A 57671-nucleotide genomic window follows, 5' to 3' on the forward strand; every position below is an offset into this window, starting at 1 on the left:
ATGCGGGCTACGGCGTCTTCGTCGACCACCCGGGCCGGGTGTCCTTCGAGGTCGCCTCGGAGGTGGTCTCCCGGGTGCAGTTCAGCGCGGAGACGCAGGAGCTGACGTACTACGTCATCCACGGCCCCACCCCGAAGGAGATCCTTCGCAGGTACACGGCGCTGACCGGCCGCCCGGCGCTGCCGCCCGCCTGGTCGTTCGGCCTGTGGCTGTCGACGTCCTTCACCACCTCGTACGACGAGGAGACGGTGACGTCCTTCATCGACGGCATGCGGGAGCGCGAACTGCCGCTGTCCGTCTTCCACTTCGACTGCTTCTGGATGCGCGAGCACAACTGGTGCGACTTCCGGTGGGATCCCCGCGTCTTCCCCGACCCGGAAGGCATGCTGGCCCGGCTGAAGGACCGTGACCTGCGCGTCTCCGTCTGGATCAATCCGTACATCGCTCAGCGCTCCCCGCTGTTCGCCGAGGGCAGGGCACTCGGGCATCTGCTGAGGCGGCGGGACGGCAGCGTCTGGCAGTGGGACATGTGGCAGCCGGGCATGGCCCTGGTCGACTTCACCTCCCCGGCTGCCCGCGACTGGTACGCCGCCAAGCTGGAGGCGCTGCTCGCGCAGGGCGTCGACTGCTTCAAGACCGACTTCGGCGAACGGGTGCCGCTCGACGTGGTCTGGTCCGACGGCTCGGACCCGGAGCGGATGCACAACTACTACACGTACCTGTACAACCGCACGGTCTTCGAGGTGCTGCGCAAGCACCGCGGCGAGCAGGAGGCCGTCCTCTTCGCACGGTCGGCCACGACGGGGAGCCAGCAGTTCCCCGTGCACTGGGGCGGCGACTGCGAGGCGACGTACGAGTCGATGGCGGAGTCGCTGCGCGGCGGCCTGTCCCTCGGCCTGTCGGGCTTCGGCTTCTGGAGCCATGACATCGGCGGCTTCGAGGGCACTCCCACCCCGGCGCTGTTCAAGCGCTGGCTGGCCTTCGGCCTGCTCTCCTCGCACAGCCGCCTGCACGGCAGCGACTCCTACCGCGTCCCCTGGCAGTTCGACGAGGAGTCGGTCGGCGTGGCCCGGCACTTCACCCGGCTGAAGCTCCGCCTCATGCCCTACCTGTACGAGACGGCCCGCGCGGCCCACGCCGAGGGCCTGCCCGTGATGCGGGCCATGGTGCTGGAGTTCCCGGACGACCCGGGGTGCGCACACCTGGAACGGCAGTACATGCTCGGCCCGGACCTGCTGGTCGCGCCGGTGTTCAGCGACGAGGGGGACGCCACGTACTACGTGCCCGAGGGCACCTGGACCCACTTCCTGACCGGCGAGACGGTGACCGGCCCGCGCTGGGTGCGCGAGCGCCACGGCTTCCTGAGCGCGCCGCTGCTGGTGCGGCCCGGCGCGGTGATCCCGGTCGGCGCGCGGGACGACCGCCCGGACTACGACCACGCCGACGGGGTGACGCTGCGGGCGTACGGCCTGCGGCCCGGCGACGGGGTGACGGTGCCGGTCGGGGACGTGACCTTCACGGTCGTCCGCGAGGGGAACACCCTGCGGGCGACGTGCGGCACCCCGGAGGCCGCCTGGAGCCTGGCGGCCGGCGGCCGCGAGGTCCAGGCCCCGCCCGGCACGGGGCGTGTCACGCTGGAGCTCGGCTGATGGTCAAGATCACGGACGTGGCACGCCGGGCCGGGGGCTCCCCCAGCACCGTCTCCTACGCGCTGAGCGGCAAGCGCCCGATCTCCGACGCGACCCGGCGGCGCGTCGAGGAGGCCGCCCGCGAGCTGGGATTCCGCGCCCGCACGGGCACCCCGGCCGGCAGGCCGAACGTCCTGGCCCTGGCGGCACCGCTCCGCCCCGGCGTGCACGTCCCGGTGGTGATGCGGCTGGCGGTGTCGGTGGTGACGACCGCCGCCCGGCACGGCCCTACCACGTCCGTCCAACCGGGTGACCCGGACCCCGCCGCGGCCCAGCGGCTCGCCGAGCGGCTGCTCCGCGAGCACCCCGCCCTCACCGCCGTGGTGATCCACAACGAACCCCTGCCGGCGCCCCTGATCGCCGCCTTCGAGCACCTCGGCCGGCACGTCCCCGCCGTCCTCTCCGTCACGGCCCTCTGCCCCGACGACCTGGCACAGACGCCGAGCGTCCCGGTCACGTCCGTGTCCCTCCCGCCCGACGAACCGGGCACCCGCGCGGTGGAACTCCTGTTCCAGAAACGGCACGGCGTCCCCGTACCGGAAACGACCCTCCTGCCACCACGACTGACGGAACGGTCGAGTACACGCCACGCATGACAAAGGCCCCGCCGCTAGGAAGCGGCGGGGCCTTTGCCCACATGGGATGAGTGGAGATGGCGGGAATCGAACCCGCGTCCAACGGTGCAGAACCAGGGCTTCTCCGTGTGCAGTTCGCTGCGATTTTCTCGGCCCCGGCGATCACGCGAACAAGTCGCCGACGGGCCCAGTCACTGTTTGATTTCCCATCGAACCCCGTGACCGGGCTCGATGGTTTAGTTCCCTAGCTTATGCCAGGATCCGGGTCGGGAACACTCCCGGGCTGACACCCATTTAGGGTCCTTCAGTCACTGCTTATCAGGCAGCGAGGGCGAAGGACTGGGAATCGCGCTTGGTATTGGCGATTATTTTTTGCGACATGTGGTTTACGAGATCATTGCCGCTTCCTCGACACGCTTCCCCTGCTTCGACAGCCGCTGTCGAAACCGATCATCCCCATGTTGTGTTGACAACCCCCTCCGAAGAGGGGCACGCACCCGCTGTGGGGTGCAGGCACCATCGTACGTGACCAACGCAGGTCGGTGCCAGCGTATTCCCTACGCCCCGCGCTGCCTCCGCTTCACCGCCGCGATCGCGCGGTCGGTCTCGCGGCGGTCCTGCTTCTCCCGCAGCGCCTGACGCTTGTCGTACTCCTTCTTGCCCTTCGCCAGCGCGATCTCGACCTTGGCCCGGCCGTCCTTGAAGTACAGCGCGAGCGGCACGATGGTGTGGCCCGTCTCCCCCGACTTCGACTCCAGCTTGTCGATCTCGGCGCGGTGCAGCAGCAGCTTCCGCTTGCGCCGGGCGCTGTGGTTGGTCCACGTGCCCTGGCTGTACTCCGGCACGTGCACGTTGTGCAGCCACGCCTCCTGCCCGTCGAGCTGCACGAAGCCGTCGACCAGCGACGCCCGTCCCTGGCGCAGGGACTTCACCTCGGTCCCGGTGAGGACCAGGCCGGCCTCGTAGGTGTCGATGATGAGGTAGTCGTGCCGCGCCTTCTTGTTCTGCGCGATCAGCTTGCGCCCTTTTTCCTTAGCCATAGTGCCGACCATTTTCGCACTACGGAGGGGCCCTGCGGAAAGTCGATTACGAGGGGCTCGCGAGGCCGCGCAGTACGGTCCCGGCCCGCTGGAGGGCGTCCTCGCCGGTCTCCAGGTCGGGCGTGATGCCCCGGCCGTCGACTCCGCGGCCGGAGGGGGTGCGGTAGTGCCCGACGGTCAGCTCCGCGACGGAGCCGTCGGGCAGCCGGCTCGGCATCTGGACCGAGCCCTTGCCGAAGGTGCGGGAGCCCACCACGAGCGCCCGTCCGCGGTCCTGCACGGCGCCGGTGAGGAGCTCGGCCGCGCTCATCGTCCCGCCGTCGACGAGCGCGACCAGGGGTCTGGTGGTGTCGCCGCCGGGCTCGGCGTGCAGGGCGCGCTGCTCGCCGTCGACGTCGTAGGTGGCGACCAGGCCGCCGTCGAGGAAGGCGGAGGCGGCGGTCACGGCCTCGCCGACCAGGCCCCCGGAGTTGCCGCGCAGGTCGAGGACGATTCCGCCGCCGGGCGGGGACTGCCGGACGGCTTCGCGGACCTGGTGGCCGGAGTCCTTGGTGAAGGTGGCGACCCTGATCACGGTCACCCGGCCGTCGAGCTCCCGGACGGTCACCGGGTCCGTGGACAGCCGGGCCCGGCGCAGGGTCTCGGTCCACGCGCGCGTGCCGCGCTCCAGGCCGAGGCGGACGGCGGTGCCGGCGGGGGCGTCGGTGGCGTCCCCGCGCAGTAAGGAGACGACCTCGGTGACGGGCCGGCCGTCGGTCTTCTCGCCGTCGACGCTGCGCAGCAGGTCACCGGGGCGGATCCCGGCGGTGGCGGCGGGCGAGCCGGCGCGCACCTTCGTCACCTCGACACGGCCGTCCCGGTCGCTGCGGGCCCACAGGCCGACGCCGGTGTACTGGCCGTCGAGGGACTCCTCGAACTCCTCGTACTCGCCCCGGGAGTACACGGCGCCCCAGCGGTCCCCGCTGCGGCTGACGGCGCGCTTCGCGGCCTGGACCGGGGACTCGCCGTCGGCCATGGCCTCCTCGGCGGCCCGGGCGACCTCGGCGAGCGACCCGGCCCGGCGGGCCGAACGGGCCTCGTCCTGGGCGGACTTCCCCTGGCTCTGCGGCAACGCCCCGGTGGCCGCTCCGGCGACGAGCACGCTCGCGAACACCAACGTCAGGGCGGCCCCGCGACGAATGCGGCGGGGCTGACAGAACGGGTCACGACCTGACATGCCGGTGAGTCTAGGACAAGCGGAAGGGCCGTACGGCCGGTTGACCGCACGGCCCCTCTTGGCATGCGTCACACCTTCAAGTACTTGCGCAGCGCGAAGAACGCGGCCAACGCGGGCATCAGAAGGCTCGTCGCGAGGATGAGCGGCAGGTACTTCAACACCGCGCCCCATCCGATGAAATTGATCAGTGTCAGCTGATCGGCCAGGGCGAGTCCGTGGTCGATGAGGAAGTACCGGGCGAGCACCAGGAAGCCGCACGCGAGGGTGCCGCCGATGAGTCCGGCGACCGCGGCCTCCATGATGAACGGCGCCTGGATGTAGAACCCGGAGGCACCGACCAGCCGCATGATGCCGGTCTCACGCCGGCGGCTGAACGCCGAGACGCGCACGGTGTTGACGATCAGCATCAGCGCGACGACCAGCATCAGCGCCATCACCGCGCGGGCGGCCCAGTTCATGCCGTTCAGCAGCTTGAAGAGGTTGTCCAGGATGCCCTTCTGGTCCTGGACGGACTGCACGCCGTCCCGGCCGTTGAAGGCGGTGGCGATGACCTGGTACTTCTCCGGGTCCTTCAGCTTGATGCGGTACGACTCCTGCATCTGGTCCGGCGTGAGGGAGCTGGCGAGCGGGGAGTCGCCGAACTGCTCCTTGTAGTGCTTGTACGCCTGGTCCTGCGTCTCGTAGGTGACCGTCTGGACGACGTCCATCTTGTCGAGGTCGGCCTTGATCTGCTTCTTCTGGTCGTCGGTCACCGCGCCCTTGGCGCAGTTGGGGTCGGACTCGGCGTCGCTCTTGTTGCAGAGGAAGATCGAGACGTTGACCTTGTCGTACCAGTAGCCCTTCATCGTGCTGACCTGGTCGCTCATCAGGAGCGACCCGCCGAACAGGGCGAGCGACAGGGCGACGGAGACGACGACGGCGAAGGTCATCGTCAGGTTGCGGCGGAGACCGACACCGATCTCCGACAGGACGAACTGGGCGCGCATGGCGACTGGTTATGCCTTTCCGTGGATCTCGGGTGCGGTATCAGTGCTGGTAGCCGTAGACACCGCGGGCCTGGTCGCGGACGAGGCGGCCCTTCTCCAGTTCGATGACGCGCTTGCGCATCTGGTCCACGATGTTCTGGTCGTGCGTGGCCATCACCACGGTCGTGCCCGTCCGGTTGATGCGGTCGAGCAGCTTCATGATGCCGACGGAGGTCTGCGGGTCGAGGTTGCCGGTGGGCTCGTCGGCGATGAGCAGCTTGGGCCGGTTGACGAAGGCCCGCGCGATGGCGACGCGCTGCTGCTCACCACCGGACAGCTCACCGGGCATCCGGTCCTCCTTGCCGCCGAGCCCGACGAGGTCGAGCACCTGGGGCACGGACTTGCGGATCTCGCCGCGTGACTTGCCGATGACTTCCTGCGCGAAGGCGACGTTCTCGCCGACCGTCTTGTTCGGCAGCAGGCGGAAGTCCTGGAACACCGTCCCCAGCTGGCGCCGCATCTGCGGCACCTTCCAGTTGGAGAGGCGGGCGAGGTCCTTGCCCAGAACGTGCACCTGTCCGTGGCTGCACCGCTCCTCGCGGAGGATCAGCCGCAGGAAGGTGGACTTTCCGGAGCCGGAGGACCCCACGAGGAAGACGAACTCGCCCTTCTCGACCTCCAGGGATACATCCCTGAGGGCGGGGCGGGTCTGCTTGGGGTAGACCTTGGAGACATTGTCGAATCGGATCACGGATGCACCACGGGTCGCCGGGGGTAGATGAGCGTGACCATACGCGAACCGGGTAGGGCGCCGCAGTCACCGACAGTGGTTGCGCCGTGGATGTGCCGTTTTATGCCGGGCCCCTGGGGCGCGGGGAGACTGTGCGGGCAACCACAGAAAGTGCGCAGCCGCGCGACGGCCGACGGAACCTGGCAAAGTGGAGGGGGGGAACATTCCCACTCCCCCGGACGTTGAACACGTGGAACCGGCGCAAGGAGGGCAAGCGCATGACGTACGACCGGCTGGTGTGCGCTAACTGCGCGTCCCCCGTCAACGAGGGCCGATGCCCCGTGTGCCGCGCGAATCGTGAGCGGCTGCAGCAGGAGAACTTCCTCGCGGGTATGAACCCGATGGCTCTGATCGCACTGCTGACGGTGCTGATCGCCGCGGTGGCCCTGCTGGCGCACCAGACCGCGTAAAGCGGCAGGCAGCCCCCTCCCCCCAGACATGGCCGAGGGCCCGGAGCGTTTCGCTCCGGGCCCTCGGTCGTGCGCTGTGCGTACGGTCCGTACGGACGCGGCTACCGTCAGGCGGCAGCCCCGCCGCGGCCGCTCACCAGGCGCGGCAGCAGGCGGAAGCCGACACCGCCGGCGATCATCGTGGCGGCGCCGATCACCAGGAAGGTGGTCTGCGCGGCACCCGTCTCGGCGAGCTCCTGGCCGTTGCCCTGGGCCTGGGCCTGCGAGGCCGGGGTGGAGTCCGAGCCGATCTCGGTGAGGGAGGAGGAGCCCTCCTCCTGCGGCGAGGTGCCACCGTCGGGGTCGGCGTTGTTGCCGTCGCCGATGCTGCCACCGTTGCCGTTGCCATTGCCGTTGCCGCCGCCGTTCCCGTTACCCGGGTCGGACGGGACGTCGGTCGGGTCCTCGGTGGGCTCGGTGGGCTCGTCGGTGGGCTCGGTCGGCTCGTCGGTGGGCTCCTCGGTCGACGGCGGGTCCGTCGGGAGGTCCGTGGGCGGGTCCGTCGGGAGGTCCGTGGGCGGGTCCGTCGGGAGCTCGGTCGGCGGGTCCGTCGGAGCGTCGTCGCCGGCGCTCACGCCGACACCGACGCCGGTGTCGCCGAGGCCGACGCTCACGCCCAGGTCGAGAGCGGATGCCGCACCGGCGGCGGTCAGCGAGGCACCGGCGGCGATCACGGCACCGGCCGCTATCCGCGCGACACGGATCCGCGTCTTCTTCGTCATGTGGTTGCTACCCCCAGTAGCTCATCGTCATTAGGCAGCGCTCGGGGCTGTGCTCGACGGGGACAACTGCGGTGAAAGGCGCCCCGGTTCACATGCGCCCCAGAGACACGCATGCCGCGCTTTACCCTTCCCATTTTTCAAGAACACGTCAAGGCCGTTTGCGGCCGCCATGTCCAACTACGGGGGCTATGCCGGGAGTCTGAGGGCGTGAGTGTGATGTAAAACCCGGACATGGGGCACGGAAAAGGCAACTGCCGCTCTGATGGCGGCAGTTGCCTTATCGACAAACTTACTTCTCCTGCTGCTTGCGCCAGCGAATTCCGGCCTCGATGAAACCGTCGATCTCGCCGTTGAACACCGCCTCGGGGTTGCCGACCTCGAACTCGGTGCGCAGGTCCTTGACCATCTGGTACGGGTGCAGGACATAGGAACGCATCTGGTTGCCCCAGGAACTGCCGCCGTCCTTGAGGGCGTCCATCTTGGCCCGCTCCTCCTGGCGCTGCCTCTCCAGCAGCTTCGCCTGGAGCACGTTCATGGCCGTCGCCTTGTTCTGGATCTGCGAGCGCTCGTTCTGGCAGGAGACGACGATGCCGGTGGGGAGGTGCGTGAGGCGCACCGCGGAGTCGGTGGTGTTGACGCCCTGGCCGCCGGGGCCGGACGAGCGGTACACGTCCACGCGCAGTTCGGACTCGTCGATCTCGATGTGGTCGGTCTGCTCGACCACGGGCAGGATCTCGACGCCCGCGAAGGACGTCTGCCGCCGGCCCTGGTTGTCGAAGGGCGAGATGCGCACGAGCCGGTGCGTGCCCTGCTCGACGGAGAGCGTGCCGTACGCGTAGGGCGCCTGGACGGCGAAGGTGGTCGACTTGATGCCGGCCTCTTCCGCGTACGAGGTCTCGTAGATCTCGGTCTTGTAGCCGCGCTGCTCGGCCCAGCGCAGGTACATGCGCTGGAGCTTCTCGGCGAAGTCGGCGGCGTCGACGCCACCGGCCTCGGCGCGGATGTTCACCAGGGCCTCACGGGAGTCGTACTCGCCGGAGAGGAGGGTGCGGACCTCCATCTCGTCGAGCGCCTTCTTCACGGCGGTGAGCTCGGACTCGGCCTCGGCGCGGGTGTCCGGGTCGTCCTCCTCCTCGGCCATCTCGAAGAGGACGCCCAGGTCGTCGATGCGACCGCGCAGGGCCTCGGCCTTGCGCACCTCGGCCTGGAGGTGGGACAGCTTGCTGGTGATCTTCTGCGCCTCATCGGGGTTGTCCCAGAGGGACGGCGCGGCCGCCTGCTCCTCGAGCACGGCGATGTCTGCCCTCATCTTGTCGAGGTCCAGAACGGCCTCGATCGACTCCATGGTCGAGGAGAGGGACTTGAGCTCTTCGGATACGTCGACGACTGCCACGCCCTCCAGCGTAACGGCTCCGCCCGGCGGCCATCGCCGGGCGGCCGGAGCCGGCGGCTCAGGGGGTCTGCGGGGCGGAGTTCTTCGTGTCCTGGGGAGGTGCGCCGCCGTCGTCGTCCGAGGTGGTCAGCCAGGCGCCGACGCCGATCGCCGCCGCGAGGGCGACCGCGCCCGCTCCCAGGGCCACCCGGCGGCGCCGGGCCGCGGCGCGGTTGCGGGCCGAGCCGGGGCGGGGGGTGCCCGCGGTGCGCGGGGCCCTGGCCGTGCCGTGGGCGCCCCCGGCCAGCTCGTCGGGGGCGGGGACGCGCATCGAGGTGTGGGTGTCACGGTTGGAGTCGGCCGGCTTCGCGCCCGGCACCAGGGGCACCGCACCCCGCCGCCGGACCCGCTCCCCGGCCGGTGCCGGTCCCGCGGGCTGCTCCTCGCGGTCGGTCTCCTCCGCGGACTCGGTGTCCGGCTCGTCCACCTCCAGCGGGGGCATGCCCGCCAGCATCGGCAGCAGCTCGCGCAGCCGGGCTCCGAGCTCCGAGGCCCGCAGCCGCGAGGCCGGGGCCTTGGCCAGACACTGCACCAGCAGCTGCCACAGCTCGTCCGGGATGCCGGGCAGCGGGACGACCGTCTCCGTGACGTGCCGGCGCAGGACCGCGCCGGGGTGACCGCCGCCGAAGGGGGTGAAGCCCGCCAGCAGCTCGTAGAGGACCGTGGCGAGCGCGTAGATGTCGACGGACGCGCGCGGGGGCAGGCCCTCGACGATCTCCGGGGCGAGGTAGTCCGGAGTGCCGATGATCTTCGTGGCCTTGGTCCGGCGCGGGGTGTCGATGAGTTTGGCCACGCCGAAGTCGGTCAGCAGCGCGCGGTGCGAGCCGCCGGGGCCGAGCGGGCCCTGCATGTCCAGGAGGACGTTCTCCGGCTTGACGTCCCGGTGCACCACGCCCGCGGCGTGCGCGGCCGCCAGCCCGTCGGCGATGTCGGCCGCGATCGCGACGGCCGCCTCGGGGGCCAGGCGCCGGTCCCGGTCGAGCCGGGTGCGCAGGTCCGTGCCGCGCACGAGGTCCATGACGAGCGCCAGGTCGTTGCCGTCGACGACCAGGTCGCGCACCGAGACGACGTGCGGGTGCTCCAGGCCGAGCAGCGCGGTGCGCTCCTGGACGAAGCGCCCGACGAGTTCCTGGTCGGACGCCAGGTCCTCGCGCAGCAGCTTGATGGCGACGGGGCCTTCCGGCCCCTCACCCAGCCACACCGTGCCGGCGCTGCCCCGCCCCAGGATCTGGTGGGCGGTGTACCGGCTGCCGATCTTCCGTGCCAAGGCTGCTCCTACCGACGCGTGTTGTCGCTAAAACTACGCGTCCGGAGAGCCAACCTTCACCGTGGAAGCCGAAATCACCCGCCGGGTGTCGACAAATCACCAACCCCGCGGGGCGGTTCCGGTCAGTTCGTGCCGGAACTGCTCCCGCCGAGCTTCTCGAACCAGCCGGTCACGGTGCTGAACCAGTCGGTGAGCTGGTCCCAGTAGCCCTTGCCGGTGCCGATCCACTCCTGGAGCGGGCTCAGTTCCCAGATCAGCCAGCCCGCGACGAACAGGATGACGATCGTGAAGAGACAGCCCTTCAGGCAGCCGAGCCCGGGGATCCGCATCGGGTTGGCGCTGCGCTGCCGCGGCTGCCGGGGCTCGCGCTGCGGCTGCTGGGGCTGCTGCGGCTGGGGCGGCGGCGCGGGCGGGGCGTAGCGCTGCGGCGGCTGGGGCCGCTGGGGCTGCGGGGCGTACTGCTGGGGCTGCTGCTGTTGCGGGTGGCCGTAGCCGGGCCCGGGCGGGGGTGCCTGGCGGCGCGGGGGCTGCTGGGGCCGGGCCACCTGGCGCTGGGGCCGGCGGCGCAGCGGGTCCTGGCCGGGGTCGAGGTACTGGACCTGCGTCTGCTCGTTGCGGTCACGAGCCGCCCGCAGCTGGTTCTGCCACGGGTGCGGGTCCTCGGGGCCGCCCTGCTGCCCCTGCTGACCGGGGTGGCCGGGCGAGCCCGGCGGGACCGGCGGCATGACGGCGGTCGGGTCCGCCGCGCCCCGGTGGGGCATGACGGCCGTGGGGTCGGCGGCGCCGGCCGGGCCGCCGGTGTGCGGCATGACGCTGGTCGCGGCGTTCGGGTCGTACGAGCCGGCGCCCTGCGGGAGGACCTGGGTGGGGTCGGCGTCGCCGGACATGTCCGGCACCGGCGCGGGGGCCGGGTCGGGCACGAGGAGCATGCCGACGCCCTCGGCGGCGGCGATCTGCGCGGAGTTCGCGTGCACCCCGATGCCCTCGGCGACGACGCGCAGGCCGCGGGCGAGGTTCTCGGCGCTGGGCCGCTCGTCGGGGTTCTTGCGCAGGCAGCGCTCGATGACCGTCCACAGCGGGTCGGGGACGGTGGAGGGGCGGCGCGGCTCGGCGCTCAGGTGCTGGTGCAGCACTTCCAGGGCGGAGCCGCCGGAGAACGGCGGGCGGCCCGTGACCAGCTCGTACAGCAGGATGCCCGCGCCGTAGATGTCGACGGCGGAGGTCTGCGGACGGCCCTCGGCGGACTCCGGGGCGACGTACGCGGGCGTGCCGACGAACTCCTGGGTCCGGGTCAGCCCCGGGGAGTCGGCCAGCCGGGCGATGCCGAAGTCGGTCAGCAGCGGGTGCATCCGCCCGTCGTACTGCTGGAGCAGGACGTTGGCCGGCTTGAGGTCGCGATGGACGACGCCGTCGGCGTGGCTGGCGGCGAGCGCGTCGGCGATCTGGGCGGTGAGCAGGGCCGCGGCGACCGGGGTGAAGGGCCCGTTCTCGCGCAGGTAGCGGTGCAGGTCGGGGCCCTCGACGAGGTCCATGACCAGCGCCAGCAGCTCGCCCTCGACCACCAGGTCGCGGACCCGGACGATATTCGGGTGGGTCAGCCGGAGCAGGACGGAGCGCTCGCGGAGGAACCGCATGACGATGTCCGGATCGCCGGCCAGCTCCTCCTTGAGGACCTTGATCGCGACGGTCTCGCCGGGCTGCCCCGGCACGGCCGCCTCGGCGCCCGCGGTCTCGCGCTGGCGGGCTCGCCAGACGGTGCCCGTGGCGCCGCGTCCGAGCGGCTCCTCGAGCAAGTACTTGCTGCCTACCGGCCGCACGTCATGCGCTCCCTGGTGCTTGCCTTGCCTGCTGGCCTGTCCGACCCACTGTAGTGCCGGGCGGCCGAGGACCGGAGTGTCGTCTTTCTGTGGGTCTTACGTAGCGCCCCTCACACGCGTTCGAAGGAAAGACGCTCACCTCGGTCTTGTGGTTGCCGGTAACGAACGTGACTGATCTCAAGAGGTCGCCTGTGGGTCATCTCTCAGGCACTTTTGCGGGCAGAGCCGACCAATCAAGATCACCTTTTCCGGAGCGAGGGGCGCACTGTCAGTGGCAGGTGCGAGGATGCTGGCAGTACTGGCCGACGTGCTGGGGCGGGGTGGGGGACTCCGCGCCCGGGCAGAAGGGACCGCTGACGGCGATGCAGATCCGGCTGACCGTCGTAGATCCGCTGGGCCCGTCGGCGCCGGCGCGGGACCGCGCCCCGCGCAGCGACGTACTGGTCACGGCCCCCGCCGGTACGGCGCTCGCCGCGGTGGCGTCGGCGCTCGTCCAGGCGGTCTCCGGAGGTGACGGCTCGGGCACGCCCGTGCTGTACGCCGGGGAGCAGCGGCTGGACGCGCAGCGCTGCACGCTCGGCGAGCCCCCGCTGACCGACGGTGCGGTGCTGTCGGTGGGCGCGCCGGGCGAGCCGGAGCCGCATCCCGAGCTGGACGACGCCCCGGCCCAGCTCCAGGTCGTGGCCGGCCCCGACGCCGGCGGTGTCCATCTGCTGCACGGCGGCGAGATCCGCATCGGCCGTTCCGCCGACGCCGACGTGCCCCTCGACGACCCGGACGTCTCCCGGCTGCACTGCGCGGTGACGGTGAGCGCGGACGGCCGCGTCGCGGTCGCCGACCTGAACTCCACGAACGGCACGACGGTGAACGGCACGCGGGTCGGCGCCCGGGTGGTCCCCTTCGCGCCGGGTGCGCTGCTGCGGATCGGCGAGTCGGCCCTGCGGCTGGCCCCGGCCGGGGGGCCGGGGGGCCGGGTGGAGACGACGCCGGACGGGGAGGGGCACGTACGGGTGGCCGGCCCCGCCGGGCCCGAGGTGCTGCCCCCTTCTCCCGCGCGCGTGGGGGATCCGGGACCGGCCGGTTCTTCGGGCCCCACGCATCACGCGTACGGCTCGGCGGCCTGGGGCACGCCGGGTGCAGCGGGTCCCGGCTCCGCCGATCCGGCCGTGGTGCCGGGGCAGGGCGGGGCACCGCGGATCGAGAGCGAGGGTGCCGGGGCGGGGTCTCAGGCACCGCGGACCGGCGGCGGGGGCGAAGCCCTCTCGGGTGACCGCCGGAGCGGGGCGCCCACCTCGGGCGGCCTGGGAGAAGCACCCTCCGGCAGCCGCCGCAGTGACCTGCCGCCGTCAGGAGCGGGGGGCGCTGCCCACGCCGGGGACCGCCGAAGCGACGTGCCCACGCAGGGCAGCCGGGGCGAAGCACCCGCCGGGAGCCGCCGAAACGACGCGCCCGCCCCCGACGACCAGGGCGAAGCACCCTCCGGCAGCCGCCGGGACGACGTGCCCACGCGGGGCGACCAGGCCGAAATACCCTTCGCGAGCCGCCGGAGTACCGTGCCGCACCCGGCCGGCCGGGGCGAAGCACCCTCCGGCAGCCGCCGGAGCGAGGTGCCCCACCCTGGCCCGGGGGGCGCTGCCCATGCGGGGGACGGCTGGAGTGAGGTGCCGCCCGGCGGTACCGGGGGTGGGGCGCGTCGGCAGACGGTCGGCGGTGCATCGGGGCCCGGGGCCCGGCAGACCTCCTCCGGGACGCACGAAACGCGCACCCGGCAGCAGGCGCCGCCCCCGGCCTCTCCCGGAGCCCCGGCCGACGCCGTACGGCAACGCGATGCGGGAAGGCCCGCGAGCGGCGCCGGGGACACGCACGCGGGTCGTTCCGGGATCACGGCGGACGGGTACGACACCGGTACCGCGGACGAGACCGGACCGCACCGCTGGGTCCAGGACGGGCCGGCCGCTACCGACGACCCGGCCCTCGCGGACCAGCGTGCCGGGCGCGGTCGCAAAGGCACTCCCCTGCGCGGCACCGACGTGCCCCCGGGGAGCCGCAGGCGTGGGGGGCTCGGGGCGTGGGCCCGGCGGCTGGCCGGAGGGCGTGGCGAGCAGGTGGCGGAGCCGTCTGAGGCGTACGAGGACGAACCGGCCGCGGTGGTGGCGGAGCAGCACCCCCTCGTCGTACCGGCCGCGCCGGAGACCTGGCCGGACCCGGCCACGCTGCTGCTGACGGCCCTGGGGCCCGGGCCGCGGCTGTGGGAGCGCGGCCCGGGCCATCCTGAGGCGCTCGCCGTGCGCCTCGGTACGGCCGACCGGGCGGCGCCGGACGGCTCGGGCCTGCTGCCCGCCGTCCCCGTGACCGCCGGGCTGCGCGAGGTCGGCGCGCTCGGCCTGGCGGGGCCGCGGGCGCGGCTGGCCGGGCTGGCGCGGGCCGTGCTGGCCCAGCTCACCGCGCTGCACTCCCCGGACACGCTGGAGATCGTCCTGATCGCCGCGGACCGCTCCCGCCCGCTCGAGGAGCGCACCGCCGAGTGGTCCTGGCTGGGCTGGCTGCCGCACGTGCGCCCGGGGCACGGGCAGGACTGCCGGCTGTTGCTGGCCCTCGACCGCGAGCAGGCCGCGGCCCGCACCGACGAACTGACCCGCCGCCTGGAGGATCAGCTGGCGGACGCGGCCGCGGGGACCGGCGCACAGCCCACCGGTGCCGGCCCCTCCCCCGCCCGGACCGCCCCGGCCCCCCGCCGCCCCTCCTGGGCACGGGACGACGACTCCGGCTCCGGCACCGGTTTCCCCGGCCCGTACACGGTCGTGGTCGTCGACGGCGACCCCGGCGGCGCCGACCTGCGCGAAGCGGTCGGGCGGCTCGCGCTGGAGGGCCCCCGGGCGGGGATCCACGTCGTCTGCCTGGCCGAGACGGCCGCCGCCTCCCCGGCCTCGCCGGTGACGGAGACGTACGAGGCGGCCTGCTCGGTGGCGCCGACGTTCCGGCAGTGCGGCGCGGTCGCGCTGCTCAGCGGGGACGTGGCGACGGCCCTGCGGCTGATGCGGGTGGCCCGGGTCGGCGGTGACGGCGCACCGGCCGGGCCGGTCGGGCACGGCACCGTCGCCACCGTCGACGCCGTCTCCGCGGCCTGGGCCGAGCGGTTCGCGCGGGCGCTGGCGCCGCTGCGGACGGACGGCCCGGCGGGCGAGAGCCAGCCGCGCGTCTCCGCACCACTGCCGCAGGCCGCCCGCCTGCTGGACGAGCTGGGACTGGCCCGGGCCACCCCGGCGTCGCTGATGGCGCGCTGGGCGGACGCAGCCGATGACGCCGACGCGCTGGGCGGACGCGTGCGCGCGGTGCTGGGCGCCGGTCCGCGCGGGCCGGTCTGCGCGGACCTCGCGGTCCACGGCCCGCATCTGCTGATCGAGGGCCCGCCGGGCAGCGGCCGTACGGAGCTGCTGCGGGCGATCGTCGCGTCGCTGGCCGCGGCCGAGCGGCCGGACCGGCTCGGCATCGTGCTGGTCGACGGCCGGGGCGGCCCGGGCGCGGGCGGCGGGCACGGCGAGGGACTGCGGGTCTGTACGGACGTACCGCATGTCACCACGCTGCTCATGGCCCACGACCCGGTCCGGATGCGGGAGTTCGCGCAGTCCCTGAGCGCCGAGCTGAAGCGGCGTGCGGAGCTGCTCGGACGGTCCGACTTCGCCGAGTGGCACACCGGGCGCGAGCTGTCGGGCCGTATGGTCACGCAGCGCACGGCGACGGGCCGGGGCGGTGCCCAGGCCGAGGCGGGAGGGTCCGGCGACCTCGACTCCCCGTCCAGTTCCACCATTCGGCTGCGGCCAGGAGCGGCCCGGCGGCAGACGGAGGCCGCCGCGCCCCCGCTCCCCCGGCTCGTCGTGGTCGTCGACGACCTGGACGCGCTGGTCTCCCCGGCGCTCGGATCGACCGGCCGGCCCGCGGCGGGGTCGGTGATGCGCGCGCTGGAGGCCGTGGCCAAGGAGGGCGAGCGGCTCGGCGTCCATCTGGTGGCGGCCACCGGCCCGTGCCCCCGTACGGCGGAGACGGAACCGGCGCGCCGGGCCACCCTGCGTGTCGCGCTCGACGCCCCGGCCTCCGGCCCGGACGAGCCCGCTCCCGGGCGGGGCAGGCTGACCGGTGCGGACGGGCGGGTCACCCCGTTCCAGGGCGGTCGGGTCACCGGCCGGATCCCCCGGACGGCGACACTGCGCCCCACGGTCGTACCCCTGGAATGGCACCGCATGGGTGACCCTCCGGCCCGGCGTCCGGTGCGGGAACTCGGAAACGGCCCGACCGACCTGGCACTGTTGGCCAGCGCGCTGGAAAGGGCGGCGCGGGAGGTCGCGGCGGCGAAGGTGCCGTCGCTGCTGTAGCCGGTGAGGGCCGCCGGGCCCACCCGGCGGCCAGGGCCCGCGGCCCTGGTCACGAGGGAGTCACGATCCCCCGCTTGACAGCCGACGCCATCTTGCCGCCCCCGCACACCCGGGCGTAGACCAGATCGCACGGGAGCGCGCTCGACGTTCGACGAGAAACGAAGAACGGGGCAGTCATGCGCATGACGAGCAGCACCATCCGGACACGCTGGTCGCCCAAGCGGGACACGGCGACCCCCCAGCACCGCAGAGCCGCCAAGACGGCGGCCGCCGTCGCCGCGGGAGCCCTCGCGCTCTCGCTGTCCGCCTGCGGAAGCAGCGACGACGGCAGCGGTGGAAGCACGGGCGACACCGACGAAACCACCAACAACGTCACCCTTCCGAAGCTGGACGGGACGAGCCTCGAGGTCGCCGCCGTGTGGAGCGGCACCGAACAGGCCAACTTCAAGAAGGTCCTGCAGGAGTTCGAGAAGCGCACGGGCGCCAAGGTCACGTTCGTGCCCGCGCAGGACCCGATCATCAACTTCATCGGTTCCAAGGTGGCCGGCGGGCAGCCGCCGGACATCGCGATGCTGCCGCAGCCCGGCGCCATCAAGCAGGCCGTCGACAAGGGCTGGGCCAAGCCGCTGGGCTCCGAGGCCGCCAAGGAGCTCGGCGAGAACTACTCGCAGGGCTGGCAGGACATCGGCAAGGTGGGCGGCAAGCAGTACGGCGTCTACTACAAGGCCGCCAACAAGTCCCTGATCTGGTACAACAACCAGGTCTTCGAGAACGCCGGGGCGAGTGAGCCCGAGACCTGGCCGGATCTGCTCAACACCGCGCAGACGGTCTTCGACTCCGGCGTCACCCCGTTCTCCGTCGGCGGCGCCGAGGGCTGGACGCTGACCGACTGGTTCGAGAACGTGTACCTCTCCCAGGCCGGCCCGGAGAAGTACGACCAGCTGGCCAAGCACGAGATCAAGTGGACCGACCCGTCCGTGAAGGACGCGCTGACCACGCTCGCGCAGGTCTGGGGCAAGCCCGACTGGATCGCGGGCGGGGCGAACGGGGCGTTGCAGACCGACTTCCCGGCGTCCGTCACCCAGGTCTTCACCGGCGGGGACCAGCCCAAGGCAGCCATGGTCGCCGCGGGCGACTTCGCGCAGGTCAACATCCCCTCCACCATGAAGATCGGCACGGACGCGAAGGTCTTCCCCTTCCCGGCGGTCGGTGACAACGGACCGGTGGTCTCGGGCGGCGACGCGGCCGTGATCCTGGAGGACTCGAAGGGGTCGCAGGCCCTGGCCACCTGGCTGGCCTCGCCCGACGCGGCAGAGATCCAGGCCAAGCTGGGCGGCTACCTCTCACCGAACAAGAACGTGCCGAACTCCGCGTACCCCAACGCGGTGCAGCAGAAGATCGCCAAGGCGCTCATCGACGCCGGTGACGACTTCCGCTTCGACATGTCCGACCAGGCCCCGCAGGCCTTCGGCGGTACGCCCGGCAAGGGCGAGTGGAAGATCCTCCAGGACTTCCTGAAGAACCCGAAGGACATCGCGGGGACGCAGGCGAAGCTGGAGGCCGAAGCAGCCGCGGCGTACGGGAACTGACGTCATGACGTCGGTTCCGGCGGCAGGGGGCACCAAGCCCCCTGCCGCTCCCAAGTCGCGCAAGAGTGTGACCGGCACCCGCAGGACCGTCGCGGCGCTGTTCCTGCTGCCCGCGCTCGTCCTGCTCGGCGCGCTCGTGGTGTACCCGATCGGGTACTCGGTCGTGCGCAGTTTCTACGACCAGTCCGGTGACGGCTTCGCCGGCATAGACAACTACAAGGCCCTCTTCACCGACGAGGGCATCCGCACCGCGCTGAAGAACAACATCATCTGGGTGGTGTTCGCGCCGACGATCGCGACGGCGCTCGGCCTGATCTTCGCGGTGCTGACCGAACGGGTGCGCTGGGGCACGGCGTTCAAGCTGGTCGTCTTCATGCCGATGGCGATCTCGATGCTGGCGGCGGGCATCATCTTCCGCCTGGTGTACGACCAGGACCCGGACAAGGGCGTCGCGAACGCGGTGTGGGTGGGCGTGCACGACACGTTCTCCCAGGCCTCGGCGTTCCCGAAGGCCCACCCGGGACGGGAATCACCGCTGGAGCCGGCCGGCGGCGGCGCGTTCATCACCACGTCGCCCGTCCGCACGGGCGAGGCGGTCTCGCTGCCCCTGGTGGGTGTGGCGCCCGATCTGATGCCCGACGGCGCGAAGGCCGCGGCGGCGCCGGAGCCGGAGCCGGACAAGGTCACGGGCACGACCTGGCAGGACTTCACCCGCGGCAAGGGCGTCGGCAAGCTCAACAGCGTCGACCCGGCCGAACTGGGCTATGCCGGGATGAAGGTCGAGGCCGTGAAGGACGGGAAGGTGGTGGCGTCGGCGACGGCCGCCGACGACGGCACCTTCACGCTTCCGGCCTCGGCCGACGGGGCCCAACTCCGGCTCCCCGCGAGCAACTTCAAGGAACCGTACAACGGCCTGGACTGGCTCGGCCCGTCCCTGGTCACCCCGGCCATCATCGGCTCGTACATCTGGATGTGGGCGGGCTTCGCGATGGTGCTGATCGCGGCCGGGCTCGCGAGCGTGCCCCGGGAACTGCTGGAGGCTGCGCGGGTCGACGGCGCGAGCGAGTGGCAGGTGTTCAGACGGGTCACGGTGCCGCTGCTGGCGCCGGTCCTGGCGGTCGTCGCCGTCACCCTGATGATCAACGTGCTGAAGATCTTCGACCTGGTCTTCATCATCGCCCCCGGCTCCTCCCAGGACGACGCGAACGTCCTGGCGCTGGAGCTGTACCGCAAGGGCTTCTCCGAGGACCAGCCGGGCATCGCCAGCGCCATCTCGGTGTTCCTGCTGCTGCTCGTGATCCCGGTGATGTGGTTCAACGTACGCAGACTGCGGCGGGAGGTGCGGCGATGAAGGCCAAGCAGTCGCTGGGATCGCGGCTCGTCGAGGCGGTCGGCGGCGGGGTGCTGCGGGTGTTCCTCATCGTCGTCGGACTGTTCTGGCTGGTGCCGACGATCGGGCTGCTGCTGTCGAGTCTCCGTGCGCCGGAGGACATCGCGGCGAGCGGCTGGTGGAACGTGTTCACCGAGCCCTCGCAGATCACCTTCGACAGCTACGCGAAGCTGCTGGAGAACGAAGACATCACCAGCTCCCTGCTGAACACGGTCTGGATCACCGTGCCGGCGACCCTGCTGGTGGTGATCATCGGCTCGCTGGCCGGCTACGCCTTCGCCTGGATGGAGTTCCCGGGCCGGGACTGGTGGTTCCTGGGCGTGGTCGGTCTGTTGGTCGTGCCCGTGCAGGTCGCGCTGATCCCGATCGCCGAACTCTTCGGCAAAATCGGCATCTTCGGCTCGGTGCTCGGCGTGGTGCTCTTCCACGTCGGTTTCGGTCTGCCGTTCGCGGTGTTCCTGCTGCGGAACTTCTTCGCGGAGATCCCGAGAGAGCTGCTGGAGGCGGCGCGCCTGGACGGGGCGGGCGAACTGCGCCTGTTCTTCCGTGTCGTGATGCCGCTGGGAGGTCCGGCGATCGCGGCGCTCGGCATCTTCCAGTTCCTGTGGGTGTGGAACGACATGCTGGTCGCGCTGATCTTCTCGGACTCCGGGAGCCAGCCGATCACGGTCGCGCTCCAGACGCAGGTACGGCAGTTCGGCAACAACATCGACGTGCTGGCACCCGGCGCGTTCATCTCGATGGTGGTCCCGCTGGCCGTCTTCTTCGCGTTCCAGCGGCAGTTCGTGTCCGGCGTGATGGCGGGCGCGGTCAAGTAGCAAGCGCAGCAAGGTAGTTGGAGGGGCGGGCCGGGGGTGGTCCGCCCCTTCGGCGTTCCCCCGGATGCCGTAGCCACCGTAACCAAGTCGGCCCACCGGCCGTTCCCGGGCCGAACGCCCGCGCCGACCGATGGATGGCCTCTTGCCCAGGTTCAGTGTCATTGTCCCCGCGTACCAGGTTCAGGCGTACCTGCACGAGTGCCTCGAATCGGTGCTCTCCCAGTCCTGTCCCGATCTGGAACTGATCGTCGTCGACGACTGCTCGCCGGACGCGTGCGGCGCGATCATCGACGAGTTCGCCGCCCGTGACACGCGCGTACGCCCCGTACACCTGCCGGAGAACGTGGGCCTGGGCCGCGCGAGAAACGCCGGGGTGGCACACGCGAGCGGGGACTACCTGCTGTTCCTCGACGGTGACGACACCCTCACGCCCGACGCGCTGCGGTCGGTCGCCGACCGGCTGAAGGAGACCGGCGAGCCGGACGTGCTGGTCTTCGACTACGCCCGCACCTACTGGACGGGGGAGGCGATCCGCAACCAGGCGGCCCTGCAGCTCACCGAGCAGGGCCCGGCGCCGTTCCGCCTGGAGGACCGCCCGGGGCTGCTGCGGCTGCTGATGGTCGCCTGGAACAAGGCCTACCGGCGGGAGTTCGTCGAGCGGGAGGGCTTCCTCTTCCCGCCCGGCGTCTACGAGGACACGCCGTGGACGTACCCGGTGCTGATGACCGCCGAGTCGATCGCGACCCTCGACCGGGTCTGCGTGCACTACCGGCAGCGGCGCCAGGGCAGCATCCTGCGCACCACCAGCGAGCGGCACTTCGACGTCTTCGAGCAGTACGACCGGGTCTTCGCGTTCCTCGACGAGCGTCCGCACCTGGCCCAGTGGCGGCCGGTGCTGTTCCGCCGCATGGTGCACCACCTGGCGATCGTGTACTCCCGGCGGGACCGGCTGCCCCGGGGCTCGCGCGCCGACTTCCTGCGCCGGGCCCGCGCCCACTACCGCCGCTACCGCACCCCTGGCGTCCCCGTCACCCTGCGCTGCCGGATCCACCACGTCCTGATCCGCTTCGGCCTGCACCGCACCTACCGCACCCTCCAGCTGGCCTCCGCCCTGCACCGCGCGGTGGCCGGAACCACCGGGACGCTGCTGCGGGGCCTGCGGTCGGCCGCCCTCCGGACCCACTACCGCGTGCAGCGCTGTCTGCCGCTGCGCGCCGACCGCGCCGTCTTCGCCGCCTACGACGGCCGCGGCCACGGCTGCAACCCGGGCGCGCTGGAGTCCGCGTTCCGCGAGCTCGCGCCGCACATCCGCACGGCGTGGATCGCCCGCCGCGAGCACCACCACACGATCCCGCCCGGCCCGCGCCGCCTCGTCCCCGGGACGGCCGCCTACTGGACGGCCCTCGCCCGCTCCCGCTACCTGGTCAGCAACACCGGCTTCGACGACCGCCTGGCCAAGCGCCGGGGCCAGGTCCTGATCCAGACCGGGCACGGCACCCCGCTGGGCCACATCGGCCTCGACCTCCAGGAGCGCCCCGCCGCGGCCCGCGGCCGGGACTTCGCGCGGCTGCTGAAAGACGTCGACCGGTGGGACTACGTGCTGTCCGCCAACCGCCACACCACGCTGACCCACGAGCGGGTCCACCCCGGCCGCTACACCATGCTGGAGTACGGCTACCCGCGCAACGACGTGTTCCGGACGGCCACCCCGGCGGACGTGGCCCGGCTGCGCGCCTCGCTCGGCATCCCGCGGGGCTCGGTGGCGATCCTGTACGCGCCGACCCACCGCGACTACCGCCACTCCCAGCGCCACACCCTCGACCTCCAGCGGATCGTGCGCCGTCTCGGCCCGCGCTTCATCCTCCTGGCCCGCGCCCACCACGTCTACGACGCCCCGCTGACCAGCACCTGCGGCCGGGTCGTCGACGTCTCCGGCCACCCGAGCGTCGAGTCGCTCTGTCTGGCGTCGGACGCCCTGGTCACGGACTACTCGTCGCTGATGTTCGACTACGCCAATCTGGACCGGCCGATCGTGGTCCACGCCGACGACTGGGAGGCGTACGACGCGGCCCGCGGCACCTACTTCGACCTGCGCGGCTTTCCGCCGGGCGCGGTGGCCCGCGGTGAGGACGAGCTGATCGACATCTTCGCCACCGGCCACTGGCGCGGCTCCCGCTCGGCCCAGCTGCGGGCGGCGTTCCGCGAGCGGTTCTGCACCTACGACGACGGCCGGGCCGCCGAGCGGGTGGTGCGCCGGGTCGTCCTCGGCGAGTCGGAGCTGCCGCCGGTCGTGCCGCTCGGCGAGCGCCGCCCGGTGCCCTCGGCGGCGGCCTCGCTGACGCGCGAGCCGCTCACCACGGTGCCGCTGCCGGCCTCCCCGCACGCCGTCACCGACAGCCTCTGACCACGGTTCTCACCCCGGGGAGTCCGCATGCCCTCCAGCCCGTCGCGGCCGACACCCAGCCGGCCGTCCTCCTGGCGCCCGTCCGGGCGGCCGGGACGCCCGCGCGCCGTGTGAGCCGGCCCGCCTCCACCACCTCGTGCAGACCGCCCTCGACAGAAAGAGCAGAATGCCCCGCTTCAGCATCGTCGTCCCGTCCCATGGGGTCGCGGGCCGGCTGTCCCAGGCGCTGGACTCCGTCCTCGCCCAGTCGTTCGGCGACTTCGAGCTGATCCCGGTGTGCGACGCGCCCGACGCGCCGGCGGCGGACGTCGTCACCGGGTACGCCGAGCGGGACTCCCGGGTGACGCCGGTGTACTCGCCGCCGTCGGACGGACTGGCCGGGGCGCGCAACACCGGGCTGCGGGCGGCGGTCGGCGGCCATGTGCTGTTCCTCGACGGCGACGACGTCCTGGTCCCGGGCGCGCTGGCGGCGCTGGACGCCCGGCTGGGCGAGACCGGCGACGTGGACGTCCTGTACTTCGAGCACGAGCGCACCCCCTGGTGGGAGGGCGATCCGACCAACCTGGCCGCCCCCCTGCTGGCCAGGACGCCGGAGGGGGCCTTCGCCCCCGGCCGGGCCCCGCGGCTGACGGGCGTGGCGCTCCCGGCGTGGAGCGCGGCCTACCGCCGTCTCTTCCTCACCGAACAGGGCCTCGCCTTCCCCGGTGACCACTACACCGATGTCGGTTTCGGCGGGCTGGTCACCCTGCGGGCGGAGCGGGTGGCGGCCCTGCGGGCGGTCGTCGTGCGGCATCTGCTGCGCCGGCAGGGCAACCTGCTGGGCCTGCCCGGCGAGCACCACGCCGAGCTGCTGGACCAGGCCGAGCTGGTGCTGACGCGGGCCGTGGAGCAGGGGCTTCCGGCGGACCGCCGGTCGCCGCTGTTCGAGCAGCTCTTCGCCGCCGTACTGAAGACGGCCGCCCATCCACGGCGGCTGACGTCCGGACGCCGGGCCTTCTTCCGGCGGGCGAGCGCGCTTTACCGGCGGCACCGCCCCGACGGTTACCGGACGCCCGGCGGCAGCCTCGGCGTCCAGCACCGGCTGCTCGCCTGCGGGTCGTACCCGGCGTTCCGCACCCTGCGCGCCGTCAACCGGGGAGTGCTGCGGGCCGCCGCGCTGCTCCCCCGCCCGCGGGGGCTGCGCACCCGGCTGCGGTACGCGGCGGCCCTGCGCCTGCCGCTGGACCGGAACCTCGTCGTGTACTGCGCGTACTGGGGCCGCGGCTACGCCTGCAACCCGGCCGCGATCCACGCCAAGGCCCGCGAACTCGCGCCGCACCTCCGCTCGGTGTTCCTGGTCGAGCCGGACGCGGTGGGAAGCGTGCCGCCGGGCGTCGAGTACGCGGTGATCGGCAGCCCGACGTACTGGCGGGTGCTGGCCCGCGCCAAGTACCTCGTCAACAACGCCAACTTCGCGGACGCCGTGGTCAAGCGCCCCGGCAGCGTCCACCTCCAGACCCAGCACGGCACCCCGCTGAAGACGATGGGCGCCGACCAGGCGACCTACCCCGTGGTGGCCGCGGCGACCGGCAGCATCGCCAGGCTGCTGGCCCGGGTGGACCGCTGGGACTACAACCTCACCTCCAACCGGCACTCCACCGAGATGTGGGAACGGGCGTTCCCCAGCACGCACGAGACCCTGGAGTACGGCTATCCGCGCAACGACGTCTACTGCACGGCGTCCGCCGAGGACGTCGCCCGCGTCCGCAAGGAACTGGGCATCCCCGACGGCAAGATGGCCCTGCTCTACGCGCCCACGCACCGCGACTACGCCACCGGCTTCGAGACGGGCCTGGACCTGGCGGAGTTCTGCGAGACGATCGGCGACGACTACGTGGTGCTGCTGCGCGCCCACTACTTCTACGACCAGGGCTCGTCCAGGGGCGGCGGCCGGATCATCGACGTCACCGGGCACCGCTCCTCGGAGGACGTGTGCCTGGCCGCGGACGCGCTGATCACGGACTACTCGTCGATCATGTTCGACTACGCCAACCTGGACCGGCCGATCGTCGTGTACGCGGACGACTGGGACGTCTACCGGGAGACGCGGGGCGTCTACTTCGACCTGATGGAGCTGCCGCCGGGCCGGGTCGCCCGGACTCCCGGGGAGCTGGCGGCCGTCTTCCGCGACGGCTCCTGGGCGGACGAGTCCGCCGCCGCCCTGCGGGCCGCTTTCCGGGAGCGCTTCTGCCAGTTCGACGACGGGCGTGCCGCCGAGCGGGTCGTGCGCCGGGTGCTGCTCGGGGAGCCGCCCGAGTCGATCCCGCCCGTGGTCCCGCTCGCGGAGCGTGTCCCGGCCCCCGCCGCCACCCTCGTGAGGAGCTGACCGAAGAAGTGCCCCGCTTCAGCATCATCGTCCCCGTCTACAAGGTGCAGGGCTTCCTGCGCGAGTGTCTCGACTCGGTGCTCGGCCAGTCCCACCGCGACTTCGAGGTGATCGCCGTGGACGACCGCTCGCCCGACGGCAGCGGCGCGATCCTCGACGAGTACGCCGCCCGCGACGCCCGGGTGCGGGTGCTGCACCTGCCGGAGAACGTCGGTCTGGGCCGGGCCCGCAACGCCGGTCTCGCGCAGGCGGCCGGCGACTACGTCCTGTTCCTGGACAGCGACGACCACTACACACCGGGCCTGCTGGCCGCCGTCGCCGCACGCCTGGCGGCGACCGGTGACCCCGACATCCTGGTCTTCGACCATGTGCGCACCCACTGGTGGGGCCGCGGCGGACGCAGCGAGGCGGCGGACCTGCTGGCCGCGGCGGGCCTGGAGACCTTCGGCATCCGGGAGAGCCCCCAGTACCTGAACCTGTTCCTGGTCGCCTGGAACAAGGCCTACCGGCGCTCCTTCTTCCAGGAGCACGGGCTCCAGTACGCGCCGGGGCTGTACGAGGACGCGCCGGTCACCTACCGGTCGATGGTGCTGGCCGAGCGCATCGCCTGCCTGGACCGGATCGGCGTGGAGTACCGGCAGCGCCGGCAGGGCGCGATCACCAAGACGCCCGGGCGCCGGCATTTCGAGATCTTCCCGCAGTACGAGGGCCTGTTCGCGTTCCTGGAGCAGCGCCCCGACCTGGACTGGGCGCGGCCGCTGCTGCTGGAGCGGGCACTGGACCACATGCTGTTCGTGCTGGCCCGCGAGGACCGGGTCCGGCCGGCCGACCGGGGCGACTTCTACCGCGAGATCCGCTCCTTCCACCGCCGTCACCTCCCCGAGGGCGGCTTCCCGCGGCCGGACGGCTGGCGCGGGGCCGAGATGCGGCTGCTCGCCTCGGCGCCCTACGCGACGTACGCGACCGCACGGGGGCTGCGTGACCTGCGCGCGGCCGCCCTGGGCGGGCGGCGGCGGGTGGCGAAGAAGGCGTCGGAGACCGCCCTGCGGGGCTGGTACGGGGCCCAGTCGAAGCGCCCGCTGGATCCGCGTCTCGCCGTCTACGCGGCGACCCACCACCGGGGTGTGACCGGTGACCCGGCCGCGATCTACGAGAAGGCGCGCGAGATCGCCCCGCACATCCGGGGCGTGTGGGTCGTCCGGGAGGACGCGGTGGACGCGCTGCCGCCCGGCATCGACCATGTGACGCCGGGTTCACGGCGCTACCACGAGGTCATGGCGCGGGCCACGTACTGGGTGAACAACGTCAACTGGCCGGGCACCCTGGCCAAGCGGCCCGGCAGCGTGCACCTCCACACCCACCAGGGCACCCCGCTCAAGTACATGGGCGCCGACCTGCTGACCAAGCCGGGTGCCCGGCACGGTTTCGACGTGCCGCAGATGCTGCGCCGCGCCGACCGCTGGGACTACAGCCTGGTCGCGGGAAGGCACGCGGAACGGGCCTGGGAGCGGGCGTACCCGTGCCACTTCACCTCGCTGCGGACCGGCAGCCCGCGCAACGACGTACTGGTCAAAGCCGGTCCGGAGCGGGGCCGGGCGGTGCGCGAACGGCTCGGGATCCCGGCCGGTGACACGGTCGTGCTGTACGCGCCGACCCGCCGCGACTACCGGCGGGGCGGCCATGTCGACCGGTTCGACCTGGCCCGGTTCGCCGCGGACCTGGGCCCCGGCCACACGCTGGTCGTCCGGCTGCACCCGTCGCTGGCCGCGGGTGTGGCGCGGGGCCTCGGCCTGGCCGACCTGCACCGGCGGGGCGTGCTGGTGGACGCGACCGACGAGCCGCATGTCGAGGACGTGATGCTCGCCTCTGACGTGCTGGTCACCGACTACTCGGCCCTGATGTTCGACTACGCCCTGCTGGACCGGCCGATCGTCGTGCACGCCGACGACTGGGGGGCGTTCGCGGCGAGCCGGGGCGCCTACTTCGACATCACGGCCGACGCGCCGGGCCATGTGTCGCGCTCGTACCGGGAGCTGGCCCGGCTGTTCGCGTCCGGCACCTGGCAGGACGCGGAGGCGGCGCGACTGCGCTCCGGTTTCCGGGAGCGGTACTGCGAGTTCGAGGACGGGCGGGCCGCCGAGCGGGTCGTCCGGCTGCTGATGCTCGGCGAGCGGGGCGGGGCGCTGCTGCCCGCGGCGCGCCGGACCGACGGGGCCCGCACACGACCCGAGGCGCTGATCGAGAGATGACAACCCCCGCGACCCCCGAGGCCGTCCCGTCCCTGCCCGGCCAGCGGGCCTCCTCGGCCCGGCCGGCCGCCGTCGCCGAGCGGCTGCGGCCGGTGCACGGGTGGCACGCCGCCCTGGTCGCCGTGCCCACCGCGGCCCTGTTCGTGCTGGGCTACCGGCGCCGCTGGATCTGCGACGACGGGCTCATCTACCTGCGCCCGGTCCGGCAGATCCTGGCGGGCAACGGGCCCGTGTTCAACGTCGGGGAGCGGGCGGAGAGTTCGACCGGCACCCTCTGGCAGTGGCTGCTCGCCCTCGCCACCTGGGTCACCGGCGAGGACCCGGCGTTCCTCGCGGTCGGGCTCGGCCTGGTGCTGAGCACCGCCGGGTTCGCGTTCGCCCTGCTCGCCACGTGCCGGCTGCACCGGGGCGCGGGGCTGCTGCTCCCGGCCGGTGTGTTCGTGCTGCTGGCCGTACCGCCGTTCTGGTCGTACATGACCTCGGGTCTGGAAAGCGGCCTCGGCGCGTTCTGGACCGGCCTGTCGTGGTGGCTGCTGACGCGGACCCGGCACGGTCAGGAGGCCCGGCCGGCGTACACGGCCGCCTTCGTGTTCGGGCTGGGTGCGCTGGTCCGGCCCGACCTCGCGGTCGTCACGGCCTGCTTCCTGGCCGCGCAGTGGTGGGTGCTGCGTCCCTCCCTGCGGGGCACGGCGGCGGTGCTGGCCTCGGCCGGGGCGGTGCCACTGGCGTACGAGGTCTTCCGGGCGGGGTACTACGGGGTCCTGGTGCCGCTGCCCGCCATCGCCAAGGAGGCGAGCGCCAGCGACTGGAGCCGGGGCGCCGGGTACGTGCAGGAGACGCTCGGGCCGTACTGGCTGTGGCCGGTCGTCCCGGTGCTGGGGGCGCTGGCCGTCCTGCTGGTGCGGCGCACCCGCCGGGAGCAGCGGGACCGCGTCCCGGGGCGGGCCCCGCTCGCGGTGCTGCTGGCGCCGCCGGCGGCGGGTCTGCTGCTCGCCGGGTACGTCGTCCGCGTCGGCGGCGACTACATGCACGCCCGCATGATCCTGCCCGCCCTTCTGCTGCTGCTCCTGCCGGTGCTGGTCGTGCCGGCGACCAGGGTGACGGGCGTGGCGAGCGTGCTGCTGGTCGTCTGGCTGTGCGCGGCGGTCAGTCCGCTGCGGGCGCCGTTCGACGTCCGCAGCACGCCCGGGTCGTTCAACGTGCGCAGCTCCGACGTGGAGAGCCTCGGCGACCACAACCCGGTGCGCACCGCCACCTGGGTGGACAACTGGCCCGCCCTGCCGGAGGGGCGCGCCATGCTGGCCCGGGCGGAGCGGGCACCCGGGCCGACGCTGCTCTACTTCGACGCCGGGCGGCGGCTGCACGCGACGCCGATGCGTGCGGACTCGCCGTACCAGGTGGTGATCGTGGGCCGCCACCTCGGCGTGACGGGGGCGGCGGCGCCGCTGGACGCCTACGTCAACGACGCCTGGGGACTGGCCAGCCCGATCGGCGCGCACCTGGCGCTGGAGCGGTGGAGCTGGCCCGGGCACGAGAAGTTCCTGCGCAACCACTGGGTCTTCGCCGAGTGGGCGGTGAAGCATCCGCCGCCGCGTGACCTGCTGCGGGCCGGGGCGCCGCGGGAGGCGGTGGAGGCGGCCCGGGCCGCGCTGGGCTGCGGCGATCTCGCCGAGCTGAGGGAGTCGGTGCGCGCACCGCTCACCGCCGAGCGGTTCTGGCGGAACCTCACCGGAGCGGTCGAGCGGACGCGGTTCCGCTTCGCGCGCTGGCCCGCGGCGGCGCAGCAGGCGCTGTGCGACCGACCTGCAGGTGGGCGCAGCGGCCTCACCCGATGAAGTGATCCGGGGTCAGGGCATGCGGGGGGCGGGAACATTCGGCGCATGCCCCAGACCCCTTCCACCCTCCTGTGAGCGCCCCGGTCCTGGTCCGGCGGGCCGTGCGCGGTGCGACGGCGCTGCGCGGCGGCCGTGCCGGGAGGCTCACCCCGTACCAGTTCTACGGCGCCCTGTTCTGGCTGGTGATGACGCTGGCGTACTGGCGGGTTCCGCTGTGCTGTGACGCCGGACAGCACGCGGCGGTCGTCGAGCGCCTCAAGGCCGACCTGCTCCATCCGGCCCACACCATGGCGGACCTGCCGGGCGAGGGCAGCCCGTACTACGGGCCGTACGCCGTCGCCCAGGGCGTTCTGGCGCGGCTGACGGGGCTGTCGGGCTGGGAGGTCGTGAAGCTCGCCGGGCCGGTGCATCTGCTGGTGCTGCTGACGGGGCTGGGCCGTTTCGTCAGGACCCTCACCTCCCGCCCGTGGGCGCCGGTGTGGGCCCTGCTGTTCATGACGCTGCTGTGGGGGACCGCGCGGATCCTGTGGAGCGGCTACCTCGGTCTGATGCCGATGACGACGAACCTGGGCTACCCGTCCGCGCTCGCCATCGGGCTGACGTTCTGGGCGTGGGCCTGGACGGGCACCCGCGCGCGGGACGACGCCCCGGCCGTGCGGTTCGTCGGCCCGAGCGGGCTCGGCGGCTGGTGGGGGTACGCGGGGATCGGCGTGCTGTACGGGCTGGTCCTGCTCACCCATCCCGTCACGGCGGCCTCGGCGCTCACCGGGGCGGTGGCGATCGTGGCGGCCCGGCAGCGCGGCTGGCGCCGGCCGGTCGCGGCACGCTGGGCGCTGTGCGGTGGGGTTTGCGCGACGGTCGCCCTGACCTGGCCGTACTACGACGTCCTGACGCTGGTGGGCGACACCGGCATGGACGCGATGCACCGGCAGCTGTACGAGAGGATGCTCGCCAACTCCTGGCTGGCGCTGCTCGGGCTGCCCGCGCTGTGGGTGCGGGCGCGCCGGTCGGTGCGTGATCCGCTGGTGCTGATGTTCCTGCTGGAGTGCCTGCTGGTGGCGTACGGCTGGGTGAGCGGGCACTACACGTACGCCCGCGCGCTGTGGGCGGTGCTGGTGCCGCTGCAGTTCGCCCTGGCGGTGGAGCTGGCGGCGCCCCGGCCCTGGCACCGGGCCAGGCGGGTGCTGGGCGGGGCGGCGGTGGCCGGGGTGTGCGCCGGGTTCGCCGTCGTGCACGCGGGGGCGGTGGTGCCGCGCTCGGTCGACCCGGTGGGGTTCGCGCAGCCGACACGCTGGCCGTCGTACGACTGGGCGGCGCGGCACATCGGGCTCGGGGAGGTGGTGATCACCGACGGGTACTTCGCCAGTCACGCCATCGCCGGGTACGGGCCGAACCTCGCCGCGCCCATCTGGCCCGACCCCGCCCTGGACGAGCGGGAACGGAAGCGCCGGGCGGCCGATGTCCGCGCCTACCTCGCCCCCGGTTCGACCCGCGCCGAGCGGTCCGCCGTCGTCCGCCGCTACCACGTGCGCTGGCTGCTGCTGACGCGCTGGCACCCGGTGCCCGAGGAGGCCGTGGTGGTGGCGTGGAGCAGAAGGACGGGTGAGGTGCTGGCGCGGGTCGGGGGTGACGTGCGGATGGCTACTCGATGACGATGTCGACCTCGATGTTGCCGCGGGTGGCGTTGGAGTAGGGGCAGACCTGGTGGGCCTGCTCGACCAGCTTGCGGCCGGTCGCCTCGTCCACGCTGTCGGGCAGCTCCACGCGGAGGGAGACGGCGAGCCCGAAGCCCTCGCCCTGCTTGCCTATGGAGACCTCGGCGGTCACGGCGGCGTCGCTGACGTCGACCTTGGCGGCGCGGCCGACGAGGCCGAGGGCGCTGCCGAAGCAGGCGGCGTAACCGGCGGCGAAGAGCTGCTCGGGGTTGGTGCCCTGGCCGTTGCCGCCCAGTGCCTGCGGCATGCCCAGGGCGAGGTCCAGCACGCCGTCGGAGCTGACGGCCCGGCCCTCGCGGCCGTGGGTGGCGGTGGCGACAGCGGTGTAGAGCGCGTCCATGGAAAACCTTCCCTCTCACGTCATCGTTCGGCGGCCCGCTTCCGGGCCGCCTGACACCCAGAATTAGAGCACACAATTGAGTTGTGTGCAATTGAATGGTGGGCGCGAGCTATCCTGGAGGCATGAACACGCCCGACGACGACTGGCTCCGCCTGGACCAGCAGATCTGCTTCTCCCTGCACGCGGCCTCCCGCGCCTTCAACGGGGTCTACCGCGGGATCCTCAAGGACCTCGGGCTCACCTACCCGCAGTACCTGGTGATGCTGGTGCTGTGGGAGCACGACGAGCTGCCCGTGAAGAAGCTCGGCGAGCACCTGCGTCTCGACTCCGGCACGCTGTCGCCGCTGCTGAAGCGGCTGGAGGCGGCCGGTCTGGTCCGGCGGGAGCGCAGCGCCCGCGACGAGCGGTCGGTGGAGGTGCGGCTGACCGAGGAGGGCGTCGCGCTGCGCGGGCGAGCCCTTCAGGTGCCGCGCCGGATCGCCTCCTCGACCGGTTTCGGCCCCGAGGAGATCCGCGCCCTGCGCGCCCGCCTCGACGACCTCACCACCGCACTGGACGCGGCCGCACTCGCGGATCCGCCGGGCGGCTCGCCCGCCGACGAGCGGCCGTAACAGCACCGGGCCCTATGTCACTGGCCAGGACGGGGCGAAGATGCCGGGGGCGCAACGAGAGCAAGGGCGCGAGGGGGCGCGCTGGGCGGCGCTCCGGGGACTAGGGCGCGACCCTGGGCGTCGGCGGACGCGCCGGGCGGACGGCCCTCGGCCGGTTCGCGGGGCGGGGTGTCTCCGGGCCGACGCCGGACGTAGAGGCGCAGGAGCACGTCGTCGCGGACGCGTTCCTCGCGGACGTGCTCCTCACGGACGGTGAACCCCTCGGCCAGGACGGCGAGCTTGGTGCGCTCGACCGGGTCGGGCGGGCTCCGGCGCGGGTCCAGGGCGGACCGCTCGGCGACGACCCAGACGCGGTCCACCGAGGCGAGCCGCCGCCGCAGCTCCGTGGGGGCCGCCTCCCGTCCCCACAGGGTCGCGGAGCGGGGCGCGGACTCCCGCAGTGCGATGTCCCGCGAGCGCCGGAACCCCTTGGGGTAGGCCAGCGCGGCGAGCCTGCCGACCGACGGCACGAACAGCACCGGGTCGCCGGGACGCATCCGGCTGACGGCGAGCGCCGAGACCACGGCGAGGTTGTCCGGGCGGTGGGCGGCGGACCGGTCCTGGCGGTGCACGGGGAGCTGGCTGAGGAAGGTGACGGTGAGGGCGAGAACGCCGGTGACGCCCACGGCCGACCGCACCCGGCGGCTCCCGGCCCGCATCCGCCGCCCCTCGAACCGCACCCGCCCCAGCGCTCCGGCCACCCGTCCGGCCCCGGCCGCGACCAGCAGGGACGCGCCCGCCAGCGCATAGAGCACGTAACGGTCGTGATAGAGCGGCCGGACCTGCGACACGGTCATCAGGATCCCCGGCGGCACCAGCAGCAGCGGAAGCGCGACCGCAGCCGTGCGCCGCTCGCGCAGTCCCGCGGCCATCAGCAGCAGCGACCCCCAGAACACCGGCCCCGCAGGACCGGGAGAGAAGTTGCGGGCCAGCCTCTCCACCCGGTCCCACCCCGGCGACACCAGCCACGCCACCTGCCCGGACTGCCCCTGCGAGACCCACACCAGCGGCAGCAGAAGCAGCGCCACCGCGCCCGCCGCACGCCCCCATCCGGACCAGACCCTGCCCGGCACCCGCAGCAGGGCCAGCGTCAGTGCGTGCGCGCCCAGCACCGGCACCGCCAGCTCGTGCAGCACACAGGTCAGGGCGAGGACCGTCCCGTACGGCCACCAGACCCGGCCGCCCGTCCCGTCCACCGCCCTCAGCAGCAGCAGCGTCGCCCCCGCCACACCCGCGGCGACGAGCGCGTACGACCGGCCCTCCTGGGCGTAGTGGCCGGTCATCGGCGTGATCGCGTACAGGACCCCGGCCCACAGGCCGACGCGGGGCCCGGCCAGCCGGACGCCGAGGGCGGCGACCAGGCCGGCGGTGGCCGTCGCCGCGCACACCGACGGCAGGCGCAGCACGACCTCGCCCGGGTGGACGGCGAGGACGACGTGCATGAACAGGTAGTACAGGCCGTGCACCGCGTCCACGTCGTGCAGCAGCCGCCAGATCTGCGGAACCGTGCGCTGCGCCACCTGGAAGGTGACGCTCTCGTCGCCCCACATGCCGCCGCGGTCCAGGCCCCACAGCGCGGTCGCGAGCATCACCGCCATGGGCACCGACACCGGCGCCGGCCCACCGCCGAACCGGCCGCTCCCCCTCGACTGTCCGCTCTTCACGGCCCGATTTTGTGCGTAATAAGAGCCTTCATGAGTGTTTGATGGTGTGTTATCACTTTCATGTCATTCGCCCGGCTTACCATCCGCCGTGATGAATGCCGAGAGTGAGACCGAGAGGGACACCCGGACGCCGTCCGCCGGAGTCGCCGTCGTGGTGATCGGTTACGACGACGCCGCGCATGTGACGGACGCCGTGCGGTCGGCGCTCGCCCAGGGACCGGCCGTGCGCGAGGTGGTGGCCGTCGACGACTGCTCGACGGACGGCAGCGCCGGCCTGCTCGACCGGCTCGCCGTGTCGGAGCCCCGCCTGAGGGTGATCCGCCGCCGGGCCAACAGCGGCGGCTGCGGCACCCCGCGCAACACCGGGCTCGACGCGGTGACTTCGCCGTACGTGATGTTCCTGGACAGCGACGACGTCCTGCCGCCCGGCGCGGCCGGGGCGTTGCTCACAGCGGCCGAGGGTGCGCACGCCGAGGTCGCGGGCGGCCTGTGCGTACGCCGCGAGCTGCCGTCGGGGCGCGAGATCCCCTGGCAGGCGCCCCTCTACGCATCGCACGCCGTGGTGCCGCACCCCGCCCGGCGACCGCGCCTGGTCCACGACACGCTCTGCGTCAACAAGCTCTACCGCACCGGCTTCCTGCGGGCGCACGGCATCCGCTTCCCCGAGGGCCGTTTCCCGTACGAGGACGTCGTCTTCACCGCGCGCGTCCTGGCCGCGGCTCCGCGCATCGCCCTGGTCCCGGACCGGGTGTACGTCTGGCACGTGCGCAGGTCGGCCGGGCGGCTGTCGATCTCCCTGGACCGGTCCGGCGTCGAGAACTGGAGGGCCCGTACGGAGGCCTGCCGACAGGCGTACGAGGTGCTGCTGGGCGCCGGGCAGAAGGAACTCGCGCGGGCCGTGCGCGCCAAGTTCCTCGACCACGACCTGCGGATGTACCTGCGCGAACTGGGGTTGCGCGACGCCGCCTACCGGCGGGCATGGTGGGAGCTCACGCGGGCGTACCTCGCGGAGTACGACGCCGACGACTGGGCGCGCAACCCGGCCGCTCCCGGCCGGCTGGCCGGGCAGGTCGTGCTGGCCTCCCCGGAGCCGCGCGACCTGTCCCGGCTGCGGGAGCTCGCGGCCCGCCCGGCCCGCCTGTGCCCGCCGTACGCCCGCGCCGCGGACGGCACGCCGGTCTGGTCGGACGCCGTCCCGGTCTCCCTGGAGCCGCTGCGGGCCCGGCCGGTGCGTGCGCTGCCCCTGGCCGTCGACGCGGAGCTGCGGCCGGGCGTGCGCGGCACCCGGCTGCGGCTGCGCCTGCACGAGCTGTACGGGCGGGTGGCGCAGGCCGGGCCGGAGACGGTGGAGGTGGAGTGGCTGCACCGGGACGACGGGGACGTGGTGGCCGGGGACACGGCCATGCCACTCACACCGTGCGAGAGCGGCTCCGAGCCCGCCGGGACCACCGGCCCCGTCCGCGACGGCGCCTGGTCGGCGGAGGCGGCTGTCGACCTCGCCGCGCTGGCCGCGCTCGGCGTGGGCACCTGGGACCTGCGCCTTCGTGTCCGCTTTCGCGACGGCGTGAGCCGTGACGTCTCGGCGCACGCGCTCATGGGCCCCGGCCTGCTGCGCCGCAGCGCCGTCCCGAGCGCCCGGCACGGCGTGGTACTCGTACAGCCGTACGTCACGCACTCCGGCGCGCTGGCGCTGCGGGTGGCCCCCGGCGTACGCGGTGTGCTGTCGGTCGCCCGCGCACGGCTGCGCCGCCTGGTTCACTGAGGGGTCCTTTCACCATGAGCGTCCGACCCGGACGGGCATAGTGGAAGGACCCCTGAGAGCACCGGACCACGACGGAGCAGCGCACCGCACCACCACCACGGGCCAACAGACGAGGGGACGGCCGCACATGACCTGGTTGATCACCGGCGGCGCCGGCTACATCGGCGCGCACGTCGTACGGGCGATGACCGCGGCGGGCGAACAGGCGGTCGTGTACGACGACCTGTCCACCGGCATCGCCGAGCGGGTGCCGGACGGGGTGCCGCTGGTGGTGGGCTCGACCCTGGACGCCGAGCGGCTCGCCCGCAGCCTCGCGGACCACGAGGTCACCGGCGTCGTGCACCTGGCGGCGAAGAAGCAGGTGGCCGAGTCGGTGGAACGGCCGCTGCACTACTACCGGGAGAACGTCGAGGGCCTGCGGGTCCTGCTGGACGCGGTGACGGCGGCGAAGGTGCCGTCCTTCGTCTTCTCCTCGTCGGCGGCGGTGTACGGCATGCCGGACGTGGACCTGGTCACGGAGGAGACGCCGTGCCTGCCCATGTCGCCGTACGGCGAGACCAAGCTGGCCGGTGAGTGGCTGGTGCGCGCGACCGGCCGGGCGACCGGGCTGTCGACCGCGTGCCTGCGCTACTTCAACGTGGCGGGGGCGGCGGGCCCGGAGCTCGCGGACACCGGGGTGTTCAACCTCGTGCCGATGGTCTTCGAGAAGCTCACCGAGGACGCGCCGCCGCGCGTCTTCGGTGACGACTATCCGACCCCGGACGGTACCTGCGTGCGCGACTACATCCACGTGGTCGACCTGGCCGAGGCCCATGTCGCGGCGGCCCGGGCCCTGCGCTCCTCCCCCGGCCGCGACCTCACGCTCAACATCGGCCGCGGCGAGGGCGTCTCCGTCCGGGAGATGATCGACCGCATCAACGCGGTCACCGGCTATGACCGCCCGCCCGCCGTCACCCCCCGCCGCCCGGGCGACCCGGCCCGGGTCGTGGCCTCCGCCGACCGCGCCGCCGCGGAACTGGGCTGGAAGGCCCGGCTCGACGTGCGGGACATGATCACGTCGGCATGGGAGGGGTGGCTGCGGCTGCATCCGGAGGCGGGACGGGGCTGATCCGCCCCGGCACCAGGACGAGCCCCGGCGCGTGTGCCGGGGCTCACTGCTGCTGGACGGGCCGGCCTACATCGCCTTGAGCCCCTCCGACGTGGCCCGGGCCAGCGCGCCGAGGTACCCCTTCGGCAGCTTCGGGCTGCGGATGACCACCGAGCGCCAGTAGAGCGGGCCGGAGATCAGGTCGAGCGCGAGGTCGTGGTCGATCCCCTCGCGCAGTTCGCCGCGGCGTTCCGCCGCCGTCACGATGCCGGTGGCGACGCCGTCCTGCCCCTCGCGCAGGGCTTTCTGCAGGGCCTCGGCGATGTCGGGGTTGCGGGCCGCCTCGGCCTGGAGGTCGGGGATGATCTGCGACGCGACCGGGTGGCGCAGGGCGCGGGACGTCACCTCGTAGAGGAGCCGCAGGTCGCCCTCCAGGGAGCCGGTGTCCGGCGCGGGCAGGCCTTGCACGGCGAGCGCCGAGACGATGTCGAGGACCAGGTGCAGTTTCGAGCGCCAGCGGCGGTACACCGCCGTCTTCCCGACCCCGGCCCGACGCGCGATGCCCTCGATGGACATCCGCGCGTAGCCGACGGTGGCGAGCTCCTCGAAGACGGCCGCCCGGATCGCTTCCGTCACGTCTTCCCGCAGTACGGCCGCCCCCGCGGGGGCCCGGCGGCGCGGGGGCTGCTGGGGCTCGTCGGGCTTCGTCGTCATGCCGACAGCATAGGGCGTCACGACGAAACGGTTGCGTTCCGACGCATGACCGTCGTACGCTCCCGTTACGACGATACGGTCCCGTCCCGACGTAAGAAGTCGTGAAGAGTCCGGTAAGAACCAGCTCCTCCTCGCTCTTCACCCCAGGTCCCACACCCCCCGAGCGAAAGCAGCGGATGTGAGTACGGTCCTCCACACACCGCCCCAGACCCCGGCCCCGGCCGACGACGACCTCGCGGCCCTCGCCGCCCGCCACGGCCTCTCGGTCAGCGGCGCCCGGCCCTCGCTGCCCGAGTACGTCCGGCAGCTGTGGGCCCGCCGCCACTTCATCACGGCGTTCGCCACCGCCAAGCTCACCGCCCAGTACAGCCAGGCGAAGCTCGGCCAGGTCTGGCAGGTGATGACCCCGCTGCTGAACGCGGCGGTCTACTACTTCATCTTCGGCGTGCTGCTCGGCACCAAGCACGGCGTGCCCGACTACATCCCGTTCCTGGTCACGGGCGTGTTCATCTGGACGTTCACGCAGAGCTCGATCATGGCGGGCACCCGCGCCATCTCCGGCAACCTCGGCCTGGTGCGCGCCCTGCACTTCCCGCGCGCCGCGCTGCCGATCTCCTTCTGCCTCCAGCAGCTCCAGCAGCTGATGTTCTCGATGGGCGCCCTGGTCGTCATCCTGCTCTGCTTCGGCGTGCCGGTCGGCGTGTCCTGGCTGCTGGCGCTCCCGGCGCTGTTCCTGCAGTTCACGTTCAACGCGGGCGTCTCCATGGTCATGGCCCGGATGGGTGCCAAGACCCCCGACATCGCCCAGCTGATGCCGTTCGTGCTGCGCACCTGGATGTACGTCTCGGGCGTCATGTGGAGCATCGACAAGCTGGCGCAGAACGACAGCCTGCCCCACGCGGTGAAGATCGCGCTGGCGGCCAACCCGGCCGCCGTCTACATCGACCTGATGCGCTTCGCCCTGATCGACAGCTTCCACGCGAGCCAGCTGCCCGCCCACGTGTGGGCGATCGCCGCCGGCTGGGCCCTGCTCGCAGGCGTCGGCGGCTTCATCTACTTCTGGAAGGCTGAGGAGACGTACGGCCGTGGCTGAGCACCCGAACGAGAAGATCCCCACCGTCGTCGCCGACGGCGTCGACATCGTCTACCGCGTCAACGGCACCGGCGCCGGACGCGGCTCAGCGACCGCCGCCCTCAACCGCATCGTGCGCCGCAAGCAGGCCGAGAAGGCCTCGGGCGTGCGCCGGGTGCACGCCGTGAAGAACGTGTCCTTCGTCGCCTACCGGGGCGAGGCGATCGGCCTGATCGGCACCAACGGCTCCGGCAAGTCGACCCTGCTGAAGGCCGTCGCCGGGCTCCTGCCCGTGGAGAACGGCCGTATCTACACCGACGGCCAGCCCTCCCTGCTCGGCGTCAACGCCGCCCTGATGAACGACCTGACCGGCGAGCGCAACGTGCACCTCGGCGGCCTGGCCATGGGCATGTCCCGCGAGCAGGTCAAGGACCGTTACCAGGAGATCGTCGACTTCTCGGGCATCAACGAGAAGGGCGACTTCATCACGCTGCCGATGCGGACGTACTCCTCCGGCATGGCCGCGCGGCTGCGGTTCTCCATCGCCGCCGCCAAGGACCACGACGTCCTGCTGATCGACGAGGCGCTGGCCACCGGCGACCGGTCCTTCCAGAAGCGCTCCGAGGAGCGCATCCGCGAGCTGCGCAAGCACGCGGGCACGGTGTTCCTGGTCAGCCACAACAACAAGTCGATCCGTGACACCTGCGACCGGGTGCTGTGGCTGGAGCGCGGGGAGCTGCGCATGGACGGGCCGACGGAGGACGTCCTCAAGGAGTACGAGGCGTTCACCGGAGACAAGGCGGACAAGCCCAAGGCGAAGGCCGCCGTTCCCTCGTGAGGCGCACTCGGTCGGCCCTTTTGTCTCATTGATGGCAGCATGACCGCATACCGTGCAGCTGCGAGAGGGGGTCCCCGTGATGGCCGAGCTCAGCGTCGTCGTCCACGGGCCGAACGTTCAGGACCATCTGACGGAACTCCTCGACTCCCTCGCCGCCCACCCGCTGCCGGACGCCGAGGTGATCGTGGCCGCGGTGGGCGACTGGGCCCGGGAGACCGCCGAGCGGCACGCACCGGAGGTCCAGGTCGTGCCGCTGCCGGACGGCACGGGAGACGCGGCGGCCCGGGCGGCGGGCGCGGCCCGGGCCTCCGGCCGCTGGCTGCACTTCGTCCACGCCAAGGACGGCCTGCCCGCCGGCACCCCGCGCACGGTCGCCGAGCGGGTGGCCGAGCTCCCCGGCGAGGTCGACGTCCTGCTGCTGGACCACGTCCGCAGCACCTGGCACACCTCCGGCCTGCCCTCCCCGGACGGCCCGCTCCTCGCCCGGGCGGGCCGCGCCGACGTCCCCCTCGACGACTGCTCGCCCCTGCTGCGGCTGACCCCGCTGCTCGGCACCCGCGTCCTGCGCGCGGACTTCTGGCGGGCGCACGAGCACCGGCTGACCACCGACGACGAGCCGTACGCCGCCCTGGCCGCCCTGCTGCTCGCCGACCGCGTCGCCTGCCTGCCGCACGTCGCCTACGAGGACCGCCGGCTGCGCCCCGCGAGCCTGCCCCCGGTCACGCCCGAGCAGCGCTACGGCCTCGTCGAGCGCTACGAGTCCCTCCTCGACCTCACCCGCGACCGGCGCGCCGCGCACACCGTGCTCTACGACCTCATGGTCCGCGACTGCCTGCGCACCTTCGCGCGCGGCGGCATGGAGGAGGAGGTCGCTCGGGAGTTCTTCCGCCGGGCGTCCCTGGCCGCCCTGCGCCGCCGCCCCGAGGGCCACCGCCGCCCGGCCGGGCTCGAAGGCGTCCGCCGCTCCCTGCTGGAGGAGGGTGCCTACGCCAAGTACCGGGCGTTCCAGGCCGTCAACCGCACCCGCCGCAGCGCCAAGGCGGTCGTACGGGCCCGTAAGCGCCTGGTGGGCGCCAAACTCCGCGACCACCAGTACCGCAGGGCGCTCGGCCGTCCCGTCAATCCGCACCTCGCGGTGTTCGCGGCGTACTGGAACCGCGGCGTCGCCTGCAACCCCGCCGCGATCGCCGCCAAGCTCGCCGAACTGGCCCCGCAGATCCACGCGGTGTGGGTGGTCACCGAGGAGAACGCGGCCCTGCTGCCGCCCGGCACCGACCACGTCGTGCCCGGCAGCCGCCGCTACTGGGAGGTGCTGGCAAGTGCCAAGTACCTCGTCAACAACGTCAACTTCGCGAACGCGGTGGTCAAACGCCCGGACGCGATCCACGTCCAGACCCACCACGGCACACCCCTGAAGCGCATGGGCCTCGACCAGATGGCGTACCCGGCCGCCGCCCAGGGCCTGGACTTCAAGGCGCTGCTGGAGCGCATCGACAAGTGGGACTTCAGCGTCTCGGCCAACAGCCACACCACCCGTATGTGGGAACGGGCCTACCCCTCGCGCTACGTCTCCCTGGACCACGGCTATCCGCGCAACGACGTCTACTACACGGCCGGCGCCGACGACATCCGCGCGGTCCGCGACCGCCTCGGCATCGCCCCGGGCCGCCGTGCCGTCCTCTATGCGCCCACCCACCGCGACTACGAGGCCGGCTGGACCCCGCGCCTGGACCTCGCCACCCTCGCCGACCGCCTGGGCGAGGACACGGTCCTGCTCGTGCGCGGCCACTACTTCTACGGCGGCGCCGCCTCCCCGCTCACCAACCTGCGCCGCACCGGCCGGATCATCGACGTCTCCTCCTACGACCCGGTCGAGGAGCTGTGCCTGGCCGCGGACGCCCTGGTCACGGACTACTCCTCGATCATGTTCGACTACGCCAACCTCGACCGGCCGATCGTGATCCACGCCGACGACTGGGAGACGTACCGCACCACCCGGGGCGTCTACTTCGACCTGATGGCGGAGGCCCCGGGCCCGGTCGCCCGCACCCAGCAGGAGCTGACCGAGATCCTCACCACCGACGCGTGGCGCGACGAGAGCGCCGCGAAGACCAGGGCCGTCTTCCGGCGCCGGTTCTGCGAGTACGACGACGGGCGCGCCGCCGAACGCGTCGTCCGCCGGGTCTTCCTCGGCCAGGACGAACGGGACCTGCCGCCCGTGCTGCCGATCGAGGAACGCACGCCGGCCCCGACCCCGCAGGAGGCGACCGCATGAGCACCCCCGACGTCACCGTGACGGTCATCGTCTACAACGACGCCGAACGTCTCCCCCGCGCGGTCGAATCGGTCCGCCGCCAGACCCACGCGAACCTCGAGATCATCATCAGCGACGACCACTCCACCGATGCGACGCCGGCGGTGGCCCAGCGGCTCGCGGCCGAGGACCCCCGCATCCGTCACCTCCGCCTGGAGCGGAACAGCGGCGGTTGCAGCGTCCCGCGCAACCGGGCGCTGGAGATCGCGCGGGCGCCATTCCTGATGTTCCTCGACAGCGACGACGAACTCCCCGGCAACGCCGTCGAACTGCTGCTCGCCGCGCACCGCGAACGCGAGATCGACTTCGCGATGGGCGCGGTGCAGCGGGTCCGGGTGGACAACGGGCGCCGCTCCACGTGGATGCCGCACCTGGTCGCCGAGCGCCGGGCCCTCGACGGAATCGAGGCCGACCCGCGCCTGCTCTTCGAGCACCTGGCCACCAGCAAGATGTACGCCCGCGCCTTCCTCGACCGGCACGACCTGCGCTTCCCCGAGGGCATCCACTACGAGGACCAGCTGTTCTCTGCGCAGGCCTACTGCCTGGCCAAGAGCTTCACGATCATCCCGGAGCCGGTCTACCGCTGGTACGTGGCGCCCTTCGCGGCCTCCGAGGCCGCCTCGATATCCAACCAGCGGCACAAGCTCGCCAACGTCCGGGACCGGGTCCATGTCCAGCACCTGATCGACGCGTTCCTGGCCGAGAGCGGGCACGAGTCGCTGCGCGAGGACAAGGACCACAAGTTCCTCAAGCACGACTTCCGGATGTACGCAGGTGACCTGCCCTACCGGGACGACGCCTGGCTGACGTCCTTCGCCGACCTCGTCACCCCCTACCTGGACACGCTCACGCCGGGCGCGTTCGCCCGGCTCCCGCGCGCCGAACGGGTCGTCATCCAGCTGATTCGCGACCGGCGTCTGCCGGAGGCCCGGCTGGCGGCCCGGGGCCTGGGGCACGGGGTGGCGCCGAGGCGAGTGGCAGCCGACGCGGGCGGCCGCACCTACTGGGGGGACCGGGTCCCCGAGTCGGAGTGGTCCCGCCGCGAACTGGACATCTCCGACCTGGAGCTGGAGACGCGCCCCTTCCCGAGCGCCCAGTTCCGCCACGAGATCAAGGAGATCACCCGAGGCCCGGGCGCTTCGGTCGACCTCACGATCCGCACGTACGACCCGGCGCTGCGCCTCCCCGTCGGCCCTCAGCGCGCGACGCTCCTCATCGCCCCGGGCGGCCGCCGGCTCCATGTCCACTTCCGCCTCTCCCCCGTCCGCCCCGGCATCTTCGAGGGCAACGCCCACCTCGACCTCGGGGCGGCGTCGCTCCCCCTCCAGGGCTTCGCGGGAATCCGCCACCCGTTGCTGCGCCTCCAGCACCAGGGCCTGTCCCACACGGGCCTGCTGCTGGCACCCCTGGCCTTCCCGACGCTGACGACGCGCATCCCGTCCCACCACTTGACGGTGGAACCGGAGGGCCACGGCCCGGGCCGCCTCCAGGTCCGCTGGGAACCGGTGGGAGTCACGGCGAAGCTGATCCGCCCCACGGTCCGCAGGATGGCCCGCCCGAGGGTGAAGTCAGCGGCCCGGCTGGTGGCGAGCGCGCTGAAGTAGGACCCGCGCCCCGTCGCCGCCCTGGGCGCGGCGCGCACCGTACGGGAACACCCAGGTCCGGTAGACGAGGAAGCGGAAGGCCGAGGCCAGCACGATGGACAGCGCCTTGACCGCGTTGGATTCCAGCGGCCCGTCCAGGCCGAGGCCGCGATACCCCGCGTAGAACAGCCCGCTCTCCAGGGCGACGCCGATGGCGCTGAAGACGAAGAACAGCGCGATCTGACGCCGGGTTCGGGACGCGCGGTCGCGATAGGCGACGTACCGGAAACCGAGATAGTTGGTCCCCATGGCGACCAGGCTGGCCAGGACGGTCGCCACCATGGCGTCCCGGTGCAGTGCGTGCAGCAGCACGTTGAACACCAGGAAGTTCACGGCGACGCCGCTGCCGCCGACCAGCGCGAAGTTCACCGCTTCGAGGACGACGCGCTTGACCGGGAGGGCGGGGGCGGCCACTCGCTTCCCGGTTACGTTCACAGTCACGCCCCCAAGCCTTAGCCGGGTTCGGTAAGCCCTCGCCTCGAATCGCCCTAAGGCACCCCAAGAAGAGGCGCCCCGGGCCGGATCGGCCCGGGGCGCCTGTCACGCCGTACGCCCTACGAGTGCGTGCGCAGCAGCGTCCTCATCGTGCGCATCGCCACCGACAGGTTGGCGAGGTCGAACGCGTCGGAGCTCTGGATGTCCTCCAGTGTGGTGCGGGCCCGGCCGAGGATCGCCGCGTTCTTCTGCTCCCACGCCTTGAAGCGCTGCTCGGGCGTCGAGGTGCCGTTGCCCACCGCCAGGACGTCGGCGGTCAGCGCAGCGTGCGCCGCGTACAGGTCCTCGCGGATCGCAGCGCGGGCCATGGACTGCCAGCGGTCGGCGCGGGGCAGCTCGATGATGCGGTCCATGAGCTGGGTGATGCGCAGCCGGTCGGCGAGGTCGTAGTACACCTCGGCGACGTCCAGCGGCTCCCGGCCCATGCGGTCGGCGATCGAGACGATGTCCAGGGTCGGGAAGGCCGAGGAGAAGCCCGCCACCCGCGTGGCGAGTTCGTCCGGCACACCGGCGCCCGTCAGCTCGTCGTAGATCTTCTGGTACCACTCCAGGTCGGCGCCGCGCAGCAGCTTCGGCAGCTGTCCCCAGACCTGCTCGACCCGGTCGGCGAAGAAGTCGACCGTGCCGGCGAGCTCCAGCGGCTGCGGCCGGTTGTTGAGCAGCCAGCGCGTGCCGCGCTCCACCAGGCGGCGGGCGTGCAGCCGGATGCGGGTCTGGACCTCGGCCTCGACCTTGTTGTCGAGCGCCTCGACCCCGTCCCAGACCGGGGACTGGCGGAAGATCGCCCGGGCCGCGGTCTGGGCCCGCACGATCTCCTCCAGCGACGCGCCGGTCTCCTCGCGCAGGCGGTGCAGGTACGTCGTACCGCCCGTGTTGACCGTGTCGTTGACCAGGACGGTCGTGGTGATCTCGCGGCGCAGCGGGTGGCCGTCGAGCCGCTCGGGGAACTGCTCGCGCAGCTCGGTCGGGAAGTACGCGTGCAGCAGACCCTTCAGATACGGGTCGTCCGGCAGCGAGGTGTGCAGCAGCTCCTCGGCGACCGTGATCTTCGTGTACGCCAGCAGTACGGCCGTCTCCGGACCCGTCAGGCCCTGGCCCTGGGCGAGCCGCTCGCGGATCTGCCGGTCGGTGGGCAGGAACTCCAGCGCCCGGTTGAGGTGGCCCTCCCTGACCAGGTGCTTCATGAAGCGCTGCTGGGCGTGGAGCATGGCGCTGGACTGGGCGAGGGCGTTGCCGATCGCCGTGTTCTGCGCGTAGTTGTTGCGCAGCACCAGGCGGCCGACCTCGTCGGTCATCTCGGCGAGCAGCTTGTTGCGCTGCTTGACGGTCATGTCGCCGTCCCGGACCAGGCCGTTGAGCAGGATCTTGATGTTCACCTCGTGGTCGGAGGTGTCCACGCCCGCACTGTTGTCGATGGCGTCGGTGTTGATCCGGCCGCCGTGCAGCGCGAACTCGATCCGGCCGAGCTGAGTCAGGCCGAGGTTGCCGCCCTCGCCGACGACCGCGACGCGCAGGTCCTTGCCGTCGACGCGGATGGCGTCGTTGGCCTTGTCGCCGACGTCCGCGTTGGACTCGGTGGAGGACTTCACGTACGTGCCGATGCCGCCGTTCCACAGCAGGTCCACCGGCGCGTGCAGGATCGCCTTCATCAGGTCGGCCGGGGTCAGCTTGGTGACCTTGGCCTCGATGCCGAGGGCCTCGCGGATGTGCGCGTTGACCGGGATCGCCTTGGCCGTGCGCGGGAAGATGCCGCCACCGGCCGACAGCAGCTCGGTGTTGTAGTCCTCCCAGCTGGAGCGGGGCAGCTCGAACAGGCGGCGGCGCTCGGCGTAGGAGGTGGCGGCGTCCGGGTTCGGGTCGATGAAGATGTGCCGGTGGTCGAAGGCCGCGACCAGGCGGATGTGCTCGGAGAGCAGCATGCCGTTGCCGAACACGTCACCGGACATGTCGCCGATGCCGACGACCGTGAAGTCCTCGGTCTGGGTGTCGACGCCCATGTCGCGGAAGTGCCGCTTGACCGACTCCCAGGCGCCGCGGGCGGTGATGCCCATGCCCTTGTGGTCGTAGCCGGCGGAGCCGCCGGAGGCGAAGGCGTCACCGAGCCAGAAGTTGTAGTTCTCGGCGACCCCGTTGGCGATGTCGGAGAAGGTCGCGGTGCCCTTGTCGGCGGCGACGACGAGGTAGGTGTCGTCCTCGTCGTGCCGGACGACGTCCGCCGGGGGCACGACCTCGCCCGCGACCATGTTGTCGGTGATGTCGAGCAGCGCCGAGATGAACGTCTTGTAGCTGGCCACGCCCTCGGCGAGCCACGCGTCCCGGTCCACGGACGGGTCCGGCAGCTGCTTGGCGACGAAGCCGCCCTTGGCGCCGACCGGCACGATGACGGTGTTCTTCACCATCTGCGCCTTGACCAGGCCGAGGATCTCCGTGCGGAAGTCCTCACGCCGGTCGGACCAGCGCAGACCACCGCGTGCGACCTTGCCGAAGCGCAGGTGCACGCCCTCGACGCGCGGCGAGTACACCCAGATCTCGAACGCCGGGCGCGGCGCCGGCAGGTCCGGGATGGCCTGCGGGTCGAACTTCATGGAGACGTAGTCGTGCGACGTGCCGCCCGCCGCCTCCTGGAAGAAGTTCGTCCGCAGCGTCGCCTTGATGACGGTGAGGAAGGACCGCAGGATCCGGTCCTCGTCGAGCGAGGCCACCTGGTCGAGGGCCGCGTCGACCTCCTCCAGCAGCGCGTCCACGATCTCGTACCCCGCGCGCTGCCGGTCCGGCGACATCCGCGCCTCGAACAGGGAGACGAGCAAACGGGTGGTGTGGACGTTGTTGCGGAGGGTGTCCTCCATGTAGTCCTGGCTGAACGTCGACGCCGCCTGGCGCAGGTACTTGGCGTACGCCCGCAGGACCACCGCCTGGCGCCAGGTCAGCCCGGCGCTCAGCACGAGGGCGTTGAAGCCGTCGTTCTCCGCCTTGCCGGTCCAGGTGGCGGCGAAGGCGTCCTGGAAGCGCTCGCGGGCGTCGTCGCCGAAGTAGTCCGCGCCGCCGTTCGCGCGGGGCATGCGCAGGCCGAAGTCGTAGATCCAGGCCACGCTGCGGTCCGAGCAGCGCAGCTCGTACGGCCGCTCGTCGACGACCTCGACGCCGAGCCGGTTGAGGACCGGCAGGACGGCCGAGAGGGAGATCGCGTCGCCCGTGCGGTAGATCTTGAAGCGGCGCTCCTCGGGGGCGGCGCCCACCGGCTCGTACAGGCTGAGCGCGAAGTCCTTGTCCGCCTCGGCGTTCAGCTGCTCCAGGTGGACGAGGTCGGCGACCGCGGCGCGCGGGTTGTGGTCGGCCTTGTACCCCTCGGGGAAAGCGTGCGCGTAGCGACGCAGCGCCTCGGCCGCGTGCTCCTCGCCGAGCTCGGCGTTGAGCGCCTCGGCGAAGGCGTCCTCCCAGGAGCGGGCGGCCTCCACCAGCCGGGCCTCGATGCGCTCCTTGTCCAAGTCGGACAGCTCCGGCAGCTCGGTGCCCTGCGGGACCCGTACCACGAAGTGCAGCCGGGACAGGATCGACTCGGTGTTCCAGGCCGTGAAGTCGACGCTGATGCCGCCGAGCTCCTCCTTCAGGATCTCGATGATCCTCAGGCGTACGGCCGTGGTGTAGCGGTCGCGCGGGAGGTAGACGAGGGCGGAGTAGTAGCGCCCGTACTCGTCCTGGCGCAGGTAGAGCCTGAGGCGCCTGCGCTCCTGGAGGTAGAGCACGGAGGTGACGATCGACCGCAGCTCGTCGACCGGGGTCTGGAACAGCTCGTCGCGCGGGTACGTCTCCAGGATCTGCAGCAGGTCGCGCCCGTCGTGGCTGTTGGGGGAGAACCCGGCTCGCTTCAGGACTTCCTCGACCTTGCGCCGGATGACCGGCACCCGGCGCACGGACTCGGTGTAGGCGGCGGAGGAGAACAGCCCGAGGAAGCGCCGCTCGCCGATGACGTTGCCGTCCGCGTCGAACTTCTTGACGCCGATGTAGTCCAGGTACGACGGCCGGTGCACCGTCGCCCGGCTGTTCGCCTTGGTCAGCACGAGCAGCTTGTGCTCGCGCGCCTTGGCCCGGGCGTCGGCGGGCAGCCGCTCGAACGACGGACTGACCGGGTGGCTCTCCTCGGCCGCGTGGTGCGGGTCCGCGCGCAGTATGCCGAGCCCGGTGCCGGGCACGGCGGCCAGGGAGTCGTCGTCGCGCAGCTGGTACTCGCGGTAGCCGAGGAAGGTGAAGTGGTCGTCGGCCAGCCAGCGCAGCAGCTCGCGGGCCTCCTCGACCTGGGGTCCGGGCAGGTCGCCGGGGATGGGCTCGTCCGGCAGCCCCTCCGCCAGCCGGATCGCCGCGTCCCGCATCTTGCCCCAGTCCTCGACGGCCTCACGGGCGTCGGACAGCACGCGCAGCAGGTCGGCGGTGATCTGCTTCAGATCGGCCCGGTCGGTCTCACGGTCGATCTCTACGTGGATCCAGGACTCGACGTGCGCGTCGTGCGGAAGGTCGCCGGTCGCCGGGGTCGACAGGACCTCGATGAGCTTGCCCGTGACGTCGCGCCGCACGACGAACTGGGGGTGGATGACGACGTGGATGCCGCGCCCCTGACGCGTCAGCTCATTGGTGACGGAGTCCACGAGGAAGGGCATGTCGTCGGTGACGACCTCGACCACGGAGTGGCTGCAGGTCCACCCGTTCTCTTCCACCGAGGGGGTGTGCACCCGCACGTTCGCCGTGCCCTGGGGGCGGTTCTCGGCCAGCCGGTAGTGCGACACGGCGGCTCCGAAGACGTCGACCGGGTCGCGGTCGGTGAGGTCTTCCGGGGCCGTGTGCAGGTAGTAACGCTGGAGGAACCTGAGGAGGGTCTCGCGGTCCGGGGCCTTCTGGGCGTCTGGGGTCTCCTCGCCCGTCGACCCGGTCGGTAGGTGCCCCCCGACCGGGCTGTTCTCAGCTACCCGGGCGGCCCTCTCGAGCAACTCGGCCTTGGCTTCGTCCAGCTTGGTCTGCATTGTCCTCTGGCTCCTGTCGCGCGCCGTTGCGTGACGTAGAAGGAAGTACGGCCTCTGCGCTTACGACCTCACGTCGTGACACGGGGTATCCGGTCTGATCCGACGCTATGCCGCAAGGTGAGATGAGCGGGGGTGTCTGAGCCATTCTTGAGCTGCGCCACCGGTGTGACGCTGCTCTCTGCGACGCCCGGGTCCTGGTGATGTTCGGCGTCCCGGGAGCCCTCGATGCCACGTCCCGCCCGCGAAGACCAGCGACTGCCGCCCGGTCACGGATGTCGTCCGTGCTCTCCGGGCGCAAGGCAGGGACGACGACGTCCCCGCGAACTATCGCGCTGATCACGCCACCAAGGCTATCGCTCCTCACAGGGGCTCCGTCATGAGCCGTATGTGTACAAAACCAGCCCTGGAAGTTTGACGTTCTGCACAGTGCCGCTACGCGGTCCGGTCTGAGGGGCCGGTCAGGCAGCGAGCCGCTCCGCCTCTTCGACGGCTTCTTCCAGCGTGTCCACGACAGGAACGCCGACCGCCTCCAGACTCACCCGGCTGTGCGACCCGCCGGTGTACAGCACGGCCCTGGCCCCCACGTGCAGCGCGGCCGCGGCGTCGTCCGCCGCGTCGCCGATCACCACGGTGCGCTCCGGGGCCACCCCTCTCAGCGACGCCAGGTGCCGCACCATGTGCTCGGCCTTGCTGCCCCCCGACGGCCCGGTCCGCCCGTCCACCCGTATGAAGTGCGGCTCGATGCCGAACCCGCGCACCAGCGGGACGAGCTCCTCGTGCACGTACATGCTCAGGATCGACTGGCTGCGGCCCGACGAACGCCACCCGGCCAGCAGCTCGACGGCCCCCGCCGTCAGCCCGCACGCCGTCCGGTGCTCGGCGTAGTACCGGTGGAAGATGTCGTCCATGGCCTCCCACTCGGCCTCGGTCGGCAGCCGCCCCATCAGCCGCTCGTAGAACTTCGGCACCGGCACGCAGTACAGCTCCCGGTACTTCTCCAGCGTCAGCGGCTCCAGCCCCAGCTCGGCGAAGGCCGCGTTCGTCGCCCCGATGATCGCGTCGATGTCGTGGAACAGGGTCCCGTTCCAGTCCCAGACAATGTGCGCGCCCGTCTTCGTCCCCATGCCCGAAAACGTACCCGCACCCACTGACAATCAAGAGGGCGGCGCCTCAACGCGCCCCCCGGGGCCGGTTCAGTCCCCGCGTCCGACCAGGTTCGCGATCTCCTGCGTGGCGAACCACAGCAGCTCGTGGTCCTCCGCCCCGTCCACGACGGACTGCGCGTCGTCGTCCCCGACGTCCGCCGCCGGCAGGGCCTCGGCGGCCGCCGTCACATCGGCCTGGGCGTCCGCCGCGTCGACGTGCACCGACGCCGCCTTGCCCAGCGGCACGGCGCCCGCGACCCGCACCTCGCCCGGCGCCACCGGGTCGGGCCCCCGGCCGGCCTCCTCGCTCACGGCCCGGTCGGCCACGTCGACGGCGACCACGACCCGGCGCCGCGGCGCCTCGGGCTCGGCCGCCAGCAGGCGCAGCGAGGCCAGCGCGGCCCGGCCGAGCGCCGCGTACTCCAGTTCCTCGGAGTCGTCGGAGACGTACCACTCGCGCAGCCCCGGCGTCACGGCGTAGGCGACGAACGGCCCGGCTCCCAGCTCGCCCGTTTTGTACGCCTCGGCGAGACCGGGGAGGGTCAGGGGCACGTAGACACGCATGGGCTGGCCGCTTTCGTGGTCGTGGTCGGGGGCTCGGGAGGCTCCGGAAGGCCTTCAGGATACGTGCGGGGTGTCCCCTTTCGAGTCCCGCCCCGTGACGCCCTACGCGTCCACCCCCGGCCCGGAATTCACCCGGCGCACCCCCGTACTCATGGGCTCGACGCCTCTGAAATCACCCTGATAGGTGAACATTCCGGCGCCCGCGACCCGCATCGCGCTTCCTTGCCGCCGCCCCCATCGGCCCCGTACAAGATCACCACCCGAAGTTACTCACCGGTACCCACCGGGCCCACGAAACGGGGACCCCCATGCACAAGGTCATGACCAGGACCCGGCGCCGCCCGACCAGCTACCCGCCCGCGAGCACCACGCCTCACGCCCCGGGCGGCACTGCGCCGCGTCCGACTGCCGACACCACGCCCGGCGCCCCTGGCGGCGCTGCCCCACGCACGCCTACCGACACCACACCCGGCGGCGCCGTGCCTCGTACACCCGCCGAGACCACACCCCGCGGCCCCGGCAGCACTGCGTCGCACACACCGGCCACCACCCCACCCCACGCCCCGGGCCGCGCTGCCCCACGCACACCTGCCGACACCACACCCGGCGACGCCGTGCCGCATACGCCCGCCGACACCCCACCCCGCATCCCCGCATCGCACACACCGGCCGACACCACACCCCACGCCCCGGGCCCCGCTGCCCCACGCACACCTACCGACACCACGCCCGGCGGCGCCACGCCGCATACACCCGCCCACACCCCACCCGGCACCCCAGGAAGCACCGCATCACGTACCCCGGGCAGCACCGCCACACCCCGCTTCCCCGCCCGCCCCGCAACCGCACCGGCCGCCCCCGCCGGCGCAGCGCCTCCGCGTTCTCCGGGGAGCGGCCGGACCCGGCCCCCGGCAGCGGGCGGCCGTCCGCCGGCCTCGACCCGCGCCAGGGCCTCCCGCAGCCGCCCTGCGGACACGCGCCCTCCGACCCCTTCCGCGACCCGCACGGTGCCCCGCAGGACCACGGGAACACCCACCACCCCGGCGCACACGGACGCCACCGCTTCGGCCTCCGCCGAGGCCGAGACGGCCCCACGCGTCCCGCCCCAGGGACTCCGCCCCACGGCGATCCCCCAGCCCCTCCCCACCGACGTCTTCGCCGACCTCCTCGTCGCCGTGCTGAGCGGCCACCGCCCCGTGCACTCGATGCTCCGCCACACCCGCGGCCGCGCCTACGACGAACTGGCCTGGCTGGCCGAACGCGGCCCGCTGCGTACGCGCGGCGCCCGTCCCGTCGTCCGCGACATCGGGTACTTCGAACCCCGCCCGGGCGCCATCGAGGCCTTCGCTCGTGTCGGTGCCGGCGACCGGCTGCGCGCCATGGCCTTCCGCCTGGAACTCGGACAGGACCGCCGGTGGCGCTGCACGGCGGTCGAACTCGGCGGCCCCCGCCCGCCTCGCCCGGAAACCGACTGAGGCCGTCGAAGCCGAAGGGCCGGACACCCCCGGGTGTCCGGCCCTTTCAAACCGCTACGGCGCCTCGGCGACCGTCACTTCTTGCGGCGGCCACGCCCCCGCGCCTGCTTGCGCCGCTCCGCGCGCGTCAGGCCGTCGGCCTCGGAGCGCACCGGCTCGCCGTCCTCGGTGAAGTCGCCCTCGATGGTGCCGCCCTCGCCGTCGACCGTCGGCGCGGAGAAGTGGAGGTTGCGCCGCTGCGGGACGTCGAGCCCCTTGGCGCGGATCTCCGGCCGGGAGCCCCCCTGCGCCGGCACCGCGTCCTGCTTCTCCAGGTCGGCCACCGGCTTGGTGTCCTCGACCGGGACCTCCTCGACCTGCTGCTCGACCTGGACCTCCAGGTTGAACAGGTAGCCGACGGACTCCTCCTTGATGCCCTCCATCATGGCGGTGAACATGTCGAAGCCCTCGCGCTGGTACTCGACCAGCGGGTCCTTCTGCGCCATGGCGCGCAGGCCGATGCCCTCCTGGAGGTAGTCCATCTCGTAGAGGTGCTCGCGCCACTTGCGGTCCAGGACCGACAGCACGACCCGGCGCTCCAGCTCGCGCATGATCTCGGAGCCGAGCTGCGCCTCACGCGCCGCGTACTGGTCGTGGATGTCGTCCTTGATGGAGTCGCCGATGAACTCGGCGGTCAGCCCGGCACGGTCGCCGGCCGCCTCCTCCAGCTCCTCGACGGTGACGTTGCACGGGTAGAGCTGCTTGAAGGCGCCCCACAGCCGGTCGAGGTCCCAGTCCTCGGGGAAGCCCTCGGCGGTCTCGGCCTGGACGTAGGCGTCGATGGTGTCGTCCATGAAGTGCTGCACCTGCTCGTGCAGGTCCTCGCCCTCCAGGACGCGGCGCCGCTCGCCGTAGATGACCTCGCGCTGGCGGTTGAGGACCTCGTCGTACTTCAGGACGTTCTTACGCGTCTCGAAGTTCTGCTGCTCGACCTGCGACTGGGCGGAGGCGATCGCGCGGGTGACCATCTTGTTCTCGATCGGCACGTCGTCCGGGACGTTCGCCATCGACATCACGCGCTCGACCATCTGGGCCTTGAACAGGCGCATCAGGTCGTCACCGAGGGAGAGGTAGAAGCGGGACTCGCCCGGGTCGCCCTGACGGCCGGAACGACCGCGCAGCTGGTTGTCGATGCGCCGCGACTCGTGCCGCTCGGTGCCCAGCACGTAGAGCCCGCCGAGCTTCTCGACCTCGTCCTTCTCGTTCTTGACGGCCTTCTCGGCCCGCTGGAGCGCCTCGGGCAGGGCGTGCGCCCACTCCTCGATGTGCTCCTCCGGGTCGAGGCCGCGCTGGCGCAGCTCCGCCTCGGCGAGGTCCTCGGGGTTGCCGCCGAGCTTGATGTCCGTACCACGGCCGGCCATGTTCGTGGCCACCGTGACGGCGCCCTTGCGGCCGGCCTGGGCGACGATGGTCGCCTCCCGGTCGTGCTGCTTGGCGTTCAGCACCTCGTGCTGGATGCCGCGCTTGCTGAGCTGCTGCGAGAGGTACTCGGACTTCTCGACGGAGGTCGTGCCGACGAGGATCGGCTGCCCCTTGCGGTGCTTCTCCTCGATGTCGTCGACGACAGCCTCGAACTTGGCGACCTCGGTCCGGTAGATCAGGTCCGACTGGTCCTTGCGGACCATCGGCCGGTTGGTCGGGATGGGCACCACGCCGAGCTTGTAGATCTGGTGGAACTCGGCGGCCTCGGTCATGGCCGTACCGGTCATGCCGCACAGACCGGGCTGCTCCTTGCCGTTGTGGTCGTGGCGCTTGTAGAGGCGGAAGAAGTTCTGGAGGGTGATCGTGGCGAGCGTCTGGTTCTCGTCCTTGATCGGCACCGCTTCCTTCGCCTCGATCGCCTGGTGCATGCCCTCGTTGTAACGGCGGCCGGCGAGGATACGTCCGGTGTGCTCGTCGACGATCATGACCTCGTCGTCGATGATGACGTAGTCCTTGTCCTTCTTGAACAGCTCCTTGGCCTTGATGGCGTTGTTCAGGTAGCCCACCAGCGGGGTGTTCACCGACTCGTAGAGGTTGTCGATGCCCAGCCAGTCCTCGACCTTGGCGACACCGGACTCGTGGATGGCGACCGTGCGCTTCTTCTCGTCGACGTCGTAGTCGCCGGTCTCCTCGATGCCCTTGAGGGGCTGGCCGGCCTCGCCGCGCTTGAGGCGCTTCACCAGCTTGGCGAAGTCCCCGTACCACTTGGTGGCCTGGTCGGCCGGACCGGAGATGATCAGCGGCGTACGGGCCTCGTCGATGAGGATGGAGTCGACCTCGTCGACGATGGCGAAGTTGTGGCCGCGCTGGACGAGCTCGTCCTGGGACCACGCCATGTTGTCGCGCAGGTAGTCGAAGCCGAACTCGTTGTTCGTGCCGTACGTGATGTCGCAGGCGTACTGCTCGCGGCGCTGAGCCGGCGTCATGTTCGCGAGGATGCAGCCGACCTCGAGCCCGAGGAACCGGTGGACGCGGCCCATCATCTCGGAGTCGCGCTCGGCCAGGTAGTCGTTGACCGTGATGATGTGGACGCCCTTGCCGGACAGGGCGTTCAGATAAGCCGGCAGGGTGCCGACGAGGGTCTTGCCCTCACCGGTCTTCATCTCGGCCACGTAACCCATGTGCAGGGCCGCGCCACCCATCATCTGCACGTCGTAGTGACGCTGGCCGAGGACGCGCTTGGCGGCCTCGCGGACGGTGGCGAAGGCCTCGGGCAGCAGGTCGTCCAGGGTCTCGCCGTCCGCGTAGCGCTGCTTGTACTCATCGGTGAGGGCGCGCAGCTCGGCGTCGGAGAGGTCGACGAAGTCCTCTTCGATGGAGTTGACCTGGTCCGCGATGCGGTGCAGCTTGCGCAGGATCTTGCCTTCGCCTGCACGCATGATCTTCGAGAGGACGGACACGGGGGTTGGTCTCCTTGCCGGTCGGGCCTGGGACGGTCGGTTACCACTTGACTTACTGAGCAACGGCCATCGTATGCGAGGACCCCACCGCGCCGGGAGGGCCTGCCGTGACGGCGACCGTCCGCTGCTTCGTTTCTGATTCACGTCTGCTTCAAAGGGGACAACGTGCGGCCCCCTCGGATAGTGCCGCACCCCTCCACCGAATTGCACAACCCGTGATCACTCCTTCACGGAGGGCAAACACGAGACATCGCGGCCCGCCGCCGAGCAGAATCGCCCGATGGAACCCGTCACCCTCACCACGGACCGTCTCCTGCTGCGCACGGTCGGCTCCCAGGACACCGACGCGGTGTACGAGGCCTGCCAGGACCCCGGCATCCAGCGCTGGACCACGATCCCCTCGCCCTACCTGCGCGAGCACGCCGAGAGCTTCACGGAACAACTGGTCCCGGACGGCTGGCGGGACGGCTCCATGTTCACCTTCGGCGTCTTCCTGCACACCGGGGAACTGGCGGGCATGCTCGGCATCACGATGCGCGCCCTGGGCATGGGCGAGATCGGCTTCTGGGCCGCCAAGCAGCACCGCGCCAACGGCTACGTCACCGAGGCCGCCCTCACCGTCTGCCGCTGGTCCTTCACCCGCGCCGCGCTCGACCGTGTCGAATGGCGCGCCGAGGTGGGCAACCGGGCCTCCCGCGCGGTGGCGGAACGGGCGGGCTTCACGATCGAGGGCACGCTGCGCTCCGCGACGAACAACAAGGGAGTACGGCGGGACACCTGGGTGGGCTCGCTGCTCCCCTCGGACATGGGCCTCCCGTCGACGGCCCCGTACCTGCCGGCACGCTGACCGGCTCGGCCGCCCCGGCGAACCCGCAGGCCAGACCCCGTTGTCAGTCCCACCCCCTACGCTGCGACCATGACCACCCCGCGCCCCATCGCAGACCTCTCCGCGGACGAGGCCCGCAGAATCGCGCTCCGCGCCCAGGGCTTCCTCGGCGCGCCCGACCGCCGCTCCGGTGTCCGCGGCGTCCTCCGCCACCTGGGCGCGATACAGCTCGACACCATCTCGGTCCTGGCCCGCTCCCACGAACTCGTCCCGTACGCCCGGCTGGGCGCGGTCGGACGCAGAGCGGTCGAGGACGCCTACTGGCAGGACACGCACTCCTTCGAGTACTGGTCCCACGCCGCCTGCATCCTCCCCATCGAGGAGTGGCCCCACTTCGCCTTCCGCCGCCGCGCCTACCGCAACCGCCCGCACTGGAACCACGACCTGCCCGACGGCGTTTACGACCAGGTCATCAAGCAGCTCCGCTCCGAAGGCCCCCTCACGGCGACGGAGTTGGGCGGCGCGAAGAAGACGAACGACTGGTGGGACTGGTCCGGTTCCAAGGTCGCGGTGGAACGCGCCCTGATGTACGGCGAGGTGGTCTGCGTGGAGCGCCGTGGCTGGAAGCGCATATACGACCTCGCCGAGCGCGCCGTGCCCGACGATCTGCTGCACGACGAGCTGGACGACACCGAGTGCCTGCGCCGCCTGGTCGGCCTGGCGGGCCGGTCCCTGGGCGTGGGCACCCGCGCGGACATCGCCGACTACCACCGCCTCAAGGGCGAGCAGGTCGACGCGGTGATCGCCGAGTCGGGCCTGGTACCGGTCTCGGTCGAGGGCTGGGGCAAGCCGGCCTGGGCCGATCCCGCGGCTCTGGAGACACCTCCGCGCGGCCGCCACCGCACGACGCTCCTGTCGCCCTTCGACTCCCTGATCTGGGAGCGGGCGCGCACCGAGCGGATCTTCGGCTTCACGCACCGCCTGGAGGCCTACGTCCCCAAACAGAAGCGGGTCCACGGCTACTTCGCGATGCCGGTCCTGGCCGGCGGCCGTCTGGTCGGTCGTGTGGACCCGGCCCGCGAGGGCCGCACCCTGGTGGCCAAGCAGGTCACCCTGGACGGCCCGAAGGCCGTCCCTGCCGTCGCCCAGGCCCTGGCCGAGGCGGCGACCTGGGTGGACTGCACGGACGCCCGCGTGGAACGGGTCGGCACACCGGAGCTGCGCGAGCCCCTGGCGCAGGAGCTCGCCCGCCTTCTCGGCTGAGACCGCGTCCTAGCGGATCTCGAGGATCTTCTCCCGCATCGCGTACACCACCGCTTCCATCCTGGAGTGCAGTTGCAGCTTCTCCAGGATGTTGCGGACGTGGTTCTTCACGGTGTTCTCGGAGATGAACAACTCCTTGGCGATGTCACGGTTGTTCATTCCCGTCGCGACGAGCTTGAGGACTTCCAGTTCCCGGTCGGTCAGGCGCGGCGCGGGCACCAGCCGGCGTTCGTCCGTGCGCTGGATCATCGACTTGAACTCGGTGAGGAGTTTCGACGCCATGGACGGGCTGATCTGTGACTGTCCGTCGGCCACCGCGCGAATGGCGGTGGCCACCTCGTCCGTGGAGATCTCCTTGAGGAGATAGCCGGTCGCTCCCGCCTTGATGGCGTCGTAGAGATCGGCTTCCTCGTCGCTGATCGTCAGCATGATGATCTTCGCGCTGGGCGCCACCTCCTTGATGGAGGTGCACGCCTCGATACCGCCCCGCTTCGGCATCCGCACGTCCATCAGGACGATGTCGGGCAGCAGGTCGGCGGCCTTCTCGACGGCCTCGGCGCCGTCGCCCGCCTCCCCGATGACCTGGATGTCCTCCTCGGCCGCGAGCACGATCTCCAGGCCCCGGCGGAACAAGGCGTGGTCGTCCACCACAAGGACTCTGATCGGTTCCTTGCGTGGAGTCCCCGAGTCCGGGCCCATGCCGACGACGCCGTCGTCGGCATCCTCGTCACGCATCGGTCCGAAGCTGTCCGCCATCGTTCCTCCCCCTGAAGGCTGTGGCCTGAGGTCCTGAGCCATCGCCAACCCAGAGCAACGACCCACCGGTTGGGCCGTGGCCACCATGATTTCATGCCCGGACGGCACCGGGGTGCCGGAGCGGGGCGCGAAGTGGTCGCACGGGGGTGCCCCTGGGGGCGCACACGCGCTCCAGGGGCACCTGTTCCGCTGTCACCCGGCACGGTCAGCCGCCGAGCGCACCACCCGCGTCGGGCGAGTGCGCCTGGGTGATCATCGTGTCCGTGCTGAGGTGGATCACGCCGTAGTCGTAGGCGTGCCGTCGGTAGACGACACTCGGTTCCTTGGTCTCGGAGTCGACGAACAGGTAGAAGTCGTGCCCGACCAGCTCCATCTCGTAGAGAGCCTGGTCGAGGGTCATGGGGGCTGCGACGTGGGTCTTCTCACGGACGACG

The 57671-nt window shown here is 72.1% G+C and carries 40 protein-coding genes and 1 other RNA gene (2 of these 41 cut by a window edge); 22 read left to right on the forward strand and 19 right to left on the reverse strand.

The window, feature by feature from the left end:
• A protein-coding gene (gene yicI, locus HNR57_RS09350; RefSeq protein WP_184558725.1) for an alpha-xylosidase crosses the window boundary here: on the forward strand, positions 1-1649 show its 3' portion. The gene continues 601 nt to the left of window position 1, outside the view; 1649 of the gene's 2250 nt are visible here — the last part of the coding sequence; its start codon lies beyond the left edge, outside the window; the stop codon is at positions 1647-1649.
• Positions 1649-2284: a substrate-binding domain-containing protein gene (locus HNR57_RS09355; RefSeq protein ID WP_184558727.1), complete on the forward strand. Its 636-nt coding sequence runs from the start codon at positions 1649-1651 to the stop codon at positions 2282-2284. The genes yicI and HNR57_RS09355 overlap by 1 nt, the downstream gene beginning before the upstream one ends.
• 48 nt (positions 2285-2332) lie before the next feature.
• Here HNR57_RS09355 and ssrA read toward each other — a convergent pair.
• From ssrA to ftsE, 5 genes are all read right to left on the reverse strand, one after another.
• Positions 2333-2721: a transfer-messenger RNA gene (gene ssrA / locus HNR57_RS09360) on the reverse strand.
• Between the two features lie 99 nt (positions 2722-2820).
• Positions 2821-3303, reverse strand: a complete 483-nt coding sequence (gene smpB / locus HNR57_RS09365; RefSeq protein WP_184558729.1) for an SsrA-binding protein SmpB — start codon at positions 3301-3303, stop codon at positions 2821-2823.
• A gap of 46 nt (positions 3304-3349) precedes the next feature.
• Entirely contained in the window at positions 3350-4519 is a 1170-nt protein-coding gene (locus HNR57_RS09370; RefSeq protein WP_184558731.1) for a S41 family peptidase, read from the reverse strand.
• A gap of 68 nt (positions 4520-4587) precedes the next feature.
• A complete protein-coding gene (ftsX, locus tag HNR57_RS09375; RefSeq protein ID WP_184558733.1) occupies positions 4588-5505 on the reverse strand; it encodes a permease-like cell division protein FtsX in 918 nt (305 codons plus the stop codon).
• 40 nt (positions 5506-5545) lie between these two features.
• Complete coding sequence (ftsE, locus tag HNR57_RS09380) at positions 5546-6235, reverse strand: cell division ATP-binding protein FtsE (protein WP_003990615.1); 690 nt, start codon at positions 6233-6235, stop codon at positions 5546-5548.
• 257 nt (positions 6236-6492) lie between these two features.
• On the opposite strand from ftsE, the gene HNR57_RS09385 reads away from it, so the two are divergent.
• Positions 6493-6684, forward strand: a complete 192-nt coding sequence (locus HNR57_RS09385; protein ID WP_184558735.1) for a hypothetical protein — start codon at positions 6493-6495, stop codon at positions 6682-6684.
• Between the two features lie 107 nt (positions 6685-6791).
• Here HNR57_RS09385 and HNR57_RS09390 read toward each other — a convergent pair whose 3' ends face one another.
• From HNR57_RS09390 to HNR57_RS09405, 4 genes are all read right to left on the reverse strand, one after another.
• Positions 6792-7445 carry a hypothetical protein gene (locus HNR57_RS09390; protein WP_184558737.1) on the reverse strand — a complete coding sequence of 218 codons (654 nt, stop codon included), beginning with the start codon at positions 7443-7445 and terminating at the stop codon, positions 6792-6794.
• Between the two features lie 289 nt (positions 7446-7734).
• Positions 7735-8838 (reverse strand): peptide chain release factor 2, encoded by a 1104-nt coding sequence (gene prfB, locus HNR57_RS09395; RefSeq protein WP_031108357.1) that lies wholly within the window; start codon positions 8836-8838, stop codon positions 7735-7737.
• Positions 8839-8896: 58 nt separating this feature from the next.
• A complete protein-coding gene (locus HNR57_RS09400) occupies positions 8897-10144 on the reverse strand; it encodes a serine/threonine-protein kinase (RefSeq protein WP_184558739.1) in 1248 nt (415 codons plus the stop codon).
• A gap of 122 nt (positions 10145-10266) precedes the next feature.
• Positions 10267-11961, reverse strand: coding sequence for a serine/threonine-protein kinase (locus tag HNR57_RS09405; RefSeq protein ID WP_184558741.1), 1695 nt, complete (start codon positions 11959-11961; stop codon positions 10267-10269).
• 362 nt (positions 11962-12323) lie between these two features.
• Between HNR57_RS09405 and HNR57_RS09410 the strand changes: the two genes are divergently transcribed.
• The 9 genes from HNR57_RS09410 to HNR57_RS09450 all read left to right on the forward strand — a co-directional run bounded on the left by HNR57_RS09410 (position 12324) and on the right by HNR57_RS09450 (position 30633).
• A complete protein-coding gene (locus HNR57_RS09410; protein ID WP_184558743.1) occupies positions 12324-16331 on the forward strand; it encodes an FHA domain-containing protein in 4008 nt (1335 codons plus the stop codon).
• Between the two features lie 176 nt (positions 16332-16507).
• Entirely contained in the window at positions 16508-17920 is a 1413-nt protein-coding gene (locus HNR57_RS09415; RefSeq protein WP_184558745.1) for an ABC transporter substrate-binding protein, read from the forward strand.
• A gap of 4 nt (positions 17921-17924) precedes the next feature.
• Entirely contained in the window at positions 17925-19271 is a 1347-nt protein-coding gene (locus HNR57_RS09420) for a carbohydrate ABC transporter permease (RefSeq protein WP_184558747.1), read from the forward strand.
• Positions 19268-20128, forward strand: coding sequence for a carbohydrate ABC transporter permease (locus HNR57_RS09425; protein ID WP_184558749.1), 861 nt, complete (start codon positions 19268-19270; stop codon positions 20126-20128). Before HNR57_RS09420 ends, HNR57_RS09425 begins: the two co-directional genes overlap by 4 nt.
• A 142-nt stretch (positions 20129-20270) precedes the next feature.
• Positions 20271-22532 (forward strand): bifunctional glycosyltransferase/CDP-glycerol:glycerophosphate glycerophosphotransferase, encoded by a 2262-nt coding sequence (locus tag HNR57_RS09430; protein WP_184558751.1) that lies wholly within the window; start codon positions 20271-20273, stop codon positions 22530-22532.
• Between the two features lie 166 nt (positions 22533-22698).
• Complete coding sequence (locus HNR57_RS09435) at positions 22699-24897, forward strand: bifunctional glycosyltransferase/CDP-glycerol:glycerophosphate glycerophosphotransferase (protein ID WP_184558753.1); 2199 nt, start codon at positions 22699-22701, stop codon at positions 24895-24897.
• 8 nt (positions 24898-24905) lie between these two features.
• Positions 24906-27146, forward strand: a complete 2241-nt coding sequence (locus HNR57_RS09440; RefSeq protein ID WP_184558755.1) for a bifunctional glycosyltransferase/CDP-glycerol:glycerophosphate glycerophosphotransferase — start codon at positions 24906-24908, stop codon at positions 27144-27146.
• Positions 27143-28981, forward strand: a complete 1839-nt coding sequence (locus tag HNR57_RS09445; protein ID WP_184558757.1) for an arabinofuranosyltransferase AftB family protein — start codon at positions 27143-27145, stop codon at positions 28979-28981. Before HNR57_RS09440 ends, HNR57_RS09445 begins: the two co-directional genes overlap by 4 nt.
• A gap of 71 nt (positions 28982-29052) precedes the next feature.
• Complete coding sequence (locus HNR57_RS09450; RefSeq protein WP_184558758.1) at positions 29053-30633, forward strand: hypothetical protein; 1581 nt, start codon at positions 29053-29055, stop codon at positions 30631-30633.
• On the opposite strand, the gene HNR57_RS09455 is transcribed toward HNR57_RS09450, so the two are convergent.
• Positions 30623-31036 (reverse strand): organic hydroperoxide resistance protein, encoded by a 414-nt coding sequence (locus HNR57_RS09455; RefSeq protein ID WP_184558760.1) that lies wholly within the window; start codon positions 31034-31036, stop codon positions 30623-30625. The two genes, HNR57_RS09450 and HNR57_RS09455, sit on opposite strands and share 11 nt — an antisense overlap.
• 95 nt (positions 31037-31131) lie before the next feature.
• On the opposite strand from HNR57_RS09455, the gene HNR57_RS09460 reads away from it, so the two are divergent.
• Positions 31132-31647 (forward strand): MarR family winged helix-turn-helix transcriptional regulator, encoded by a 516-nt coding sequence (locus HNR57_RS09460; protein ID WP_184558762.1) that lies wholly within the window; start codon positions 31132-31134, stop codon positions 31645-31647.
• 17 nt (positions 31648-31664) lie between these two features.
• Here the strand turns inward: HNR57_RS09460 and HNR57_RS09465 are convergent, their stop codons facing one another.
• On the reverse strand, positions 31665-33284 hold the full coding sequence (locus HNR57_RS09465) for a glycosyltransferase family 39 protein (protein WP_221342339.1): 1620 nt from the start codon (positions 33282-33284) through the stop codon (positions 31665-31667).
• Positions 33285-33441: 157 nt separating this feature from the next.
• On the opposite strand from HNR57_RS09465, the gene HNR57_RS09470 reads away from it, so the two are divergent.
• Positions 33442-35112, forward strand: coding sequence for a glycosyltransferase family 2 protein (locus tag HNR57_RS09470; RefSeq protein ID WP_184558764.1), 1671 nt, complete (start codon positions 33442-33444; stop codon positions 35110-35112).
• Positions 35113-35239: 127 nt separating this feature from the next.
• Positions 35240-36220 carry a UDP-glucose 4-epimerase GalE gene (gene galE / locus HNR57_RS09475; protein WP_184558766.1) on the forward strand — a complete coding sequence of 327 codons (981 nt, stop codon included), beginning with the start codon at positions 35240-35242 and terminating at the stop codon, positions 36218-36220.
• Positions 36221-36286: 66 nt separating this feature from the next.
• Here the strand turns inward: galE and HNR57_RS09480 are convergent, their stop codons facing one another.
• Positions 36287-36913 carry a TetR/AcrR family transcriptional regulator gene (locus HNR57_RS09480; RefSeq protein ID WP_184558768.1) on the reverse strand — a complete coding sequence of 209 codons (627 nt, stop codon included), beginning with the start codon at positions 36911-36913 and terminating at the stop codon, positions 36287-36289.
• Positions 36914-37091: 178 nt separating this feature from the next.
• Between HNR57_RS09480 and HNR57_RS09485 the strand changes: the two genes are divergently transcribed.
• The 4 genes from HNR57_RS09485 (at position 37092) to HNR57_RS09500 (ending at position 42741) form a co-directional block, all read left to right on the forward strand.
• Complete coding sequence (locus HNR57_RS09485; protein ID WP_184558770.1) at positions 37092-38006, forward strand: ABC transporter permease; 915 nt, start codon at positions 37092-37094, stop codon at positions 38004-38006.
• Complete coding sequence (locus HNR57_RS09490; protein ID WP_184558772.1) at positions 37999-38823, forward strand: ABC transporter ATP-binding protein; 825 nt, start codon at positions 37999-38001, stop codon at positions 38821-38823. The genes HNR57_RS09485 and HNR57_RS09490 overlap by 8 nt, the downstream gene beginning before the upstream one ends.
• A 79-nt stretch (positions 38824-38902) precedes the next feature.
• Positions 38903-41098 carry a CDP-glycerol glycerophosphotransferase family protein gene (locus HNR57_RS09495; protein ID WP_184558774.1) on the forward strand — a complete coding sequence of 732 codons (2196 nt, stop codon included), beginning with the start codon at positions 38903-38905 and terminating at the stop codon, positions 41096-41098.
• The gene (locus HNR57_RS09500; protein ID WP_184558776.1) at positions 41095-42741 is read left to right on the forward strand and encodes a glycosyltransferase family 2 protein; all 1647 of its coding nucleotides are present in this window, start codon (positions 41095-41097) and stop codon (positions 42739-42741) included. The genes HNR57_RS09495 and HNR57_RS09500 overlap by 4 nt, the downstream gene beginning before the upstream one ends.
• Here the strand turns inward: HNR57_RS09500 and HNR57_RS09505 are convergent.
• The 4 genes from HNR57_RS09505 to HNR57_RS09520 all read right to left on the reverse strand — a co-directional run bounded on the left by HNR57_RS09505 (position 42706) and on the right by HNR57_RS09520 (position 49996).
• Positions 42706-43221, reverse strand: a complete 516-nt coding sequence (locus tag HNR57_RS09505; protein WP_313673201.1) for a GtrA family protein — start codon at positions 43219-43221, stop codon at positions 42706-42708. The two genes, HNR57_RS09500 and HNR57_RS09505, sit on opposite strands and share 36 nt — an antisense overlap.
• Positions 43222-43334: 113 nt before the next feature.
• Positions 43335-48287, reverse strand: a complete 4953-nt coding sequence (locus HNR57_RS09510) for an NAD-glutamate dehydrogenase (RefSeq protein ID WP_184558778.1) — start codon at positions 48285-48287, stop codon at positions 43335-43337.
• A 458-nt stretch (positions 48288-48745) separates the two neighbouring features.
• Complete coding sequence (locus tag HNR57_RS09515) at positions 48746-49411, reverse strand: HAD family hydrolase (RefSeq protein ID WP_184558780.1); 666 nt, start codon at positions 49409-49411, stop codon at positions 48746-48748.
• 69 nt (positions 49412-49480) lie between these two features.
• Positions 49481-49996, reverse strand: a complete 516-nt coding sequence (locus HNR57_RS09520; protein ID WP_184558782.1) for a DUF6912 family protein — start codon at positions 49994-49996, stop codon at positions 49481-49483.
• Between the two features lie 1007 nt (positions 49997-51003).
• Here HNR57_RS09520 and HNR57_RS09525 point away from each other — a divergent pair.
• Positions 51004-51471, forward strand: a complete 468-nt coding sequence (locus HNR57_RS09525) for an Rv3235 family protein (RefSeq protein WP_376772206.1) — start codon at positions 51004-51006, stop codon at positions 51469-51471.
• A gap of 74 nt (positions 51472-51545) precedes the next feature.
• Here the strand turns inward: HNR57_RS09525 and secA are convergent, their stop codons facing one another.
• Entirely contained in the window at positions 51546-54392 is a 2847-nt protein-coding gene (secA, locus tag HNR57_RS09530) for a preprotein translocase subunit SecA (RefSeq protein WP_184558784.1), read from the reverse strand.
• Between the two features lie 280 nt (positions 54393-54672).
• Here secA and HNR57_RS09535 point away from each other — a divergent pair, with 280 nt between their 5' ends.
• Both HNR57_RS09535 and HNR57_RS09540 read left to right on the forward strand, forming a co-directional pair.
• Entirely contained in the window at positions 54673-55239 is a 567-nt protein-coding gene (locus HNR57_RS09535; RefSeq protein WP_184558786.1) for a GNAT family N-acetyltransferase, read from the forward strand.
• Positions 55240-55308: 69 nt separating this feature from the next.
• On the forward strand, positions 55309-56481 hold the full coding sequence (locus HNR57_RS09540; RefSeq protein ID WP_184558788.1) for a winged helix-turn-helix domain-containing protein: 1173 nt from the start codon (positions 55309-55311) through the stop codon (positions 56479-56481).
• Between the two features lie 9 nt (positions 56482-56490).
• Here the strand turns inward: HNR57_RS09540 and HNR57_RS09545 are convergent, their stop codons facing one another.
• The gene (locus HNR57_RS09545) at positions 56491-57237 is read right to left on the reverse strand and encodes a response regulator (RefSeq protein ID WP_107455305.1); all 747 of its coding nucleotides are present in this window, start codon (positions 57235-57237) and stop codon (positions 56491-56493) included.
• A 205-nt stretch (positions 57238-57442) separates the two neighbouring features.
• Positions 57443-57671, reverse strand: the end of a protein-coding gene (hpf, locus tag HNR57_RS09550; protein ID WP_184558790.1) for a ribosome hibernation-promoting factor, HPF/YfiA family. The gene runs 467 nt beyond the window's last position; 229 of the gene's 696 nt are visible here — the last part of the coding sequence; the start codon falls outside the window, past its right edge — the gene reads right to left on this strand; it ends in the stop codon at positions 57443-57445.

The sequence above is a fragment of the Streptomyces paradoxus genome, assembly GCF_014202475.1.
In the GTDB taxonomy this organism is placed as follows: domain Bacteria; phylum Actinomycetota; class Actinomycetes; order Streptomycetales; family Streptomycetaceae; genus Streptomyces; species Streptomyces paradoxus.

Bases quoted from the DNA above. Each gene is read 5' to 3' on its own strand.
- HNR57_RS09435 (WP_184558753.1), top strand. From the start codon at position 22,699: ATGCCCCGCTTCAGCATCGTCGTCCCGTCCCATGGGGTCGCGGGCCGG.
- HNR57_RS09385 (WP_184558735.1), top strand. From the start codon at position 6,493: ATGACGTACGACCGGCTGGTGTGCGCTAACTGCGCGTCCCCCGTCAAC.
- HNR57_RS09500 (WP_184558776.1), top strand. From the start codon at position 41,095: ATGAGCACCCCCGACGTCACCGTGACGGTCATCGTCTACAACGACGCC.
- HNR57_RS09510 (WP_184558778.1), bottom strand. From the start codon at position 48,287: ATGCAGACCAAGCTGGACGAAGCCAAGGCCGAGTTGCTCGAGAGGGCC.
- HNR57_RS09420 (WP_184558747.1), top strand. From the start codon at position 17,925: ATGACGTCGGTTCCGGCGGCAGGGGGCACCAAGCCCCCTGCCGCTCCC.
- HNR57_RS09410 (WP_184558743.1), top strand. From the start codon at position 12,324: ATGCAGATCCGGCTGACCGTCGTAGATCCGCTGGGCCCGTCGGCGCCG.
- HNR57_RS09465 (WP_221342339.1), bottom strand. From the start codon at position 33,284: ATGGCGGTGATGCTCGCGACCGCGCTGTGGGGCCTGGACCGCGGCGGC.
- HNR57_RS09390 (WP_184558737.1), bottom strand. From the start codon at position 7,445: ATGACGAAGAAGACGCGGATCCGTGTCGCGCGGATAGCGGCCGGTGCC.
- galE (WP_184558766.1), top strand. From the start codon at position 35,240: ATGACCTGGTTGATCACCGGCGGCGCCGGCTACATCGGCGCGCACGTC.
- HNR57_RS09460 (WP_184558762.1), top strand. From the start codon at position 31,132: ATGGTGGGCGCGAGCTATCCTGGAGGCATGAACACGCCCGACGACGAC.
- HNR57_RS09545 (WP_107455305.1), bottom strand. From the start codon at position 57,237: ATGGCGGACAGCTTCGGACCGATGCGTGACGAGGATGCCGACGACGGC.
- HNR57_RS09535 (WP_184558786.1), top strand. From the start codon at position 54,673: ATGGAACCCGTCACCCTCACCACGGACCGTCTCCTGCTGCGCACGGTC.
- HNR57_RS09515 (WP_184558780.1), bottom strand. From the start codon at position 49,411: ATGGGGACGAAGACGGGCGCGCACATTGTCTGGGACTGGAACGGGACC.
- HNR57_RS09520 (WP_184558782.1), bottom strand. From the start codon at position 49,996: ATGCGTGTCTACGTGCCCCTGACCCTCCCCGGTCTCGCCGAGGCGTAC.
- HNR57_RS09495 (WP_184558774.1), top strand. From the start codon at position 38,903: ATGGCCGAGCTCAGCGTCGTCGTCCACGGGCCGAACGTTCAGGACCAT.
- HNR57_RS09415 (WP_184558745.1), top strand. From the start codon at position 16,508: ATGCGCATGACGAGCAGCACCATCCGGACACGCTGGTCGCCCAAGCGG.
- HNR57_RS09370 (WP_184558731.1), bottom strand. From the start codon at position 4,519: ATGTCAGGTCGTGACCCGTTCTGTCAGCCCCGCCGCATTCGTCGCGGG.
- HNR57_RS09480 (WP_184558768.1), bottom strand. From the start codon at position 36,913: ATGACGACGAAGCCCGACGAGCCCCAGCAGCCCCCGCGCCGCCGGGCC.
- HNR57_RS09540 (WP_184558788.1), top strand. From the start codon at position 55,309: ATGACCACCCCGCGCCCCATCGCAGACCTCTCCGCGGACGAGGCCCGC.
- smpB (WP_184558729.1), bottom strand. From the start codon at position 3,303: ATGGCTAAGGAAAAAGGGCGCAAGCTGATCGCGCAGAACAAGAAGGCG.
- ftsX (WP_184558733.1), bottom strand. From the start codon at position 5,505: ATGCGCGCCCAGTTCGTCCTGTCGGAGATCGGTGTCGGTCTCCGCCGC.
- HNR57_RS09445 (WP_184558757.1), top strand. From the start codon at position 27,143: ATGACAACCCCCGCGACCCCCGAGGCCGTCCCGTCCCTGCCCGGCCAG.
- HNR57_RS09355 (WP_184558727.1), top strand. From the start codon at position 1,649: ATGGTCAAGATCACGGACGTGGCACGCCGGGCCGGGGGCTCCCCCAGC.
- HNR57_RS09425 (WP_184558749.1), top strand. From the start codon at position 19,268: ATGAAGGCCAAGCAGTCGCTGGGATCGCGGCTCGTCGAGGCGGTCGGC.
- HNR57_RS09455 (WP_184558760.1), bottom strand. From the start codon at position 31,036: ATGGACGCGCTCTACACCGCTGTCGCCACCGCCACCCACGGCCGCGAG.
- HNR57_RS09470 (WP_184558764.1), top strand. From the start codon at position 33,442: ATGAATGCCGAGAGTGAGACCGAGAGGGACACCCGGACGCCGTCCGCC.